At 74.0% G+C, this 55247-nt stretch carries 47 protein-coding genes and 3 pseudogenes (1 of these 50 running past the window's edge); 27 read left to right on the plus strand and 23 right to left on the minus strand.

The genetic code is table 11. The features are described from left to right. The 3 genes in view from ACIP8Z_RS32520 to ACIP8Z_RS32530 are tightly spaced (each overlapping or abutting the next) and all read left to right on the plus strand, a layout consistent with a single transcriptional unit that may run on beyond the window. Positions 1-1605, plus strand: partial view of a putative cobaltochelatase gene (locus ACIP8Z_RS32520; RefSeq protein WP_402089835.1) — the 3' portion only. Its footprint begins 450 nt before the window's first position; only the last 1605 of its 2055 coding nucleotides appear in the window; the start codon falls outside the window, past its left edge; the stop codon is at positions 1603-1605. Then, the gene (cobO, locus tag ACIP8Z_RS32525; RefSeq protein ID WP_189830416.1) at positions 1605-2213 is read left to right on the plus strand and encodes a cob(I)yrinic acid a,c-diamide adenosyltransferase; all 609 of its coding nucleotides are present in this window, start codon (positions 1605-1607) and stop codon (positions 2211-2213) included. The genes ACIP8Z_RS32520 and cobO overlap by 1 nt, the downstream gene beginning before the upstream one ends. Continuing rightward, complete coding sequence (locus tag ACIP8Z_RS32530; RefSeq protein ID WP_402089837.1) at positions 2207-3595, plus strand: cobyrinate a,c-diamide synthase; 1389 nt, start codon at positions 2207-2209, stop codon at positions 3593-3595. Before cobO ends, ACIP8Z_RS32530 begins: the two co-directional genes overlap by 7 nt. A gap of 2 nt (positions 3596-3597) precedes the next feature. On the opposite strand, the gene ACIP8Z_RS32535 is transcribed toward ACIP8Z_RS32530, so the two are convergent. Next, positions 3598-4326, minus strand: coding sequence for a ZIP family metal transporter (locus tag ACIP8Z_RS32535; RefSeq protein ID WP_402089839.1), 729 nt, complete (start codon positions 4324-4326; stop codon positions 3598-3600). Positions 4327-4347: 21 nt separating this feature from the next. Between ACIP8Z_RS32535 and cobC the strand changes: the two genes are divergently transcribed. Beyond that, positions 4348-5904, plus strand: a complete 1557-nt coding sequence (gene cobC, locus ACIP8Z_RS32540; RefSeq protein ID WP_402089841.1) for an Rv2231c family pyridoxal phosphate-dependent protein CobC — start codon at positions 4348-4350, stop codon at positions 5902-5904. Positions 5905-6064: 160 nt separating this feature from the next. Here cobC and ACIP8Z_RS32545 read toward each other — a convergent pair whose 3' ends face one another. Both ACIP8Z_RS32545 and ACIP8Z_RS32550 read right to left on the minus strand, forming a co-directional pair. Continuing rightward, positions 6065-7048 (minus strand): SCO1860 family LAETG-anchored protein, encoded by a 984-nt coding sequence (locus tag ACIP8Z_RS32545; RefSeq protein WP_402089843.1) that lies wholly within the window; start codon positions 7046-7048, stop codon positions 6065-6067. A 311-nt stretch (positions 7049-7359) separates the two neighbouring features. After that, entirely contained in the window at positions 7360-8079 is a 720-nt protein-coding gene (locus tag ACIP8Z_RS32550; protein ID WP_402089845.1) for a siderophore-interacting protein, read from the minus strand. A 69-nt stretch (positions 8080-8148) separates the two neighbouring features. On the opposite strand from ACIP8Z_RS32550, the gene ACIP8Z_RS32555 reads away from it, so the two are divergent. Together ACIP8Z_RS32555 and ACIP8Z_RS32560 are read left to right on the plus strand one after the other, a co-directional pair. Further along, on the plus strand, positions 8149-10338 hold the full coding sequence (locus ACIP8Z_RS32555) for a penicillin acylase family protein (RefSeq protein ID WP_402089847.1): 2190 nt from the start codon (positions 8149-8151) through the stop codon (positions 10336-10338). Beyond that, the gene (locus ACIP8Z_RS32560; RefSeq protein WP_402089849.1) at positions 10335-10904 is read left to right on the plus strand and encodes a GNAT family N-acetyltransferase; all 570 of its coding nucleotides are present in this window, start codon (positions 10335-10337) and stop codon (positions 10902-10904) included. The genes ACIP8Z_RS32555 and ACIP8Z_RS32560 overlap by 4 nt, the downstream gene beginning before the upstream one ends. A 22-nt stretch (positions 10905-10926) precedes the next feature. On the opposite strand, the gene ACIP8Z_RS32565 is transcribed toward ACIP8Z_RS32560, so the two are convergent. After that, positions 10927-12012, minus strand: a complete 1086-nt coding sequence (locus tag ACIP8Z_RS32565) for an amidohydrolase family protein (protein WP_402089851.1) — start codon at positions 12010-12012, stop codon at positions 10927-10929. 106 nt (positions 12013-12118) lie between these two features. On the opposite strand from ACIP8Z_RS32565, the gene ACIP8Z_RS32570 reads away from it, so the two are divergent. After that, positions 12119-13222: a pyridoxal-phosphate-dependent aminotransferase family protein gene (locus tag ACIP8Z_RS32570; RefSeq protein WP_402090052.1), complete on the plus strand. Its 1104-nt coding sequence runs from the start codon at positions 12119-12121 to the stop codon at positions 13220-13222. A gap of 129 nt (positions 13223-13351) precedes the next feature. Here the strand turns inward: ACIP8Z_RS32570 and ACIP8Z_RS32575 are convergent, their stop codons facing one another. Further along, positions 13352-14419 (minus strand): alkene reductase, encoded by a 1068-nt coding sequence (locus ACIP8Z_RS32575; protein WP_402089853.1) that lies wholly within the window; start codon positions 14417-14419, stop codon positions 13352-13354. Between the two features lie 116 nt (positions 14420-14535). Between ACIP8Z_RS32575 and ACIP8Z_RS32580 the strand changes: the two genes are divergently transcribed. Beyond that, positions 14536-15045 carry a MarR family winged helix-turn-helix transcriptional regulator gene (locus tag ACIP8Z_RS32580; RefSeq protein ID WP_402089855.1) on the plus strand — a complete coding sequence of 170 codons (510 nt, stop codon included), beginning with the start codon at positions 14536-14538 and terminating at the stop codon, positions 15043-15045. A 67-nt stretch (positions 15046-15112) separates the two neighbouring features. Here the strand turns inward: ACIP8Z_RS32580 and ACIP8Z_RS32585 are convergent, their stop codons facing one another. The 4 genes from ACIP8Z_RS32585 to ACIP8Z_RS32600 all read right to left on the minus strand — a co-directional run bounded on the left by ACIP8Z_RS32585 (position 15113) and on the right by ACIP8Z_RS32600 (position 18562). Further along, positions 15113-16171, minus strand: a complete 1059-nt coding sequence (locus ACIP8Z_RS32585) for an aminotransferase class V-fold PLP-dependent enzyme (RefSeq protein ID WP_402089857.1) — start codon at positions 16169-16171, stop codon at positions 15113-15115. Between the two features lie 101 nt (positions 16172-16272). After that, positions 16273-16980 (minus strand): DsbA family oxidoreductase, encoded by a 708-nt coding sequence (locus tag ACIP8Z_RS32590; RefSeq protein ID WP_402089858.1) that lies wholly within the window; start codon positions 16978-16980, stop codon positions 16273-16275. Positions 16981-17053: 73 nt separating this feature from the next. Next, on the minus strand, positions 17054-17530 hold the full coding sequence (locus ACIP8Z_RS32595) for a GNAT family N-acetyltransferase (protein WP_402089860.1): 477 nt from the start codon (positions 17528-17530) through the stop codon (positions 17054-17056). 6 nt (positions 17531-17536) lie between these two features. Further along, a complete protein-coding gene (locus ACIP8Z_RS32600) occupies positions 17537-18562 on the minus strand; it encodes a GlxA family transcriptional regulator (protein ID WP_402089862.1) in 1026 nt (341 codons plus the stop codon). Between the two features lie 72 nt (positions 18563-18634). On the opposite strand from ACIP8Z_RS32600, the gene ACIP8Z_RS32605 reads away from it, so the two are divergent. After that, positions 18635-20002, plus strand: a complete 1368-nt coding sequence (locus ACIP8Z_RS32605) for an MFS transporter (protein ID WP_402089864.1) — start codon at positions 18635-18637, stop codon at positions 20000-20002. A gap of 6 nt (positions 20003-20008) precedes the next feature. Here ACIP8Z_RS32605 and ACIP8Z_RS32610 read toward each other — a convergent pair. Then, positions 20009-20303, minus strand: a pseudogene (locus ACIP8Z_RS32610) (helix-turn-helix transcriptional regulator); the annotation flags it as partial. 63 nt (positions 20304-20366) lie between these two features. Between ACIP8Z_RS32610 and ACIP8Z_RS32615 the strand changes: the two are divergent. Then, on the plus strand, positions 20367-20471 hold the full coding sequence (locus tag ACIP8Z_RS32615; RefSeq protein ID WP_402089866.1) for a hypothetical protein: 105 nt from the start codon (positions 20367-20369) through the stop codon (positions 20469-20471). 16 nt (positions 20472-20487) lie between these two features. Here ACIP8Z_RS32615 and ACIP8Z_RS32620 read toward each other — a convergent pair whose 3' ends face one another. After that, positions 20488-21987, minus strand: coding sequence for an aldehyde dehydrogenase (NADP(+)) (locus ACIP8Z_RS32620; protein WP_402089868.1), 1500 nt, complete (start codon positions 21985-21987; stop codon positions 20488-20490). A 150-nt stretch (positions 21988-22137) separates the two neighbouring features. Here ACIP8Z_RS32620 and ACIP8Z_RS32625 point away from each other — a divergent pair, with 150 nt between their 5' ends. Beyond that, positions 22138-22908: an IclR family transcriptional regulator gene (locus tag ACIP8Z_RS32625; RefSeq protein ID WP_055602637.1), complete on the plus strand. Its 771-nt coding sequence runs from the start codon at positions 22138-22140 to the stop codon at positions 22906-22908. A 46-nt stretch (positions 22909-22954) separates the two neighbouring features. Here ACIP8Z_RS32625 and ACIP8Z_RS32630 read toward each other — a convergent pair whose 3' ends face one another. Beyond that, entirely contained in the window at positions 22955-23452 is a 498-nt protein-coding gene (locus ACIP8Z_RS32630) for a cupin domain-containing protein (RefSeq protein WP_389027490.1), read from the minus strand. Between the two features lie 219 nt (positions 23453-23671). Between ACIP8Z_RS32630 and ACIP8Z_RS32635 the strand changes: the two genes are divergently transcribed. The 9 genes and pseudogenes from ACIP8Z_RS32635 to ACIP8Z_RS32675 all read left to right on the plus strand — a co-directional run bounded on the left by ACIP8Z_RS32635 (position 23672) and on the right by ACIP8Z_RS32675 (position 36589). After that, positions 23672-24667, plus strand: coding sequence for a hypothetical protein (locus ACIP8Z_RS32635; protein WP_402089871.1), 996 nt, complete (start codon positions 23672-23674; stop codon positions 24665-24667). Next, positions 24664-25923: a sensor histidine kinase gene (locus ACIP8Z_RS32640; protein ID WP_402089873.1), complete on the plus strand. Its 1260-nt coding sequence runs from the start codon at positions 24664-24666 to the stop codon at positions 25921-25923. The genes ACIP8Z_RS32635 and ACIP8Z_RS32640 overlap by 4 nt, the downstream gene beginning before the upstream one ends. After that, positions 25920-26579 (plus strand): response regulator transcription factor, encoded by a 660-nt coding sequence (locus tag ACIP8Z_RS32645; protein ID WP_319308319.1) that lies wholly within the window; start codon positions 25920-25922, stop codon positions 26577-26579. The genes ACIP8Z_RS32640 and ACIP8Z_RS32645 overlap by 4 nt, the downstream gene beginning before the upstream one ends. Positions 26580-26825: 246 nt before the next feature. Next, positions 26826-28274, plus strand: coding sequence for a peptidoglycan D,D-transpeptidase FtsI family protein (locus tag ACIP8Z_RS32650; RefSeq protein WP_402089875.1), 1449 nt, complete (start codon positions 26826-26828; stop codon positions 28272-28274). Positions 28275-28612: 338 nt separating this feature from the next. Continuing rightward, positions 28613-29014, plus strand: a pseudogene (locus ACIP8Z_RS32655) (hypothetical protein); the annotation flags it as partial. 165 nt (positions 29015-29179) lie between these two features. Beyond that, complete coding sequence (locus ACIP8Z_RS32660) at positions 29180-30370, plus strand: MFS transporter (protein WP_402089877.1); 1191 nt, start codon at positions 29180-29182, stop codon at positions 30368-30370. A 160-nt stretch (positions 30371-30530) separates the two neighbouring features. Beyond that, complete coding sequence (locus ACIP8Z_RS32665; protein ID WP_402089879.1) at positions 30531-32597, plus strand: SpoIIE family protein phosphatase; 2067 nt, start codon at positions 30531-30533, stop codon at positions 32595-32597. After that, positions 32594-35380 carry a SpoIIE family protein phosphatase gene (locus ACIP8Z_RS32670; protein ID WP_402089881.1) on the plus strand — a complete coding sequence of 929 codons (2787 nt, stop codon included), beginning with the start codon at positions 32594-32596 and terminating at the stop codon, positions 35378-35380. Before ACIP8Z_RS32665 ends, ACIP8Z_RS32670 begins: the two co-directional genes overlap by 4 nt. A gap of 99 nt (positions 35381-35479) precedes the next feature. Then, entirely contained in the window at positions 35480-36589 is a 1110-nt protein-coding gene (locus tag ACIP8Z_RS32675) for a GntR family transcriptional regulator (RefSeq protein ID WP_402089883.1), read from the plus strand. Here ACIP8Z_RS32675 and ACIP8Z_RS32680 read toward each other — a convergent pair. Continuing rightward, entirely contained in the window at positions 36586-37719 is a 1134-nt protein-coding gene (locus ACIP8Z_RS32680) for a hypothetical protein (protein WP_402090054.1), read from the minus strand. The two genes, ACIP8Z_RS32675 and ACIP8Z_RS32680, sit on opposite strands and share 4 nt — an antisense overlap. Before the next feature lie 44 nt (positions 37720-37763). Beyond that, complete coding sequence (locus tag ACIP8Z_RS32685; RefSeq protein WP_402089885.1) at positions 37764-38696, minus strand: 5-dehydro-4-deoxyglucarate dehydratase; 933 nt, start codon at positions 38694-38696, stop codon at positions 37764-37766. A gap of 260 nt (positions 38697-38956) precedes the next feature. On the opposite strand from ACIP8Z_RS32685, the gene ACIP8Z_RS32690 reads away from it, so the two are divergent. Then, entirely contained in the window at positions 38957-39766 is an 810-nt protein-coding gene (locus ACIP8Z_RS32690) for an NAD-dependent epimerase/dehydratase family protein (RefSeq protein ID WP_402089887.1), read from the plus strand. A gap of 14 nt (positions 39767-39780) precedes the next feature. Beyond that, positions 39781-40545, plus strand: coding sequence for an SDR family oxidoreductase (locus ACIP8Z_RS32695; RefSeq protein WP_402090056.1), 765 nt, complete (start codon positions 39781-39783; stop codon positions 40543-40545). Positions 40546-40861: 316 nt separating this feature from the next. Here the strand turns inward: ACIP8Z_RS32695 and ACIP8Z_RS32700 are convergent, their stop codons facing one another. Continuing rightward, the gene (locus ACIP8Z_RS32700; protein ID WP_402089889.1) at positions 40862-41797 is read right to left on the minus strand and encodes an AraC family transcriptional regulator; all 936 of its coding nucleotides are present in this window, start codon (positions 41795-41797) and stop codon (positions 40862-40864) included. Between the two features lie 148 nt (positions 41798-41945). On the opposite strand from ACIP8Z_RS32700, the gene ACIP8Z_RS32705 reads away from it, so the two are divergent. Together ACIP8Z_RS32705 and ACIP8Z_RS32710 are read left to right on the plus strand one after the other, a co-directional pair. Further along, positions 41946-42185, plus strand: coding sequence for a hypothetical protein (locus ACIP8Z_RS32705; RefSeq protein WP_319308347.1), 240 nt, complete (start codon positions 41946-41948; stop codon positions 42183-42185). Between the two features lie 36 nt (positions 42186-42221). After that, entirely contained in the window at positions 42222-43466 is a 1245-nt protein-coding gene (locus tag ACIP8Z_RS32710) for a TerD family protein (RefSeq protein WP_402089891.1), read from the plus strand. An 18-nt stretch (positions 43467-43484) separates the two neighbouring features. On the opposite strand, the gene ACIP8Z_RS32715 is transcribed toward ACIP8Z_RS32710, so the two are convergent. The 4 genes and pseudogenes from ACIP8Z_RS32715 to ACIP8Z_RS32730 form a co-directional block, all read right to left on the minus strand. Beyond that, on the minus strand, positions 43485-44504 hold the full coding sequence (locus ACIP8Z_RS32715; RefSeq protein ID WP_402089893.1) for a 1-aminocyclopropane-1-carboxylate deaminase: 1020 nt from the start codon (positions 44502-44504) through the stop codon (positions 43485-43487). A 267-nt stretch (positions 44505-44771) separates the two neighbouring features. Then, a pseudogene (locus ACIP8Z_RS32720) lies at positions 44772-45413 on the minus strand (GntR family transcriptional regulator); the annotation flags it as partial. A 67-nt stretch (positions 45414-45480) separates the two neighbouring features. After that, on the minus strand, positions 45481-46929 hold the full coding sequence (locus ACIP8Z_RS32725; protein WP_402089895.1) for an alkaline phosphatase PhoX: 1449 nt from the start codon (positions 46927-46929) through the stop codon (positions 45481-45483). A gap of 259 nt (positions 46930-47188) precedes the next feature. Next, a complete protein-coding gene (locus tag ACIP8Z_RS32730; protein WP_402089897.1) occupies positions 47189-48643 on the minus strand; it encodes a hypothetical protein in 1455 nt (484 codons plus the stop codon). A 239-nt stretch (positions 48644-48882) separates the two neighbouring features. Here ACIP8Z_RS32730 and ACIP8Z_RS32735 point away from each other — a divergent pair, with 239 nt between their 5' ends. Further along, positions 48883-50742, plus strand: a complete 1860-nt coding sequence (locus ACIP8Z_RS32735) for an endonuclease/exonuclease/phosphatase family protein (RefSeq protein WP_402089899.1) — start codon at positions 48883-48885, stop codon at positions 50740-50742. Positions 50743-50796: 54 nt separating this feature from the next. Here the strand turns inward: ACIP8Z_RS32735 and ACIP8Z_RS32740 are convergent, their stop codons facing one another. Continuing rightward, the gene (locus ACIP8Z_RS32740; RefSeq protein ID WP_402089901.1) at positions 50797-51510 is read right to left on the minus strand and encodes an antibiotic biosynthesis monooxygenase; all 714 of its coding nucleotides are present in this window, start codon (positions 51508-51510) and stop codon (positions 50797-50799) included. Positions 51511-51607: 97 nt separating this feature from the next. Here ACIP8Z_RS32740 and ACIP8Z_RS32745 point away from each other — a divergent pair, with 97 nt between their 5' ends. Continuing rightward, complete coding sequence (locus ACIP8Z_RS32745) at positions 51608-52066, plus strand: GNAT family N-acetyltransferase (RefSeq protein WP_402089903.1); 459 nt, start codon at positions 51608-51610, stop codon at positions 52064-52066. 29 nt (positions 52067-52095) lie between these two features. Here the strand turns inward: ACIP8Z_RS32745 and ACIP8Z_RS32750 are convergent, their stop codons facing one another. Continuing rightward, a complete protein-coding gene (locus ACIP8Z_RS32750) occupies positions 52096-52848 on the minus strand; it encodes an SDR family NAD(P)-dependent oxidoreductase (RefSeq protein WP_402089905.1) in 753 nt (250 codons plus the stop codon). Positions 52849-52980: 132 nt separating this feature from the next. On the opposite strand from ACIP8Z_RS32750, the gene dapA reads away from it, so the two are divergent. Beyond that, entirely contained in the window at positions 52981-53880 is a 900-nt protein-coding gene (dapA, locus tag ACIP8Z_RS32755; protein ID WP_402089907.1) for a 4-hydroxy-tetrahydrodipicolinate synthase, read from the plus strand. Here dapA and ACIP8Z_RS32760 read toward each other — a convergent pair. Beyond that, positions 53859-54077, minus strand: coding sequence for a hypothetical protein (locus ACIP8Z_RS32760; RefSeq protein ID WP_073917193.1), 219 nt, complete (start codon positions 54075-54077; stop codon positions 53859-53861). The two genes, dapA and ACIP8Z_RS32760, sit on opposite strands and share 22 nt — an antisense overlap. Positions 54078-54139: 62 nt before the next feature. Then, positions 54140-55123 (minus strand): 2,3,4,5-tetrahydropyridine-2,6-dicarboxylate N-succinyltransferase, encoded by a 984-nt coding sequence (gene dapD, locus ACIP8Z_RS32765; protein WP_073917191.1) that lies wholly within the window; start codon positions 55121-55123, stop codon positions 54140-54142. Between the last annotated feature and the right edge of the window lie 124 nt (positions 55124-55247).

Below are 55247 nucleotides of genomic sequence, written 5' to 3' on the forward strand. Positions count from 1 at the left end.
CTCGACGCCGCCGCCATGGGGTCCTCCTACGTCGAGCGCGAGGGCGTCTCCGTACGGCACGCCGCCCGCTTCCTGCTCGTCGGGACCATGAACCCCGAGGAGGGCGAGCTCAGGCCGCAGCTCCTCGACCGGTTCGGGCTGACCGTCGAGGTCGCCGCGTCGCGCGACCCGCGGCAGCGCGTCGAGGTCGTCCGGCGGCGGCTCGCCTTCGAGGACGACCCCGCCGCCTTCGCCCACCGCTGGGCCGCGGACGAGGCCGCGCTGCGCGAACGGATCGTCACCGCACGGGCGTTGCTGCCCCAGGTGACGCTCGGCGACGCCGTGCTCCTCCAGATCGCCGCCACCTGCGCCGCCTTCGAGGTCGACGGCATGCGCGCCGACATCGTCATGGCCCGCACCGCGACCGCGCTCGCCGCCTGGGCCGGCCGCACCGAGGTCACCTCCGAGGACGTGCGGCAGGCCGCCCTCCTCGCCCTCCCCCACCGGCGGCGGCGCTCCCCCTTCGATGCCCCCGGCCTCGACGAGGACAAGCTCGACGAGACCCTGGAGGAGTTCAAGGGCCAGGACCAGGAGCCGGACGAGGACCCCGAGCCCGACGGGCCCGGCGACGGGGGGCCCGGGGACGGCGGTCCCGGTGGGGGTGTCCCGCCGCAGGGCGACGGGCCCGCCGCCGAGAACTCCCCCGCTCCCGAGGAGACCGCGCCGCCCACGCCCTCGCCCGAACCCGCCCCGCAGGGCGCCGGTTCCGGTGAGCGCGCCGCCGTCGCCGCATCCGAGCCCTTCCGTACGAAGGTGCTCAGCGTCCCCGGCCTCGGCGAGGGAGCGGCCGGGCGCCGCTCCCGTGCCCGTACCGAACACGGCCGCACCACCGGATCCGTACGCCCCCGGGGCGCGCTGACCAAGCTGCACCTGGCCGCCACCGTGCAGGCCGCCGCCCCGCACCAGAAGGCCCGTGGGCGGACCGGCCCCGGGCTCGTGGTCCGCCGGGACGACCTGCGGCAGGCGACCCGGGAGGGGCGCGAGGGGAACCTGGTGCTCTTCGCCGTGGACGCCTCCGGTTCGATGGCGGCCCGGCAGCGGATGAGCGCCGTCAAGGGTGCCGTCCTCTCCCTGCTGCTCGACGCCTACCAGCGGCGGGACAAGGTCGGCCTCATCACCTTCCGGGGCCGCGACGCCGAGGTAGCGCTGCCGCCGACCTCGTCCGTCGACGCGGCCGCCGCCCGTCTGGAGAAGCTCCCGACCGGTGGCCGTACCCCGCTGTCGGCCGGTCTCCTCAAGGCCCACGACGTGCTGCGCGTCGAGCGGCTGCGGGACCCCTCGCGCCGCCCGCTGCTCGTCGTCGTCACCGACGGGCGGGCGACCGGCGGCGGCGCCGACCCGGTGGCGCTCGCCGCGCGCGCGGCGCGGCTGCACGCCGCCGACGGCACGGCCTCCGTCGTCGTCGACTGCGAGACCGGACCGGTGCGGCTCGGGCTGGCCCGGGAGCTCGCCCGTGAACTCGGCGGCACCGCCGTCACCCTGGACGACCTGCGCGCCGACTCGATCGCCGGCCTCGTCCGGGACGTACAGGGAAACCGGAAGACCACTGCCAGGAGGGCCGCTTAATGCCGCAGGGACAGCCGACCGTCGTTCCCGACGACGGTCTCACCACCCGTCAGCGCCGCAACCGCGCGCTGGTGATGGTGCACACGGGCGTCGGCAAGGGGAAGTCGACCGCCGCGTTCGGCATGGCGCTGCGCGCCTGGAACCAGGGCTGGCCGATCGGGGTGTTCCAGTTCGTGAAGTCGGCGAAGTGGAAGGTCGGCGAGGAGAACGCCCTCAAGGCGCTCGGCGAGACCGGCAAGGGCGGCACCGTCACCTGGAACAAGATGGGTGAGGGCTGGTCCTGGATCCAGCGCGAGGTCGCCGAGGGCGAGCAGTCGCACGAGGAGAAGGCTCGCGAGGGCTGGGAGCAGGTCAAGCGGGACCTCGCCGAGGAGAAGTACAAGTTCTACGTCCTCGACGAGTTCGCGTACCTGCTGCACTGGGGCTGGATCGACACGGCCGAGGTCGTCGAGGTGCTGCGCGACCGTCCCGGGCACCAGCACGTCGTCATCACCGGCCGCAACGCGCCGCAGGAGCTCGTCGACTTCGCGGATCTCGTCACCGACATGTCCAAGGTCAAGCACCCGATGGACGCCGGTCAGAAGGGCCAGCGGGGCATCGAGTGGTAGCACGTCTCGTCATCGCCGCGCCCTCGTCGGGCGCGGGCAAGACCACGGTCGCGACCGGCCTGATGGCCGCGTTCGCCGGCCGTGGTCTGGCGGTCTCGCCGCACAAGGTCGGACCGGACTACATCGACCCCGGCTACCACGCGCTCGCCACGGGGCGGCCGGGCCGCAACCTCGACGCGTACATGTGCGGTACGGGGCTGATCGCGCCGCTCTTCGAGCACGGGGCGCGCGGGTGCGACCTGGCGGTCGTCGAGGGTGTCATGGGCCTGTACGACGGGGCCGCCGACCAGGGCGAACTCGCCTCCACCGCACAGGTGTCGAAGCTGCTCAAGGCGCCGGTGGTGCTGGTCGTCGACGCGTCCTCGCAGTCGCGGTCGGTGGCGGCGCTCGTGCACGGGTTCGCGTCCTGGGACCCGGAGGTGCGGATCGGGGGCGTGATCCTGAACAAGGTCGCGACGGACCGGCACGAGCATCTGCTGCGGGAGGCGCTCGGGGAGTCCGGGGTGCCGGTGCTGGGTGTCCTTCGGCGGGCGCCGGCCGTGGCGACTCCGTCGCGGCATCTGGGTCTCGTGCCGGTGGCGGAGCGGCAGGCGGCGGCGGTCGCCGCCGTGGCGGCGCAGGCGGAGCAGGTGCGCGCCGGGTGCGATCTGGAGGCGCTGCTGGCGCTGGCGCGGTCGGCTCCGCCGTTGAGCGCGGAGCCGTGGGAACCGCACGGGTTGTGGAGTCCGGGGGAGGGTGGGCACCACCCGACCACCGGACCGCAGACGGCGGACAAGTCCGTCCGCAGGCCGCTCATCGCCGTCGCCGGCGGGGCGGCGTTCACCTTCTCGTACGCCGAGCACACCGAGCTCCTGCGGGCCGCCGGCGCCGAGGTCGTGACGTTCGACCCGCTGCGCGACGAGGCCCTCCCCGAGGGGACCTCCGGGCTCGTCATAGGTGGCGGGTTCCCCGAGATGTACGGCGAGCAGCTGTCCGCCAACGAGCCGTTGCGGAAGGCCGTCGCCGCGCTCGCCGCCTCCGGCGCGCCCATCGCCGCCGAGTGCGCCGGGCTGCTGTATCTCGCGCGGTCGCTGGACGGCACCCCCATGTGCGGGGTGCTCGACGCGGACGCGCGGATGTCCGAGCGGCTCACCCTCGGATACCGGGATGCCGTCGCCGTGAGCGACAGCGTGCTCGCGCCCGCCGGCGCGCGGATGCGGGGGCACGAGTTCCACCGGACCGTCATCGAGCCGGGCGCCGGGGCGGCCGCCGCGTGGGGGCTGCGGCAGCCCGAGCGGAGGGTCGAGGGCTTCGTGCAGGGCGGGGTGCACGCGAGCTATGTCCACACCCACTGGGCGGGATCCCCGGAGGCCGCCGCGCGTTTCGTGGAGCACTGCAGGTGAGGTCAGCCGCCGGAGACGCCCACCACGAGCCAGATGAAGCCGACGCCCCCGACCGTGCACAGCAGGGTGGAGCGGGCGGGGTGGTCGTGGTGGGCCTCCGGCAGGATCTCGGCGGCGGCCAGGTAGAGCAGGGCGCCGCCGAAGAACCCCAGATAGCTGCCGAGGAGTTCCACCGGAAGGGTGAACAGCAGGGTGGAGGCGGCACCGATCAGCGGCGCGAGGGCGTCGGCGACGAGCATGCCGATGGCCTTGTGGCGGGCGTTCCCGTAGAGGCTGGTGATCGTGTACGTGTTGAAGCCGTCGGCGAAGTCATGGGTGATGACCGCGAGGGCGACGGTGGCGCCCATGCCGCCGCCGACCTGGAAGGCCGCGCCGAGCGCGATGCCGTCCATGAGGCTGTGACCGACCATCGCGGCCGCCGCCGTCATGCCGACCTGCGGGACCCTCTCGTCGGCCGCGACGCCGTGTGCGGCCTGGCGTACGGCGAGGAGTCGCTCCACGACATGGGCGAGCAGGAAGCCACCGACGAAGAGCAGCAGGGCCTCCGGGACTCCGAAGACCTCGTCGCCCGCCGCCTCCATGGCCTCGGGGAGCAGGTCGAGTCCGACGACGCCGAGCATGAGTCCGCCGGCGAGGCCGAGGACGAGGTGGCGCCGGTCGGTGACGCGTCCCGCGACCCAGCCTCCGAAGAGCGTCATGAGGAACGCGCCGAGCGCGACGACTACAGCCATGGGCCTTTGGTATCGGATCGGGTGGCGTCCGCGCACCTCGGTGTCGGCGCCCGGGCCGGGGTCCCGGTGGACGAGGTGCTCGCCCTGGTCGGGGCGGTGCTGCGGGAGGCGGGGCTGACGCGTGCGGACGTCCGCTCGCTCGCCACGCTCGACACGCGGGCGGCGGAGCCGGGGATGACGGGCGCGGCGGCGGAGCTCGGCGTCCCGGTGCGGGCGTTCACCTCGGAGGAGCTCGCGGCCGTGCCCGTACCGCATCCGTCTGCGGCGCCGCTGGCCGCGACGGGTACGGCGTCGGTGGCGGAGGCGGCCGCGCTGCTCGCGGCGGGCGGGGGCGCGTCCGTCGGGCTGCTCGTACCGAAGCGCAAAACCCGGCGCGTAACGTGCGCTCTCGCCGCTTCTGTCCCGTTTCGCCCGAACGAAGACGCCCCAGGCGCACGGTTGTTGCCCCGAACTCACGGGTACATCGCTGGCGAGCCTGGCTCACCCCCCACCATCCCCACCCCCCACACGACGGCGGCCATGGACATGCATCTGCATACCGACGCCCACGACCTGCGCCACCACGGTGACGCCGAGGTACGGGACGAGAAACTCATCGATCTGGCGGTCAACGTCCGGACGAACACCCCACCGGACTGGCTGCGGGAGCGGATCGCCGACTCCCTGACCGGACTCGCCGCCTACCCCGACGGCCGGGCCGCGCGCGCGGCCGTGGCCGAGCGGCACGACCTGCCCTCGAACCGGGTGCTGCTCACGGCCGGCGCGGCCGAGGCCTTCGTGCTGATCGCGCGGGCGCTTCCGGTGCGGCGGCCCGTCGTGGTGCATCCGCAGTTCACCGAGCCGGAGGCGGCGCTGCGTGACGTCGGCCACGAGGTGGGCCGGGTGCTGCTCCGCGAGGAGGACGGCTTCCGGCTGGATCCGGCGGCGGTCCCCGAGGACGCGGATCTGGTGGTGATCGGGAACCCCACGAACCCCACGTCCGTGCTGCATCCCGCCGCCTCGATCGCCGCGCTCGCGAGACCCTGGCGGACCCTGGTGGTCGACGAGGCGTTCCTGGACGCGGTGCCGGGCGAGCGCGAGGCGCTGGCCGGGCGGACCGACGTGCCGGGGCTCGTGGTGCTGCGCAGCCTCACCAAGACATGGGGACTCGCCGGACTGCGGATCGGGTACGCGCTGGCCGAGCCGGCGACGATCGCCGCCCTGGAGCGGACGCAGCCGCTGTGGCCGGTGTCGACGCCGGCGCTGGTGGCGGCGGAGGCGTGCATGTCGCGGGCGGCGCTCGCGGAGGCCGAGCACGCGGCGCACCGGGTCGGGGTCGAGCGGGCCCATCTGCTCGCCGGGCTCGCGGAGTTCGAGGAGGTGCGGACGGTGCCGGGGTCGGAGGGCCCCTTCGTGCTGCTGCGGATCGACGGGGCGGACGCGATCCGGGAGCGGCTGCGGTCGTTGGGCTTCGCGGCCCGCCGGGGCGACACCTTCCCGGGGCTCGACCGGAACTGGCTGCGGATCGCGGTCCGGGACCGGGCCACGACCAACCGCTTCCTGCAAGCCCTCGACCAGGCCCTGCTGATGGGCGGCTGAGCGGCCGCCGCCGGGCGGCCGACGCGTACCGCACGCGGGTCCGGGGAGGGCGACGTCGTCACCGTCGCCCTCCCCGGACCCGTGCTTTCCCGGAGGCTCCCCCCGGAGCCTCCGGCCACCGCGCCCCCCGGCGCATGCCCCTGCGCGCCCCCTCGGACCGTCAGCCCCGGGAGCGGGCGCGCGAGCGGGTCAGCGCGAGCGCGCCGCCGCCGGCCACGAGGAGCGCGAGCGCCCCGCCCGCGATGTACGGGGTGGTGGAGCTGCCGCCGGTCTCGGCGAGGTTCTGGGTGGGCGTGGTGCCGCCGTTGTTGGTCTTGATGCCGCCGGCGTCGCTCGGCTTGACCGAGGGCTGCTGGGTGGGCTGCTCCGAGGGCCGCTCGCTGGGCTCCTGGGTGGGCTTCTCGGTGGGCTGCTCCGTCGGGGCCGTGCCCTTGGGCGTCTCACAGGTGGCCTCGGCGAGCGTCACGGTGCCGTTGACCTCGGCGACGCCGAGCTTCAGCGGGTCGACCTCCACCTTGAGTTCGAGGGCGGTCGCCGCCGCCGTGCGCGAGGTGGTGGACGTACGGGACAGGTCGAGGGTGACCTGTCCGACTTGGGGCACGCTGACCTGGGTCCGGCCGCCGGTGGAGAGGGTGGTCTTCTTCCCGAAGACGATGACGTGGCCGAGGACGTTGGACTCGGCGACCGGCTTCTTCCCCACCTCGCACAGGGCCTTGGAGGTCACCTTCTGGACCTCGATGAGCGAGAGCAGCGGGATTCCGGGGACGTGGACCTCGGCCTTGACGAGGTTCACGTACCCCTCGGCCTTCTTCTCGTCCATGGTGGCCTTCGAGGTGGCGACGTCGGCGGCGAGGATGTCGATCGGCTTGCCCTCCTCGGCCCCCTGCACCTTCACGGAGAGCGCGGTCTCGTTCTCGGTCTCCGGCGCCTTCACCTCGTTGAGGGAGACCCGCAGCGGCACGTCGACCGTCTTGTCGAGGAGGGAGACGTCGAGGCCGGTCCGCAGGACGACGGCGGTGGCGCGCCCTTCGCCGCCCGTGGCCTGGGCCGCCGGGGCCACGAGGAGCACGGGGCCGACGGCCAGGGCGGCGACGGTCGCGGCGGCGGTACGGCGTACGGGCGTGCGGAAGGTGTTGCTGTTCAAGATGGTGGAACCCCCACAAGAGACATGGCGTCGCCGGCCGCTCACCACGGGGACGGTGGGTCGGCGCGGCCTCGGCGACTTGAGACACCGGAATCTTTACGCACGGAGAGTGAACCGACAGTCGCCTGACGTGAGTTCACTCCAAAGGGGGGTTTCCGTGTTCATATTCGATTTTTTTCGACACAACCGTTCCCGGGTGTCCCGCGTCTTTCGCACGCGGGGACATACAGCGGGTCCCACGGGAAGAGTGTGAACGAGCCGCCGTGCGCCGGGGTAACGGATCGTCAACCCGGCGCATCAGGAGAGGTCGGTCAGCTCGCGCGCCAGTACCCGAGCGCGTGGACACGCTCCTTGGGGAGCGCGAGTTCCTTGCGCGCATAGGTGGCGAGGGTCCGGGTGGTCGTGGTGTCGCAGGCGATCCAGACGTACGGGTCGGAGTCCGCGAGGGCGGGGAGCTCGGCCTTCACACGGGCGACGAGGTCGGCCCCGTCGTTCCGGCGCGGCACCCGGCGCAGTTCGTGGTGCTCGGGGTCGAGCCGGAACGGCAGCTCCTCGTCGGAGGCGTGCTGGGTCTCGAACCAGACGGTGGCGGGGACGCCCGGGAGCGCGTCGAGCAGGGAGTTGACGGCGGGCAGCGACGCCGGGTCGCCGACCACGAGGAGCCGTCCGGGGCGCGGCTCCGGGGCGTCGAAGCCGGTCCCCTGGAGGGTCGCCTCGACGGTGTCGCCCGGGGCGCAGGCGCGGGCCCAGCGGCTGGCGACGCCGTCATGGAGGGCGAACTCCAAGCTGAAGGTGCCGGCCTCCTGGTCGGGGTCGACCAGGGTGTACGCGCGCTGGTGCGGCTTGCCCGCGTTCTCGAACCAGATCCGGACCCACATCGTGGGGTGGATTCCGGCGGCGGCGAGCAGACCGCCGTCCGTGAAGCGCACCCTGCGGTAGTCCTCGGTGACCTGCTCGGCCCCCGTCACGGTGAACGTGAAGTCCTTGCCCCGCATCAGCTTGAGAACGGCACCCTGCCAGCCGTGACCCACCGCAATCCCCTCCCCTGAACTCCTGTAGATTAATTTAGGTCAGCCTAACCTAAGAAAATCGCTGAAGACATGGACGGGATCGGGGTCTCCGTGAGCATCGAGGTCTACCGGGACGCGTGGGGCGTCCCCCATCTGCGCGCCGCGGACCAGGACGAACTCGCCTTCGCGCAGGGCCGGGTCACCGCCCGCGACCGGGCCTGGCAGCTGGAGGTCGAGCGGCACCGCGCCCAGGGCACCACGGCCGCCTTCCTCGGCGCCGCCGAGCTGGGCTGGGACACCTTCGCCCGGCGCTCCCGGCTCGCCGACACCGCCCGCCGCTGCTTCGAGCGGCTCGAACGCGAGGACCCGCGGACGGCGGCGTGGGTCCGCGCTTACGTGGACGGGGTCAACGACGGCCTGGCGGAAGGGGCCGGGCGGGCGCCCGAGTTCGCCGCGACCGGCCTCGCGCCCGGCCGGTGGGAGCCGTGGACCCCGCTCGCCGTCTGGCTGACGACCCACATCCTGTTCGCCGGCTTCCCCACCAAGATGTGGCGCGAGGAGGTCGCCCGCCGGCTCGGCGAGGAGTGGACGGAGCTCTTCGCGACCGACGGACCGGGGACCTCGGGCTCCAACGGCTGGCTGGTCGCGGGCGGGCGGACCGCGAGCGGGTCGGCCCTGGTGGCCGGCGACCCGCACCGCTTCATCGAGGCGCCCGGCGTCTACCAGCAGATCCGGCTCGCCTGCCCCGCGTACGACGTGGTGGGCATCGCCGTGCCCGGCATCCCCGGACTCGCCCACTTCGGCCACACCGGGCCGGTGGCCTGGGCGATCACCAACGCGATGTCGGACTACCAGGACCTCTACCGGGAGCGGCTGCGGCGGCTCCCGGACGGCGGGGTGGAGGCGTACGGCCCCGAGGGCTGGCGCCCGGCCACGACACGCACCGAGACGATCGAGGTCGCGGGCGGGGAGCCGGTCGTGGTCGAGGTGATCGAGACCGACCGCGGCCCGGTGATCATCGGGGTGGACGACGAGCCCGGCGACGCCGCGTCGGAGGGCGCCGCCGGGGACGGGGGCTCCCCGGACCGGGCCTCGCGGGACCGAGCCCCGGTCTGGGAGGGCGTCGCGCTGCGGTACCTGCCGCGTGTCACCGGCCGGCTCGGGTTCGAGGTGCTGCCCGCGCTGCTGCGCGCCCGGACCGTCGCCGACGTGGACACGGCCCTCGACGGCTGGGTCGAGCCGGTCAACGTCGTCCTGGCCGCCGACACCGAGGGCGGTCTGCTGCACCGGGTCGCCGGCCGGGTTCCCGTACGGCACCGGGCCAACTCGCTGCGGATCGTGCCCGCCTGGGACCCGGCGCACGCGTGGGAGGACGCTCCGGCGCCGCTGCCCCGCGCCGAGGTGGACGGGCACGCCGTGATGGCCAACGCCCGGGGCCTCGCCGCCCCCCTGGGCATCGAGTTCGCCCCGCCGCACCGGGCCGACCGGATCGACGCGCTCCTCGGCGCCTCGGCGGACTGGACCCCGGAGAGCGTCACCGCCGTCCACCGGGACACCGACAACCGCTCGGCGGCCCGCCTCCTGGCGGCCGTGGCCCGGGTGGGCGGAACCGGGGACGGCGGCGGACCGGACCTCGCCGGCCTCTCCCCCGCCGCCTCCGCCGTACGCGACCGGCTCCTCGCCTGGGACCGGCGGATGGACGCGGAGAGCACCGACGCCGGTCTCTACGCCGCCGTGCGCGGGGCCGTCGTCCGACGGTTCGCCGCCCACGAGGCTTTCGCGGCGCTGCGTGAACCCGCCCCGTACCCCGAGGTGTTCCGGCCCTGGCTGGCCCTCGGGCCGCGCGTCGCCTACGCCCTGGAGACCCTGCTCGTGGCCGGGCCCGTGCCCGCAGCGGACGTCGACCGGATCGTGGCCGAGGCGCTCGACGAGGTCGGCGCCGGCGAGCCCCCGGCCGCCTGGGGCGTGACGCACCGGCTCGCGCCCTGGCAGGCGCTGCCCGACCCCGACGACGCGCAGTGGCCCGGGCTCGGCGGGGACCACGACTGCGTGCTCTCCACGTCCAGCGTGCCCGGGTGGACCGACCGCAGCGCCCGGGCCTCCGCCGCCCGCTACGTCTGGGACCTCGCCGACCGTGAACGGAGCGGCTGGATCGTTCCGTTCGGCGCGTCCGGCGTGCCCGGCGATCCGCACCACCGCGACCAGCTTCCACTGTGGCTGAGGGGCGAACTCGCCCCCGTCACCACCGACTGGCAGAACCTCACCAAGGAGCAGGGATGACCACCGCCACCGCCGCCTACGTCCGGAGCATCGACGGCTTCGGCACCGTCACGGTCCGGCCCGTCGAGCCCGAGCGCGACGCCGTGCTCCTGCACGCCTGGGTCAACGAGGAACGGTCCCGCTTCTGGGGCATGGTCGGCACCACCGTCGAGCAGGTCCGGGACGTCTACGCGCACCTCGACTCGCTCACCACCCACCACGGCTTCCTGGTGAGCCTGGACGACGTGCCCGTCGCCCTGCTCCAGACGTACGACCCCGAGGCCGACCGCGTCAGCGAGTGCTACGAGGTGGAGCCCGGTGACATCGGCGCCCACTTCCTCATCGCGCCGAACTCGGCCCCGCAGCCGGGCTTCACCGGCAAGCTCCTGTCCGTGCTCATCGCCTTCACGCTGCGGGACCGCACCCGTGTGGTCGTGGAGCCGGACGCCTCCAACGAGAAGGCGATCGCCCGTATGGTGCGGGCCGGCTTCGAGCTCGGCCCGGAGGTCGTGCTGCCCGAGGTGGACCTGCCGGAGGTCTTCATCCCGGAGAAGAAGGCCCGGCTGGCCTTCCTGACCCGCCGCTGATCACCCGACGGCGTGGTGGGGGCTACCCCACCACCCGACCGTTGACGACGACCCGGCGCGGCGCCGCGAGGACGCGGACGTCCGCGCGCGGGTCCTCGCCGTAGACGACGAGGTCGGCCGGGGCGCCCTCCTCCAGGGAGGGGCGCCCCAGCCACGCCCTGGCTCGCCAGGCGGTGGCCGCGAGCGCGTCGATCGGCGGGATGCCGGCCTTCGTCAGCTCCTCGACCTCCTCGGCGACCAGGCCGTGGGCGAGGGAGCCGCCCGCGTCGGTGCCGACGAAGACCGGGACGCCCGCGTCGAAGGCGGCGCGCACGGTGTCGTACCGGCGCTCGTGCAGCCGCCGCATATGGGCCGACCAGCGGGGGAACTTCTCCTCGCCGCCGTCGGCGAGGTGCGGGAAGGTCGCGATGTTGACCAGGGTCGGGACGATCGCGACGCCCCGCTCGGCGAAGAGCGGGATGGTGTCCTCGGTGAGGCCGGTGGCGTGCTCGACGCAGTCGATGCCCGCCTCGACGAGGTCCCGGAGCGAGTCCTCCGCGAAGCAGTGCGCGGTGACGCGGGCGCCGAGCCGGTGGGCCTCGGCGATGGCCGCCTCGACCTCGGCGCGCGGCCAGCAGGCGGTGAGGTCGCCGGCCTCGCGGTCGATCCAGTCGCCGACGAGCTTGACCCAGCCGTCGCCGCGCCGGGCCTCTCGGCCGACGTAGGCGACGAGGTCGGCGGGCTCGATCTCATGGGCGTAGTTGCGGATGTACCGGCGGGTGCGGGCGATGTGCCGCCCGGCTCGGATGATCTTCGGCAGATCGTCCCGCTCGTCGATCCAGCGGGTGTCGGAGGGCGAGCCCGCGTCCCGGATCAGCAGCGTGCCCGCGTCCCGGTCGGTGAGGGCCTGCTTCTCGCTGGTCGCCTCGTCGACGGGGCCGTGCCGGTCGAGGCCGACGTGGCAGTGCGCGTCGACGAGTCCGGGCAGCACCCAGCCCTCGACGGTGACCGCCTCGGCGGCGGGCCGGTCGAAGGTGACCCGCCCGTCGACGCACCACAGTTCGTCCCGTACGTCGTCGGGGCCGACGAGCACCCGTCCCTTCACGTGCAGCACCGCGTGATCACTCATGTCTGCACTGTACGAGGACGGGACCCCGGCCGGGAGGGCCCCTCGGTACCCTGATCCGGAGTTCCGCCCCGCACGAATCCGAGTCGAAGAAGGCACCGCCGTGACCGTGACACATCCGCTCCTGGACCTGGCCCCGCTGACCGCCGCGCATTTCGCGTCGATCGAGCGGCGGGTGGCCGCGCTGCTCTCCACGGAGCAGGACGTGGTGATCACCCAGGGCGAGGCGCTGCTCCCCCTGGAGGGGTGCATCCGCAGCGGTGCGCGGGCCGGATCGACCGCCCTGAACGTGGTCACGGGGCCGTACGGGCAGACCTTCGGCAACTGGCTGCGGGACTGCGGCGCGACCGTGGTCGACCTGGAGGTGCCCTTCCACACGGCGGTGACGGCCGCGCAGGTGGAGCAGGCGCTCGCCGCGCACCCGGAGATCGACTTCGTGTCCCTGGTGCACGCGGAGGCGGCGACCGGCAACACCAACCCGGTCGCGGAGATCGGTGAGGTCGTGCGGGCGCACGGCGCGCTGTTCTACCTGGACGCGGTGGCGTCGATCGGTGCCGAGCCGGTGCTGCCGGACGCCTGGGGCGTGGACATGTGCATCATCGGCGCGCAGAAGGCGATGGGCGGGCCGGCGGGTGTGTCGGCGGTGTCGGTGAGCGCGCGGGCGTGGGAGCGGTTCGCCGCGAACCCGGCCGCGCCGCGCCGCTCGTACCTCTCCCTCCTGGACTGGAAGGAGCGCTGGATCGACGGCGGCCGGAAGACCCTGCTGCACGCTCCGGCGCAGCTGGAGATGCTGGCCCTGGAGGCCTGCGTCGAGCGGATCGAGGCCGAGGGCCTGGACGCCCTGATGGCGCGGCACGCCGCCGCGGCGGCGGCGACCCGGGCGGGCGCGCTGGCCCTGGGCGGTGGCCTTGAGCCGTACGTGCACGAGGCGAAGGACGCGGCGCCGGTCGCGACGACGCTGCGGGTGCCGGCCGGGGTGGACGCCTCGGAGCTGGTGGCGAAGGCGCTGGCCGCCGATCCGTCGCTGCCGCTGATCGCGGGCGGCGGGGCGCTGGCCAAGGAGATGATCCGGGTCAACCACTACGGGGTGGACGCGACTCCGGGCGCCGTGCAGTCCTCGCTGGCCGCCCTGGGCGCGGCGCTCGGCGAGGCGGGCCGCGCGGTGGACCTGGAGGGCGCGCGCCGGGCGGTCACGGAGGCCTGGGCGGTCTGACCGGTCCGGGTACGCCGACCCGCGTACGCCGGCGTACGGGACGCGGACGGGAACGGGACGTGGAAGGGGCGGGGTCCGGTGTCGGACCCCGCCCCTTCCACGCGTCTCCGGGCGCTCAGAGCGCTCCGGTCACAGCGCCGGGTAGTCCGTGTAGCCGCGGTGGTCGCCGCCGAAGAAGGTCGCCGGGTCCGGGGCGTTGAACGGACCGCCGGCCCGCAGCCGGGCGGGCAGGTCGGGGTTGGCGAGGAACAGCGCGCCGTACGCGACGAGGTCGGCGGTGCCGTCCTCGATCAGGGTCAGCGCGTCGGCGCCGGTCGGCCCCTCGGTGGAGGGGTTGAGGATGAACATGCCGGAGAAGGCCTTGCGCAGGGCGAGGGTCAGCTCGCGGATCTCCGGCGCGGGCTCCGTGACGTGCAGGTACGCGATGCCGACGGGGTCGATCGCGGCGACGAGGGCGGGGTAGAGCTCCTCGGTGTCGGTCTCGGCGATGTCGTTGTAGGTGTTGGCCGGGGAGATCCGCAGGCCGGTGCGCTCGGGGCCGATCTCGGCGGCGACGGCCTTGACGACCTCGACGGCGAGGCGGATGCGGTTCTCGACCGGGCCGCCCCACTCGTCGGTGCGGTGGTTGGAGCCGGAGGCGAGGAACTGCTGGATGAGATAGCCGTTGGCGCCGTGGATCTCGACGCCGTCGAAGCCGGCGTCGACGGCGTTGCGGGCGGCCTCGGCGAAGCCGGCGACCGTCTCCCGGATCTCGTCGGCGGTGAGCTCACGCGGGGCGACGAAGTCGATGAGGCCGGTGCCGGCGAAGAGCTGGCCCTTGGGGGCCACGGCGGACGGGCCGACGGGGTGGAGGCCGTCGCCGAGGACCACGGGGTGGCTGATCCGGCCGGCGTGCATCAGCTGGACGAAGATCTTCCCGCCGCGCTCGTGGACGGCGTCGGTGACCTCGCGCCAGGCGGCGACCTGCTCGGCGCTGTGCAGGCCGGGGGTGTTGGGGTAGCCCTGGCCGACGGCGCTGGGCTGGGTGCCCTCGGTGATGATGAGCCCGGCCGAGGCGCGCTGGGCGTAGTACTCGGCGACGAGCGCGGTGGGGGTGCGGCTGTCCCCCTCGGCACGGCTGCGGGTCATCGGGGCCATCGCGATGCGGTTGGCGAGACGGGTTCCCGCGAGGTCCACGGGGTCGAAGGCGGTGGTCATGGCTGTCCCCTTCACACATTTATGTGGTCGGCCAAGTATCTGGTCCGGATGCCACTGTAACCCATTGCTTGGCCAGCCAAGGTAATCTGTGGGGAGACCCTCACGAGGAGCCCGCGATGTCAGGAACCGACCCCGTCTGTACCGAGACGGCGCCCTCCGCCGCCCACGGCGGCCCCGTCAGCGTCGCCCTGGCCCGGGTGGCCCGGATGCACCGGATCGCCGCCGGGCGGCGGCTGCGGGACCTCGGCCTCTACCCGGGCCAGGAGATGATGATGATGCGGCTCTGGGACTGCGGACCGGTCCGTCAGTCCGAGCTGATCCAGTCCCTGGGGCTCGACGCCTCGACGGTGACCAAGATGCTCCAGCGCATGGAACACTGCGGCCTCGTCCTGCGCCGCCCCGACCCCGCCGACCGGCGGGCGGTCCTGGTCGAGGCGACGGACGAGGGACGGTCGCTGCGCGCCGGCGTCGAGGGCGTCTGGTCCGACCTGGAGCAGGCCTCCCTGAGCGGGCTCGGCCCCGACGACCGGGCCGAGCTGGCGCGGCTCCTCGGCCTCGTGGCGGACAACCTGCGCGAGGAGGCGGGCGAGGCGGGCGAGTGCCCGGCCCCGCCGCGCGGCTGCTGAACGGGACGCCCCCGGAGGTACGGCGCCCTCGCGCGGACGCGCCGCCCCCGCGGGCGCGGTACGGGTGTCAGCCCGCCAGGACCTCCAGGGCGCGGTCCACGTCCGCCGCCGTGTTGTACAGGTGGAAGGACGCGCGCAGATTGCCCGCGCGGACGGAGAGCAGGACGTCGGCCTCGCGCAGGGCGTCCGCGCGGTCCCCGAGTCCGGGGACGGCGACGACCGCCGACTCGTCCATGACCGGCGCGTGCCCGAGGGCGACGAGGCCGGCGCGGAAGCGGGCCGCGAGCCCCTTGACGTGGGCCTCGATCCGCTCGACGCCGATCTCCTCCAGGAGCGCGAGCGAGCGGGCCGCCCCGTGGTACGAGAGGAACGCCGGGGGCTCGTCGAAGCGGCGTGCGGCGCGGGCCAGTTCGCGGACCGGGCCGTAGCTGTTCGCCCACAGCTCCTCGCCGGTGACCCAGTTGGCGTGGATCGCGAGGAGCGAGTCCTGCGCCTCCTCGGTGACGGTGAGGAAGGACGACCCGCGCGGGCAGAGCAGGAACTTGTAGCCGCCGGCGACCGTGTAGTCCCACTCCCCCGCGCGCAGCGGCAGCCAGCCGGCCGACTGGGTGGCGTCCAGGAGGGTCCGGGCGCCGTGCGCGGCCGCCGCGGCCCGGATCGCCGCGAAGTCCGCGGTCCGGCCGTCCGCCGACTGCACGGCCGAGAAGGCGACGAGCGCGGTGTCGGGGCCGACGGACTCGGCGAGCCCGTCCAGGGGCACGAACCGGGTCCTGAGGTCGCCGCGGATCGTGAAGGGGGTGATGACGGAGGAGAAGTCGCCCTCGGGGAAGAGGATCTCGGACCCGGCGGGCATCGACTGGGCGATCTTGCCGCAGTGCACGGCGACCGAGCTGCCGACGGCGACGCGCTCGGGCGCGACGCCCACGAGCCGGGCGTACGCGGCGCGGGCCTCGTTCACGACCTCGAAGTCCCCGGCGCCGCCCGGGCGGCCGGCGGCGGTCTCCTCCGCGAGGAGCACGACGGCCTCGATCGCGCGGCGCGGCAGCAGCCCGCAGGCGGAGGTGTTGAGGTAGGTGTTCTTCGGCGCGAACTCGGCGCCCCCGAGGGGCTTTTCCAGGGAATCCATGCCCTCACCCTGGATTCCCCACGATCACCCGTCAATTGGGTTCGATCGTGGGGGATCCCCAAGCCGCGCTTATCGCCGCAGGTGGGAGGGAGTGCGGGTGATCACGCGCCCGGGACCTCGCAGCTGCCGTCGGTGTCGCAGACCGCAGCGTCGCCGCCGACGGTCTGGAGGACCCGGCCCTGCCAGGCCTGCTCCAGGGCCTGGGTGAAGACCTCGGCGGGCTGGCCGCCGGAGATGCCGTAGCGGCGGTCGAGCACGAAGAACGGCACGCCGTTCGCGCCGAGTTCGGCGGCCTCGCGCTCGTCCTCGCGTACGGCTTCGGCGTAAGCCGAGTCGTCGGCGAGGACGGTCCGCACCTCGGCCTCGTCGAGACCGGCCTCGACGCCCAGGGTCACCAGGGTCTCGGCGTCGAAGACGGAGCGCTCCTCGGCGAAGTTGGCGCGGTAGGCCAGGTCCAGGAGCTCGTTCTGCAGGCCGCGGTCCTTGGCGAGGTGGAGCAGCCGGTGGATGTCGAAGGTGTTTCCGTGGTCGCGGCCCTCGGTGCGGTAGCCGAGGCCCTCGGAGTGCGCGTTGGACGCGACGTGCGCCTCCATGGCCCGGGCCTCGTCGAGGGTGCGGCCGTACTTCGTGGCGAGCATCTCCAGGACGGGGCCGGTGTCGCCCTTGGCGCGGTTCGGGTCGAGCTCGAAGGAGCGGTGCACGACCTCGATGTCGTCGCGGTGGGCGAAGGCCTCGAGTCCCTTCTCGAAGCGGGCCTTGCCGATGTAGCACCAGGGGCAGGCGATGTCGCTCCAGATCTCGACGCGCATGTGACTTCTCTCCGGGGTTGGGCGGCGGGGTGTTCGGGGTGTTCCGTCGCGACAACGACCCCGCCGGCGGATTTCATTCCGTTTCCGGTCCCAGTGTGAGCCGGAGCACGAGGTGGTCGCCGTCGCGCGGGGTCTCCGGGTCGGGGGTCCAGCCGTGGGCGGCGTAGAAGGCCTGGGCGCGTTCGTTCTTCTCGAAGACCTCCAGGCGCGCCTCGGTCACCCCGGCGGCCCGCCAGCCGTCGACGCAGGCCGCGTGCAGCTCGGTGCCGACTCCGCCGCGCCAGCGGGCGGGGAGGACGTGGAGCTGGGTGAGGTGCATGTGGCCGTCGCGCTCCCCGTACGCGGCGATGCCGGCGAGCTCCCCGTCCCGTACGGCACAGAGGACGGCGCCGCGCTCGACGGCGGCGGCCCAGCCGGCCCGGGAGCGGGCGATCTCCTCGGGGCCGAGGAAGTCGGCGTCGGGGAGGTGACCGCGGTAGTAGGTGGCGCGCGCCTCGGTGTGGAGGGCGACGACGGCGTCGAGATCGGCGGGGGTGGCGAGTCGGATCATGGTTCTTCAGGACGCACGGGAGGGCGGGGCGGTTGCGGCGGGGGCGGGGCGGTCCGTGACCGTCAGCCGGCTGAACGAGGAGCGGTAGGCGCTCGGGGTGAGGCCCGTGCGGCCCAGGAGGTGCCGGCGCAGCGAGTCCCCGGTGCCGAGGCCGCTCGCGCGGGCCACCGCGTCCATGGCGAGCGAGGTGGTCTCCAGGAGCTCCTTGGCCCGCTCCACGCGCTGGTGCAGCAGCCACTGGAGCGGGCTGACGCCGGTCTCGGCGTGGAAGCGGCGGGAGAGGGTGCGGACGGAGACGCCGGCGTGCCGGGCGAGGTCGGTGAGGCCGAGCGGTGCGTCGAGGTGTTCCATCGCCCACGCGCGCGTGGCGGCGAACGAGACCCCGCGCTCGGGCGGCAGCGGGGTCTGGGTGAACTGGGTCTGGCCGCCGGGCCGTACGGGGGCGACGAGGGCGAGCCGGGCGACCGTGTTGGCGACGGCGGAGCCGTAGTCGGTGCGGATGACGTGCAGGCAGAGGTCGATGCCCGCCGCGTATCCGGAGGAGGTCAGCACGGGCCCGTCCTGGACGAACAGCACGTCGTCCTGGAGGTCGACGGCCGGGTGTCGGGCGGCGAGCAGCGAGCTGTACGCCCAGTACGTCGTCGCGGCCCGGCCGTCGAGCAGTCCGGCCTCGGCGAGCGCGAAGGCGCCGGTGCAGATGGAGGCGATGCGACTCCCGGCCGTGGCGGCGCCCCGCAGCGCGGCGAGGATGCGCGGGTCGGGGTCGGTGTACGAGCCGCTGCCCGCGAGGACCACGGTGTCGGCCCCGGCGACGGCGTCGAGGCCGTGGGGGACGACGAGGTCGAGGCCGCCGGTGGTGGTGACGGGCCCGGGGTCGGGGGCGCAGATGACCGTCTCGTACCCGGGTGCGCCGTCGATCTCGACCTTGCCGAACAGCATCTCGGGGATGGCCAGGTTGAACATCGAGACGGGCGGGGCGGCGATCACGGCGACGCGGCGGGCGCGCGGCGAGGGTGCGGACGCGGCTGTCATGTGGCCAGAACCTCCGGGCATATGGCATTCGGGCCACTACTGTACGGCTCCGCCGATCATGAAGCTGGGTCCATGTCATCGACAGACCTCGCCGAAGCTCCCGTCGCCTCCCCCTCCCCCGCCCGGACGTCCCCCGGCCCGGCCCTGGCCGCCGCGATGCTCGGGTTCGCGCTGATCACCCTGGACACCTCCGTCGTGAACGTCGCCCTGCCCGCGATCGGCGCCGATCTGCGGGCCGGGATGACGGGGCTCCAGTGGGTGGTCGACGCGTACACCCTGGCCTTCGCGGCGCTGCTGCTCTCCAGCGGGGCGCTCGCCGACCGGGTCGGGGCGAGCCGGGCGTACGGGACCGGGGTCGTCGTCTTCGTCCTCGCCTCGGCGGCCTGCGGTCTGGCCCCGGGCCTTCCGGCGCTCCTGGCGGCGCGGGCGGTGCAGGGGGTGGCGGCGGCCGTGATGCTGCCGGCCTCGCTCGCGCTCGTACGGGAGGCGTACGGCGATCCGGGGCGGCGGGCGCGGGCGGTGTCGCTGTGGGCGGCGGGCGGCACGGTCGCGGTGGCGCTCGGCCCGGTCGCGGGCGGGGCGCTGACGACGGCGTGGAGCTGGCGGGGCATCTTCTTCGTGAACCTGCCGCTGGGGCTGCTCGCTCTGGTGCTGCTGAGCCGGGTGGCGCGTTCGGAGCGCAGGCCCGCCCCGCTGGACCTGCCGGGACAGCTGACGGCGATGGCGGCGCTCGGGGCGCTGACCTTCGCGGCCATCGAGGGCGGGACGGAGGCGTGGTGGGCGCTGGGGCTCGCGGGAATCTCGTTCGCCGCCTTCCTGCTGGTCGAGACGCGGCGGCGGCACCCGGTGGTGCCGCTGGGTCTGTTCCGGAACACGACGGTGGCGGTCGCGGTGGCGGCGGGCTCGGCGAACAGCGTGGCCTTCTACGGGATGCTCTTCGTCTTCAGCCTCTTCTTCCAGCAGGTGCTGGGCCTCTCGGCGCTGGCCGCCGGGCTGATGTTCCTGCCGATGACGGGGCTGCTCGCCGGGGTGAACATCCTGTCGGCGAGGGTGGCGGCGCGATACGGGGCCCGGCTGCCGATCGTCCTCGGCCAGGCGGTCGCGGTGGCGGGTCTGCTCGGCCTGCTCACGGTCGACGCGCACACCTCCCGGGTGGCCCAGGCGCTCCTCCTGGTCCCCCTCGCCCTGGGGGCGGGCTTCTCGCTGCCGCCGCTGATCGCCTCGATGATGGAGGCGGTCCCGGCGGACCGCGCGGGCACGGCGGCGGGCCTGCTGAACGCGGTCCGGCAGACGGCCGGCGCCCTCGCGATCGCGGTCTTCGGCTCCCTGGCGGCGTCGTCCATGGAGTCGGCCCTCCGCACGAGCCTTCTGATCAGCGCGTCCTTCCTCGCCCTGACGACGCTGCTCTCCCTCCGCATGCCGGGCCGCCGGGGCCGCTGAGCGGGCTCAGGCCCCCTTGCGGTACTGCCCCGGGGCCAGCCCGTACTCCCGCTTGAAGGCCTTGGCGAAGGCGAATTCCGAGGAGTAGCCGGAGCGTCGGGCGATCGAGCGGAGGGGGAGGTCGGCGGTGCGCAGGAGGCGGCCCGCCGTGGTCACGCGCCACCAGGTGAGGTACGCGAGGGGGGGCGCGGCCGACCAGGGTGGTGAAGCGGCGGGCGAAGGCGGCGCGGGAGAGGCCGGTCAGGGCACCGAGTTCCTCGACCGTCCACGCGCGCGCGGGGTCGTCGTGGAGGGCGCGGAGGAAGGGCGTCGGCGGGTGGCCGGGTTCATCGGCGCGGGGCTGCGCGACGGCTCCCTGGCGCCGGTGATCGCCGAGACCTTCGACGGTCTGGAGCGGATCACCGACGCCCATCGGCTGATGGAGTCCGACGCGCACCTCGGGAAGATCGTGGTGCGCGTCGGGGGGTGACGGCCGGTGGCCGGGCTCAGTGGCGGGGCAGGCCCAGCGGGTTGTCGTCGCGGAGCTCCGGCGGGAGCAGGTGCTCGGGGGTCGACTGGTAGGCGACCGGGCGCAGCCAGCGCTCGATCGCGGTCGCGCCGACCGAGGTGGCCGTGGAGGTGGTGGCCGGGTAGGGGCCGCCGTGGTGCTGGGCGGCGGCGACGGCGACGCCGGTGGGCCAGCCGTTGACGAGGACCCGGCCCGCGAGCGGGGTGAGTTCGGCGAGGAGCGGGGCCGCGTCCTCGTCCTGGCCCCGCTCGGCGATGTGCAGGGTGGCGGTGAGGTTGCCGGGCACCCGCGCGAGGGCCTCGGTGATCTCCGTACGGGAGTCGTAGCGGGCGACGACGGTGACCGGGCCGAAGACCTCCTCCGTGAGGTCCCGGTGGTCGCCGTCGACCAGGGTCCGGACCGTGACCGTGACGAAGCCGGCCCTGACCGAGTGCGGGCCGCCGGGCTCGGGGTGGACGGGTGCGGTGACGCCGTCGCTCATCGTCATCTCGTAGGTGCGGGTGAGGAAACTGCCCCGCATCCGGTGGTCGAGCATGACGGCCGGACCGGTGGCGCGCAGGGCCTCCGTCAGCGCCCCCACGAACCGGTCGCCCGCCTCGCCCGAGGGGGCCAGGACGAAGCCGGGCTTGGTGCAGAACTGGCCCGCGCCCAGGGTCATGGAGCCGGCGAGCCCGGCGCCGATCTCCTCGGCCCGTTCCTCGACGGCGGCGGGGGTGAGCACCACCGGGTTGAGGGAGCCGAGTTCGCCGTGGAAGGGGATGGGGACGGGCCGGGCGGCGGCGGCGTCGAAGAGGGCCCGTCCGCCGCGCACCGAGCCGGTGAAGCCGGCGGCGGCGACGAGCGGGTGGCGGACGAGGTCGACGCCCGCGTCGAAGCCGTGGACGAGGACGACGACGTCCTCGGGGAGGCCCGCCTTGGCGGCGGCTCTGCGCAGCAGCGAGGCGCAGAGTTCGGAGGTGGCCGGGTGGTCGGGGTGGGCCTTGATCACCACGGGGCAGCCGGCCGCGAGGGCGCTCGCGGTGTCGCCGCCGGGGACGGAGAAGGCGAGCGGGAAGTTGCTGGCGGCGTAGACGGCGACGACGCCGAGCGGGATCTTCCAGCGGCGCAGGTCTGGCCGGGGCGGGATGGCTCCGGGGTCGGGCAGGTCGATCCGGATGTCGAGGAAGGAGCCCTCGTCGACGACCTCGGCGAACGCCCTCAACTGGGCCGCCGTGCGGGCGAGTTCACCGTTGAGGCGGACGGGACCGAGGGCGGTCTCGGCGTCCGCGGTCTCGACGATCTGCTCGCCGGCCTCCTGGAGGAGGTCGGCGGCGGTCCGCAGGAAGGCGGCCCGTACGGTCCGGTCGGCGAGGGCCTCGCGGACCGCGTGCGCGGCCCGTACGGACCGGTCGACGTCCTCCGTCGTGGCCTCCACCGCGACCCGCTCGCGCGGCTTCCCCGTCCGGGGGTCCACACTCCACACTGGTTCTGCCGCCACTGCCACGCCCCTGTTCGCTATTCTGAACACAGTTCCCGTAGATGAACGCATCCGTACGGGACTCTAGGGACGGCCCGGCCGTCTTCACAAGGGGCCCTGGCCGGCCGGCCGGCCAGGGGACGACGGCACGACGGAAGAGGGGCGAGGGTCATGACGACTGCCGACGCGGGCGGAGCGCAGGTGAAGTCCGCGGTGCGGACCGTGGAGCTGCTCGAATACTTCGCCGGACGCCCGGGGATGCACTCACTCGCCGCCGTCCAGGAGGCCGTCGGCTACCCCAAGTCCAGCCTGTACATGCTGCTGCGCACCCTGGTCGAGTTGGGCTGGGTGGAGACGGACGCGACCGGCACGCGGTACGGCATCGGCGTACGGGCGCTGCTCGTCGGCACCTCGTACATCGACGGCGACGAGGTGGTGGCCGCCTCCCGGCCGACCCTGGACCGGCTCTCCGACGACACCACCGAGACGATCCACCTGGCACGGCTCGACGGCACCAACGTGGTGTATCTGGCGACCCGTCAGTCCCAGCACTACCTGCGGCCGTTCACCCGGGTCGGGCGCCGGCTGCCCGCCCACTCGACCTCGCTCGGCAAGGCGCTGCTCGCCACCCACACCGACGACCAGGTGCGCAAGCTGCTCCCGGAGACCCTCCCGGCGCTGACCGAGCACACCATCACCGACCGCGAGCAGCTCATCGAGGAGCTGCGCGTCATCCGCGAGCAGGGCATCTCGGTGGACCGCGAGGAGAACACGCTGGGGCTGCGCTGCTTCGGCGTCGCCATCCCGTACCGGACCCCGGCACGGGACGCGATCAGCTGCTCGGTGCCGGTGGCACGGCTCACCCCGGCACACGAGCAGATGATCAAGGACGCGCTCTTCGACGCGCGGGACCGGCTGACGCTGGCGACCCGCCGCCTCTGAGGCCTCCCGGAAGGGGCGGCCGTCCCGGACGCCCCTCGCCGGCGGGTCATCCGCGCTCGGCGAGCGCCTTCTGCCAGACCGGGCTGTCCACGTAGTGGTTGTCGTACTGCTCCGAGGACGCCTTGATCTCCTCGAAGCTCGCCTCGCCCCGCATGACGCGGCCGAGCAGGCGCAGGTAGTCGAAGCGGGCCATGCCGGGCGTGAAGACGAAGAGAACGTCGGCCTCGGCGCCGGGCGCGGCCGCGAAGGCGTGCGCGGTGTGCGGCGGGACGAGCAGGAAGTCGCCCTTCTCCAGGACGGACAGCTCCTCGCCGACGAGGACCTGGAGCGAGCCGTCGATGACGTAGAACATCTCCGACGCCTTGGTGTGGAAGTGCGCCGGGGCGCCGACCGCCCCCTTCGCGAAGGTGGAGCGGTAGCTGGTGAGCTGTCCGCCGGTGGTGTCGGAGTCGGCGAGCAGGGTCATGACACTGCTGGGGTCCGCGGTGGTCTCGGCGGTGGCGGCACGGGTCAGGAGCGGGGCGAAGGGCGCGTTCTCGTTCATGATCACTAATCTAGGGGGCCATTGACCCATGTGAAGGGTGCAATTGATCTATAAAACCATGGGTCAATTCCGGGTCTCGCGCCCCACGCCCAGCCCCCACGCACAGCCCGCACGCCCACGCCCGCGCCTCTCGGCCGACCTCCGCCTCCCCCGTGCGGCGGAGGCGGATCACCGTTCCGCAGGAGGTGCCGCCGGGGGCCGGCGCGCGAGCGTGGAGCCATGACACAGACCGCGCACCTCCTCGCCCCGGCGCCCGGCGCCGGCCCCCGCCCCAGCGGCGCCCGCCGGGCGCTGCGCGTGCTCGCGATCCTCGCCTGCGTCCCGTACGTCTCGCTCAAGATCGCCTGGGTGGCGGGCAGCGAGATCGGCATCCCGGCGGGGAGCGTGCTCCTGGAGAGACCCCGGACGATGGCGATCGCCAACTCGGTCACGGTGCTCGCCGACATCCTCGTCGTCGTCCTCGCCCTGCTCCTCACCCAGTCCTGGGGACGCCGGGTGCCCGCCTGGCTCCTCGCGCTCCCCATGTGGGCGGCGACCGGGCTGCTCACCCCGATCATGACCGGATACCCCACCCAGCTCGCGGTCGCGCTCCTCGGCGGCGACGAGCGGGCCGCCGCGCCCGCCGAACCCTTCCTGGACTCCTGGGTCTTCGCCGTCGTCTACGGAGGCTTCATCCTCCAGGGCCTCTCCCTGGGCACCCTCTTCGCGCTGTACGCGCGCGACCGCTGGGGCCACCTCTGGCGCGGCCGACTCGGCGGGCTGTCCGCCCGCGTCTCCGGGCCCGGGGTACGGGCCGCCGCCCTGGCCGCCGCCGCCCTCGCGCTCTTCCCCCTCACGCTCCACGCGAGGTGGCTGTTCGGCTCGACCGAGGGCCTGTCGCCCCGGCAGATCGCCGAGCGCGACGCCGACTTCACGGTCCTGGAGTTCCAGCAGATCGCCTTCCTCGTCGTCGCCGTGGCCTTCACCCTGTTCCTCGTCCTGCGCCGGCCCGCCCCGCTGAAGGCACGTACCGTCCTCGCGCTCGCGTGGACCGGCTCGGGCGCGGTGGGCTGCTGGGGCGCGTACATGTCGCTGGTCGCGCTGATGCCGGAGACGGATCCCGCCAAGCAGGTCACGGCCCTGACGCAGCTGTCCTACGCTGGCGAAATGATCACCGGACTCCTCCTCGCCGCCTGTCTCGCCGTGGTCCTGCGGCGGCGGAGCGCCGAGGCGTGAGACGGTGCGCGGTCGCCCTCCTCGGGCAGCGGGCCCGGCGGCGCTGGCTCCATCTGATCGTCGGCGGCGCGCTGTTCATGCCGTTCTGGATGGTCGGCTCCGTGGTCGTGGGGGCGTTGCTCGATGAGGGCGGCCTGTTCGGCGGAAGCCTCGCGGTGCAGTTCGGGGCGTACGGGGTGGGGCTGCCGCTGGTGGCGGTCGCCGCGCTGTTCCCGCTGGCCCGGCCGATGTCGGTGGCGGCCGCGCGGGCGCTGTGCGGAGTGCCGGCGGACCGGTTCGCGGACGGCCCGGCCCGGGGCCGGGAGGCGAAGGCCCGGACGGCCGGCTGGTGGACGCTGCACCTGGGCGCCGGGGCGCTGGTCAGCGGCGCGACGCTCGCGCTGCCGCCGTTCGCGGTGTCGGTGATGGCGCTGCCGTTCTCGCCGGCGCTGCGGGAGTCGGAGCTGGGCCGGCTCTGGGGTCTCGACCGGCCCTGGTGGAGCTGGGCGGCGCTCCCGGCGGGGTTCCTGATGCTGCTCGCGCTCGCCGCCGTGGCCGCCGCGACCGGGGCCCTGCTCGCCCGCCAGGCGCCCCGGCTGCTCGGGCCGAGCCCTGCGGACCGGCTCGCGGCGGCCGAGCGGCGCGCGGCGGAGGCGGAGTCCCGCAACCGGCTGGCCCGGGAGCTGCACGACTCGGTCGGTCACGCGCTGAGCGCGGTCACCCTCCAGGCGGGCGCCGCCCGGCGGGTCCTGGACGCCGGTGACGGGGCGGACCTGGCGTTCGTCCGGGAGGCGCTGACCGCGATCGAGGAGACCACCCGGCGCACGGTCGGCGAGCTGGACTGGGTCCTCGGGCTGCTGCGGCGCGACGAGGATGCCGGGGAGGGCGGGGAAGGCGGACCCGGGCCCGGTCCGGGGCTCGACGCCCTGGAGGACCTGGTGCGGGGCGCGGGGCCGAAGGTGGCCCTTGCCGTGTCCGGCGACCTCGCCCCCGTACCGGAGGCGCTGTCCCGGGAGGCGTACCGGATCGTTCAGGAAGGGCTGACGAACGCGGCCCGGCACGCGGGCGGGGAGCCCGTGACCGCACGGCTCGACGCCCGCACCGAGGAGTTGGAGATCACCATGGAGAACCCCCTGCCCGCACGGCCACCGGTCGTCCGCCCGAACGGCGGTCGCGGTCTGCGCGGCATCGGCGAACGGGCCCGGCTGCTCGGCGGCACCGCCGAGGCCGGTCCCGCGGACGGCGTCTGGCGCCTCGTGGTCAGGATCCCCCGATGAGCGCCCCCGTCAGGATCGTGCTCGCCGACGACGAGCGGATGGTGCGGACGGCGCTGCGGGTCATCCTGGACGCGGAGCCCGGCCTGGAGGTCGTGGGCGAGGCGGCCACCGGCGCCGAGGCGGTGTCGGTGGTGCGGGCCCAGCGGCCGGACGTCGTCCTCATGGACGTACGGATGCCGGAGATCGACGGGATCCGGGCCACCGAGCAGATCCTCGCGGGGATGGCGGAGCCGCCCCGGATCGTGGTGGTGACCACCTTCGAGAACGACGCGTACGTGTACGACGCGCTGCGCGTCGGCGCGGCCGGCTTCCTCCTCAAGCGGGCGGCGGCGGAGGAGCTGGTGAGTGCGGTCCGGCTGGTCGCCCGGAGCGACTCGCTGCTCTACCCGGCGGCGGTCCGCGGCCTGGCCGCCGAGCACGCCCGCAACCGCCCGCCGGTGGCACCGCCCTGGGTGGCGCGGCTCACCGAGCGGGAGGCGGAGGTGCTGCGCCTGGTGGCGACGGGCCTCACGAACGCGGAGATCGCGGGCCGGATGGGCGTCGGCGCGGCCACGGTCAAGACGCACGTGGCGTCGGTCCTGGCGAAGTCGGGCGCCCGCGACCGCACGCAGGCGGTGATCCTGGCGTACGAGTCGGGGTTCGTCCGGACGGGGTGAGGCGGGCGCCGGGGGCCCGGCTCGTACGGCGGGGGTGACGGCGGGCGCCGGGTGCCGGCTCGTACGGCGGGGTGACGGCGGGCGCCGGGTGCCGGCTCGTACGGCGGGGTGACGGCGGGCGCCGGGTGCCGGCTCGTACGGCGGGGTGACGGCGGCCACACGCGGGCCCGCCCCGTATGAAGGTTCGCTGAGAAACCGGCCACATCCGGAACGTCCCCCACCGAGCCGTTCGTCCCCACCAGTGCGATGAACAAGACGATCAGGCGCACCTCGGTCTTCGTGCTGCTCCTGGTGCTCGCCCTGCTGGGCCGGGCCACCTGGGTGCAGGCGTACGAGGGGAAGGCGCTCGCGGACGACAAGAAGAACCGGCGGAAGACGATCGCGCAGTACGCGCAGCCGCTCGGGAACATCGTCGTGGCCGGTTCACCGGTCACCGGCTCGAAGAAGACGGAGGGAACGGACCTCGAGTACCGCCGTACCTACACGAACGGCGAGCTGTACGCGGCGGTGACCGGTTACAGCTCGCAGGCGTACGGTGCCACCCAGCTGGAGGGCATCTACTCCGACGTCCTCGACGGCACCGACGACCGGCTGAAGAACCCGCTCGACGCCGTCACCCGCAAGCAGCAGCAGCCGGGCACGGTCGTCACCACGATCGACCCGGACGTGCAGAAGGCCGCCTACCGGGCGCTCGGGGACACGAAGGGCGCGGCCGTCGCCGTCGACCCGGCCACCGGCCGCATCCTCGCGATGGTCTCGACCCCGTCCTACGACCCGTCGAAGATCTCCGGGACCTCGGACGGCGACGTCTGGAAGGCGCTCACCACCGACGAGGACAAGCCGCTGGTCAACCGGGCCCTGCGCCAGCCGCTGCCGCCGGGGTCCACCTTCAAGCTGGTCGTCGCCGCGGCGGCCCTGGAGGACGGTCTGTACGGCTCGGTGGACACGGCGACGAAGAGCCCCGACCCGTACACCCTGCCGAACACGCGGACCGTGCTGAAGAACGAGAACGCGTCCGCACCCTGCGAGAACGCCACGATCCGCACCGCGCTCCGCTACTCCTGCAACAACGTCTTCGCCAAGATGGCGGCCGACCTGGGGCAGGACAAGGTGAAGGCGATGGCGGAGAAGTTCGGCTTCAACGACGCCGAGCTCGACGTCCCGGTCCGCGCCTACGCGAGCGTCTACCCGTCCGGCATGGACCAGGCGCAGACGGCGCTGACCGGCATCGGCCAGTTCGACGTGACCGCCACCCCGCTGCAGATGGCGATGGTGTCGGCGGCGATCGCCAACGACGGTCTGCTGGCCGCGCCGCACATGGTGTCGGAGGTCGTCGACTCCGACGGCGACCCGCTGACGACCTTCAAGGACGGCGACAGCGAGCGGATCGTCTCCTCGTCGACGGCCGAGCAGCTGCGCAGCGCGATGCGGACCGTGGTCGAGGAGGGCACCGGCACCAACGCGGCCGTCAGCGGGGCCGAGGTCGGCGGCAAGACGGGTACCGCGCAGCACGGTGAGAACAACAGCAAGACGCCGTACGCCTGGTTCACCTCGTACGCGAAGGATCCCTCGACCGGGAAGCAGGTCGCCGTCGCGGTGCTGATCGAGGACTCGGGCGCGGCTCGCTCCGAGGTCAGCGGCAACGGTCTGGCGGCGCCGGTGGCGCAGAAGATGATGGCGGCGGCGCTGAAGTGAGGCGGCCGGGAGCCGCGAGACAAGTCGGCCGGGAGCCGCGAGACAAGTCGGCCGGGAGCCGCGAGACAAGTCGGCCGGGAGCCGCGAGACGAGCCGGCCCGGGAGCCGCTGAGCGAACCGGCCGGAAGCCGCGCGACGAACCGGCCGGGGAGCCGCGAGACCAGCCGCCCGGGAGCCGTGAAGCGGCATCGGCAGGAGCCGTGAAGTGACGTGAGCCGGGCCCCGATTGGCCGTCGGGGCCCGTCACGCGATATGCAGGGTCACGCTCGCGACCGAGCACGCATTCGAAGCTCGTTCACCGACCCGCTGATCCTGCACCCACCTCGCGGAGGACCGCCGTGCGCCTGCCCCGTTCCCTGTCCGGCTGGACGATCGCGGTCTTCGGCGTGCTCGCCGCCGCCCTGGGCGTGGTGGGCCTGGTCGTGCCGGACGCACTGCTCACGGTGATGGGCTTCGAGCCGGTGCCCGACGGCGGGCGCGCGGACGGTGACCACACGCTCGTATTCCTCACCGCCTCCTCGATGGCCGCGCTCAACATGGGCGTCTACTACGTGCTGGCCGCACTCGCCGACTGGAAGCCGTTCTTCCGCTGGACGGTCCCGTTCCGGCTGCTCACCTGCGCGGTCTTCACCCTCGCGGTCGTCGGCGGCCGCGCCCCGGCCGGATTCCTGGGCGTGGGCCTGTGGGAGGGCCTGGGCGCGGTGGTCACGGGGCTCGCGCTGCGGCGCGAGAAGGCGCGGTGCGAGAAGGCGCGGTGCGAGAAGGCGCGGTGCGAGAAGCCGCGGTGCGAGAAGCCGCGGTACGAGAGGGCGCCCACGGAGCAGGACGCGGCCTCCCCGGCCTCCCAGGTCTCTTAGGGAAGATGCCCGATCCCCCGGGGCCACCTCAGAGACCAGCCTGTGGCCATGCGCTGGTATCTGACAGGTGTCGTCGTGTCCGGATTCGGTACGACGGCGATGTGGCTGGTCTCCGGGATCTGGGTCAAATCGCTGACGGGCTCCGACAGTCTCGCGGCCCTGGCCGCCTTCGCCCTCTGGGCGCCCGTTCTCCTCGGGCCGCTGCTCGGCACGCTCGCGGACCGGGTGCGGCGGCGCCCGCTCCTGGTCGTCCTCGACCTGGCGATGGCCGCGCTCCTCCCGGTCCTCCTGTGGGTGGACTCGGCGGACCGGGTGTGGCTGCTCTTCGCCGTCCTCGTGGTGTACGGGGCGCAGGGCGCCGTCCACGAGGCGGCGGAGCAGGCCCTGGTCGCGACCGTCATGGACGAGAAGCGGCTCGGCACCTTCAACGGGCTGCGAATGACCGCGAACGAGTCGACGAAGCTGATCGCCCCGCTCGCGGCGGCCGGCCTCTTCGCCGCGTACGGCGGCGGGACCGTCGCGCTGCTCGACGCGGCGAGCTTCGCGCTCGCGGCGGGCCTCTTCGCGCTGATGCCCGTACGGGAGGAGCGCCCGGCGCGGCCGGAGTCCCGGCACTGGTGGCGGGAGACCACCGAGGGCGCCCGGCTGCTCCGCGCCTCGCCGGTCCTGCGGCCGCTGGTCGCGACGGGCGCGTTCACGATGCTGCTCGCCGGGGTGAACGGGGCCGCGGTCTACGCGGTCGTCGACCGGGGGCTCGGGCACGCCCCCGCGTACGCCGGTGTGCTCTACGCGGTGCAGGGCGTGGGATCGGTCCTCGCGGGCCTGGTCACCGGCCCGCTGCTGCGCCGGATCCCCGAGCGGACGCTCGCCGCCGCCGGTCTCGCCCTGTTCGCGGTGGCGGTGGGCGTACGGGCGCTGCCGTACGAGGCGACGGCCCTGGCGGCGAGCGCGGCGATCGGCCTGGGGATGCCGTGGGTCCTCGTGGCGGTGGTGACGGCCGTGCAGCGGGAGGCGCCCGCGGAGGCGGTGGGCCGGGTGGCGGCGACCGCGCACACGCTGGTCATGGCGCCCAACGCGCTGGCCCTCGCCCTCGGCGCGGGCCTGGTCGCCCTGGTCGACGTCCGCGTCCTGCTGCCGCTGCTCGCGCTCGCGGGGACGGGATGGGCGGCGGTGGTCGCGGTACGGGGGCGGCGCGGCGGGGAGACGCCTGCCCGGGACGCGTCCGTCCCGGTCGGCTGACGGACCCCGCCCCTCCTCCTTCTCCTCCCGCTCCTTCCTCCCCCCCGTCCCCGGGGGTGCCCTGCCGGTCGGGCCGGGCACCCCCGGGGCGCTCGCGGTGCGGGCCGACCGGTGGGCGGCGAGCATGGAAGAAAGCGCGGCGCGGCGGGAGGAGGGCAGTGTGACGGCCGGTTCCTTCCCGGGAACGACGGGGCGGGTCGGTGTGCCCCTGGACGGCAAGGGCCTCCTCGACGTGCTGGGGGTCGCCGCCGTCGTCATCGACGCCCACGGCCGGATCGTCCTCTGGAGCCCACAGGCCGAGGACCTCTTCGGCTTCCGCGCCGACGAGGCCCTGGGCCAGTACATGGCCCGGCTGGTCGTCGGCACGGACCACCGCGACGAGGCGATGCGCCTCTTCGGCGAGGTGCTGCGCGAGGGCGCGACCTGGGCGGGCGTCTTCCCCGTGCGGCACAAGGACGGCAGCGTACGGAACGTGGAGTTCCGCAACATGCGGCTCACCGACGACCTGGGGGGTCTGTACGCGCTCGGGATCGCCGCCGACCGCTCCGCCGTCGAACGGGTCGAGGCCGAGCTCGCGCTCTCCGACCGGCTCGTCTCCCAGTCCCCGATCGGCCTCGCCGTCCTGGACACCGACCTGCGCTACGTCCTGGTCAACCCGGCTCTGGAACGCATCAACGGGATCCCGGCCGCGATGCACATCGGACGGCGGATCGGGGAGATGGTGCCCGAGATCGACGCCCCGGCACTGGAGGCCGCGCTGCGCGCCGTCCTGACGACCGGCACCCCGCTGCTCGACCATCCCACCGTCGGACGGACCGCGGCCGACCCGGACCACGACCACGCCTGGTCGCTGTCCTTCTACCGCCTGGAGGGGCCGGAGGACCGGATCCTGGGGGTCGCCGCCTCCGTGATCGACGTGACCGAGCGGATGCGGGCGGACGCGGACGCCGACCGCTCCCGGCGGCGGCTCGCCCTCATCGCGGACGCCTCGGCCCGGGTCGGCACCACCCTGGAGGTGGAGAAGACGGCCGACGAGCTGGCCTCGGTCGTGGTGCCGGAACTCGCCGACATCGCCGCCGTCGACGTCCTCGACTCCGTCCTCGCCCTGCGCAGACCCGGCGCGCCGGAGGAGGGCCCCGAACTGTTCCGGGCCCTCGCGGTGAAGGCCGCGGGCCGGACGGAGGCACTGCCCGCCGCGGACCCGCCCGGGGCGATCACCATGTACGGGGCGGACCGGCTCGTCACTCGGTGTGTGCACACCGGGCTGCCCGTCCTGGTGGAACGCGTCGGCCCGGGTGACCTGTCCCGGATCGCGCGGAGTCCCGAGGCGGCGGAGCTGCTCGCCCGGGCGGGGGTCCACTCGTATCTGGCGGTGCCGCTGATCGCGCGCGGCGAGGTGCTCGGCGCGCTCGACCTCAAGCGGGACCGCAACCGGCTGCCCTTCGACGGGGACGACGTGCTGCTCGCGACGGAGCTCGCGGCCCGCGCGGCGGTGAGCATCGACAACGCGCGCTGGTACCAGAGCGTGCGGAACTCGGCGGTGACGCTCCAGCGCAGTCTGCTGCCCGGCGTGCCGCCGGAGCGGGCCGGTCTGGAGGTCGCCGCCCGCTACCAGCCCGCGCAGGCGTCGAGCGAGGTCGGGGGCGACTGGTACGACGTGATCCCGCTGCCCGACGACAAGACGGCGCTGGTGGTCGGGGACGTGATGGGCAGCGGGATCGACGCGGCGGCGACGATGGGCCGGCTGCGGACCGCCACCTGCGCGTTCGCCGACCTCGATCTCCCGCCCGCCCAGGTCCTGCGGCATCTGGACCGGATCACCGCGGGCCTGGAGCACTACATCGCGACCTGCCTCTTCGCCGTGTACGACCCGGCCCTCGGCCGGTGCCGGATCTCGAACGCCGGGCATCTGCCACCGGTACGGGTCCCGGCGGACGGCCCGGCCGAGCTGGTCACCGTACCGCCGGGGGTGCCGCTCGGGGTGGGCGGCGGCACGTTCCGTACGACCCGGGTGGCCTTCCGCCCGGGGGACCGGCTCGTGCTCTACACGGACGGTCTGATCGAGACCCGCCACGAGGCGATCGACGAACGGCTCGCCCTGCTCGTGGGCCTGCTCGACGACATGCGCGGCCCCCTGGAGGAGACCTGTGACGAACTCCTCCGGGCTCTGCGCCGGCCCGGCGCACCGGACGACGTGGCGCTGCTCATCGCCCGGAGCACGGGATGACGGCCCGGGGCGGGGCACGCGGGGAGGGCGACGGGGCACGGGGGAAGCGCCCCGGTGACCGCGGGACGGGGCTGCGGAGCGTGGCCGGGCAGGTGTTCGCCCTGGAGGCGCTGATCGCGCTCCTGGTGATCGCGGCGGCCGTGTTCGTGACGTTCTACCAGGCGCGCAGCGACACCCAGCGGGACGCCGAGGTCCGCTCCCTCGCGGTCGCGGAGGCCTTCGCGAAGGCGCCCGGCATCGACGCGGCGCTCGCCTCGCCCGACCCGACGGCCGAGCTCCAGCAACGGGCGGAACAGACGCGGCTGGCGACGGGGGTGGACTTCATCGCCGTCCTGAGCCCGGCCGGCGTGCGCTACACCGACTCGGACCCGGGGCTGATCGGCCGCAGGGCGACCGGCGACCTCAGCCGGGCGGTGGTGGACGGGGAGTCCTACACGGAGCTGTTCCGGGGCGCGCCCAACGACGCCGTGCGGGCCGTGGTCCCCGTCGTGAACGACCAGGGCCGGATCGTCGGCATGGTCACCAGCGGCGTCGAGGTGGAGAGCATCACGGACGCGGTGCAGGACCGACTGCCGCTGCTCATCGGCGCCGCGGCCGGCGCGCTCGTGCTCGCCGTGGGCGGGGCCGCCCTGGTGAGCCGGCGGCTGCGGAGGCAGACGCACGGTCTCGGCCCGGCCGAGATGACCCGGATGAAGGAGCACCACGAGGCGGTCCTGCACGCGGTGCGCGAGGGCGTCCTGATCGTGGGCCCGGACCGCCGGCTGCTGCTCGCCAACGACGAGGCGCGCCGGCTGCTCGGCCTCACGCCGGACATGGAGCGGCGGCACGTCTCGGAGCTCGGGCTCGACGCGCGTACGGTCGAACTCCTGGAGTCGGGCCGGTCGGCGACGGACGAGGTGCACCGGGCGGGTGACCGGCTGCTCGCGGTGAGCGTACGGCCCACGCTCCCGGCCGGGCGGGAGTCCGGCTGCGTGATGACGATGCGGGACACCACCGAGCTGGCCGCGCTGACCGGCCGTGCGGCGGTGGCCCGCGGCCGGCTCCAGCTGCTCTACGAGGCGGGGGTGCGGATCGGGACGACCCTGGAGGTCGTCCGGACGGCGGAGGAGCTGGCGGAGGTCGCGGTGCCGCGGTTCGCGGACTTCGCGACGGTGGAGCTGCTCGAACCGGTGCTGCGCGGCGAGGAGCCGCCGTCGTCCGCGCCGGCGACCACGGAGATGCGGCGGACGGCGCTGAGCGGGCTGCGGCCCGACCAGCCGCTCCAGCCGGTCGGGGACACCATTCGGTTCGACGTCCCCAGCACCCCGATGGCCACGGCGCTGAGCGCGGGGCACGCGATGGCACAGGCGGAGCTGGCCTCGGCGGAGGGCTGGCGGGAGCAGGACCCGGAAGGGGCGGCGCAGGCCCTCGCCTACGGCATGCACTCGCTGCTCACGGTGCCGCTGCTGGCCCGTGGGGTGGTCCTGGGGATGGCGAACTTCTGGCGCGCGGACACGCCCGAGCCGTTCGGCGAGGAGGACCTGTCGTTCGCGGAGGAGCTGGCGGCGCGGGCCGCGGTCGCCATCGACAACGCCCGCCGGTTCACCCGGGAGCACGCGATGGCGGTGACCCTCCAGCGGAGCCTGCTGCCCCGGGTGCTGCCGGACCAGAGCGCGGTGGACGTGGCGTACCGCTATCTCCCGGCGAAGGCGGGGGTGGGCGGCGACTGGTTCGACGTGATCCCGCTGCCGGGCGCGCGGGTGGCGCTCGTCGTCGGGGACGTCGTCGGGCACGGGCTGCACGCGGCGGCCACCATGGGGCGGCTGCGGACGGCGGTGCACAACTTCTCGACCCTCGACGTGCCGCCGGACGAGCTGCTCGGGCACCTCGACGAGCTGACGGCCCGGATCGACGACCGGGAGTCGGAGGAGCCGGACGGCGAGGCGCGGCGGCGGGAGGAGGGCATCACGGGCGCGACCTGCCTGTACGCGATCTACGACCCGGCGTCGGGGGCGTGCACGGTGGCGAGCGCGGGTCATCCCGGTCCGGCCCTGGTGGGTCCGGACGGGCGGGTGGAGTTCCCCGAGCTGTCGCCGGGGCTGCCGCTGGGTCTCGGTCTGGGGGATGTGCCGTTCGAGGCGACGGAGCTGCTGCTCCCGGAGGGCACCAAGCTGGTGCTCTTCACCGACGGGCTCCTGGAGGACCGGGGCCGGGACCTCGACACGGGTCTGGGGCTGCTGCGGTCCACGCTCGCCCGCCCGGACCGCACCCCGGAACAGACCTGCGCGGACGTCCTCGCGACCCTGCTCTCGCCGACGCCCCGCGACGACATCGCGCTCCTGGTGGCCCGCACCCGGCTGCTCGACCGCGAGCGGATCGCCGAGTGGGAGGTGGCGCGCGACCCGTCGGCCGTCTCGCCGGTGCGGAACGCGGCCGCGGCGAAGCTGTCGGAGTGGGGGCTCGACGGGCTCGCGTTCACGGCGGAACTCGTCCTCAGCGAGCTGATCACGAACGCGGTGCGGTACGGGGCGGACCCGGTCCGGGTACGGCTGCTCCACGACCGGACGCTGATCTGCGAGGTGTCGGACGGCAGCAGCACGTCGCCCCATCTGCGGCACGCGGCGGCGACGGACGAGGGCGGGCGCGGGCTGTATCTGGTGGCGCAGTACGCGGAGCGCTGGGGCACCCGCTACGGCCGGCGCGGCAAGACGATCTGGGCGGAGCTGCGGGTGGGCTCGGACGCCGCGGAACCGGTCGTGACGGCGGTGCCGGATCTGGACGCGCTGGAGGATCTGGCCTGGTGAGGGGCGGAGCCGGGGACGGGACCCGGGGCCGGAGGGAGCCCGTGGCATACCAGATCGCGGCATGCTTTCCGTACCGCCGACCGCTCCGAGGAGACTCCCGTGAACCCGCCGCCGGCCCGCACCGCGACCCTGTTCCACGACGTGCGGCCCTTCGGCGGGCCGGCCGGCGACCTGATCTCCGTGGCCGGCGTACTCGTGCCGGAGGTCACGGAGGGCGCCGTCGTCGAGCGGGTCGACGGCGGCGGGCGGCTCGCGCTGCGGCTGATGGCGCGCGCGGCGGCCCAGGGCACGCGCGCGATGCGCGCCCACGCGGACGTGGCCCCGGCCTACGGCCTCTCCCGCGCCGCGACGTGGTGGTCCGGGCGGGCCGGGTCGTGGCGAGGGACGGCCGCCTGGTCCGACGACCACGTGCGGGGCCACGGCCGAATTCCCCCGCGGACGGGTCTGCGAAGATCGAAGGAGCACGTCCACCCCACGGGAGCCGCCCCCATGACCGTCCACCGCCCCGCCGCCCGCGGCACCGCCGTCGGGGACACCCACCAGTCCCTGCGCGAGCGGGTCTATGTGGAGCTGCGCGAGCGGATCATCGAGGCGGAGTACCCGGCGGGCACGCGGCTCGTGGAGCGGGAGGTCGCCGACGGGCTGCGGGTCTCCCGGGTGCCGGTGCGCGAGGCGATGCAGCGCCTGGAGTCGGAGGGCTTCCTCTCGGTGCAGCCGCGCCGGGGTTCGGTGGTCGCGGACTTCGGCCCGGAGGACGCCGAGCACCTCTTCGACGTGCGGGAGAACCTGGAGGGCCTCGCCGCGCGGCTCGCCGCCCGGCATGCGAGCGCCACCCAACTGCGCGACCTGGAGCGGCTGTTGTCGCGAGCCAGGAAGGCGGCGGAGTCCGGACGGCTCAGCGAGGCCGTCTCCCTCAACGCCGACTTCCACCGGCAGATCGTCGAACTCTCCGGCAACCCGCTCCTGGTGGACCTGATGGCTCCGCTCGACTCCCGGCTGCGCCGGCTCTTCCGGCTCACCTCGGCGCAGTCGGACGGCGAGCCGATGTGCGGGGCCCACGAGCGGCTCTACGAGGCCGTCCGCGACCGCGACGAGGACGGCGCGGAGGCGCTGGCCCGCGCCCATGTCGCGGACACCCGCGCCTCCGCCGCCCGTCTGCTGGCGGCATCTCCGGGGGAGCCGGAGAGGCGTCCTGGCGAGGCCCTCTAGACCAGCTTCCGCAGCGCCGTCCGGACGGCGGCCAGGTCCTCGTCCGAGGCCAGCCCGGCGTGGTAGAGCCGCAGTTCGGTGGCGCCCGCCTCGCGGGCCCGCTCAGCCTCGTCGGCCAGCAGGTCGGGCGCGCCGCCCATGCCGGTGACGACGGACAGGTTCGCCGCGAGGACGGTGTCCACGCGCGCGTGGGCCGCGAATTCCGCGACCCGGTGCGGCCGGGCGACCACCCCGTCCGCGAGGCCCAGGACGTGCGCCGGGTCGGTGCCGGCGTCGGCGCCGCAGCGGTACGGGTCGGGATCGGCGTGCAGCAGGATCCGGAAGCCGGGCGGGGCCGCGGCCCGTACGGCGGCCACGGCGGCCTCCTGGAAGCCGCGGGCGGCCCCGGCGCGCCAGGCCCCGGCCGGGGCCTCCAGGGCGCCGAGCCCGCCCGCCGGACCCGATCCGGTCCATACCGGCTCCAGCGCGCCCCGCACGGCGGCGGCCAGTTCGTCGGGATCGGCGCCCTCGCCCCCGTACCCCTCCCGGCAGGAGGGGCAGAAGCAGAGCGACATCAGGTACTGCTCGCGCTCGCCGAGGGCGACGCCGCCGGTCTTGTCGTGGGCGTGGAGGTGGGCGAGGCCGTACCAGCCGCAGGACTCCAGCTCGGTGCCGGCGGCGCCCGGCCGTACGGCGGCCTCGGCGGCCAGGTCCACCAGCAGGGCGCGGACCTCGGGGCGGGCGACGCAGGGCGCCCAGGGGTAGCGGTCGCCGTAGGCGTTGACGACGGAGGTCTCCGGATGTTCGGCGCCGAGCCGCGAGTTGTGCGCCAGCACGACCCAGCTGTGCACCTCGATGCCGGTGGGCGCGAGGGCCTCGGCGGCCCGCCCGAAGGCGTCGCCGGGGGCCCACTCCCCCGCCGGGTACGGGCGGAGCGGGCGGCCGGCCCAGCGGTCCGGGTCCGGCGGGTAGAGCACGGCGGCGTGCTCGGCGGTGACGATCCGGTGGGCGGGGTGACGGGGGGTCAGGGCCCGGGTGGAGTGGTAGGCGGCGGCGAGGGTGACCTGTGCGAGGCCGAGCCCGGCGAGCAGTCCGGGTGCGGCGGGATCGCCGTCGACGTCCCAGGGGTAGACGAAGGCGCCGGCGCGCATGCCACCGCTCCCGCGACCAGCCCCGGCGACCGCGGCGTCCCCGCTCACGCGCCGAGCTCCTTCAGGGCGGCCCGGCCCTGCTCGACGAGCAGCATGAGGGCGTCGACGTGCTCGGGCGCGGGCTCGCTCAGCGGCGGTCGTACGTGTCCCACGTCCAGGCCTTCCCGCCGTACCGCGGCCTTGACGAGCGAGACGGCGTATCCCCGGCCCTGGGCGCGGAGTTCGACGAGCGGCCGGTAGAAGTCGTCGACGAGCCGGTTCACGGTGGTGTCGTCGCCGGTGGTGAGCGCGCGGTGGAAGGCGAGGGCGATGTCGGGGGCGAAGCAGAAGACGGCGGAGGAGTAGAGGGTGACGCCGATGCCCCGGTAGGCGGGGCCGGTGAGCTCGGCGGTCGGCAGGCCGTTGAAGTAGAGCAGGTCGAGGCCCTCGGCGCGGACGGCGCTGACGATCCGCTGCATCAGGTCGAGGTCGCCGAGGCCGTCCTTGAGGCCGATGATCCCGTCCGTGCGGGCGAGGGCGACGGCGGTGGCCGGGGTGAGGATCGCGTTGTCGCGCTGGTAGACGATGACGTCGAGCGAGGTCGCGGCGGCGAGTTCGGTGTAGTGGCGGAGCAGTCCGGCCTGGTCGGCGACGACGAGGTACGGCGGCATGGCGAGGAGTCCGTCGGCGCCGGCCTCCTCGGCGAGCCGGGCGTACCGGACGGCGAGGGCGGTGCCGTAGCCGGCGCCCGCGACGACGGGGACGCGGCCGGCGGTCTCCTCGACGGCGGCGGCGACGCAGTCCCGGAACTCCTCGGGGGTGAGAGCGTGGAACTCGCCGGTGCCGCAGCAGGCGAACACGGCGGCGGCGCCCGCGTCGAGGCCCGCGCGCACATGGGCGCGGAAGGTGTCGAGGTCGACGGAGCCGTCCGGCGCGAAGGCGGTGACGGGAAAGAACAGCAGGCCGTCGAGCCGGCCGGCGAGCGGGGCAGTGGTCACGGTCGCTCCCAGGGAAGTCCGTCGTGCAGGGCCATCTCGTGCACAGTTATGACTGTCATCCATATTCTTGAACGCTGACGCCTCGCACGCTAGAACAGCGCGGAAGGGCCGGTCAAGGAGAGAACGCGCCCTGTCGCACACTCTTGACGCTCCGTCGGGCCGCTCCCTAGCGTGTCCACGGTTGTGAATGCCACTCAGATGAATGCCACAGCACGCGGAGAGACACCACCGTGTGCCGCCCGACGGAGGAGATCCGCTCCATGGCCGTACCCCGCACCGTCCTGCTCACCGGCGCCGCCGGAGGCGTCGGCACGCTGATGCGGGAGCTGCTGCCCCCGTACGGCTACGAGCTCCGCCTCCTGGACGTCGCCCCCGTGCCGGGGGCGACGGACGCGATCGTCGCCGACCTCGCGGACCGCGCGGCGCTGCGCGAGGCGGTCCGGGGCGTCGACGCGATCGTGCACCTGGCGGGCATCTCCCTGGAGTCGACCTTCGACAAGATCATGGCCGCCAACATCGCCGGGACGTACAACCTCTACGAGGCCGCCCGCGAGGAGGGCGTCCCGCGCGTGGTGTTCGCCTCCAGCAACCACGCCGTCGGCTTCACCCGGCAGCCGCGCGAGGGCGACCCGCTGGTGCCGGTCGACACCCCGCACCGCCCCGACACCTTCTACGGCCTGTCCAAGTGCTTCGGCGAGGACCTGGCGCAGCTCTACTGGGACCTGCACGGCGTCGAGACCGTCTCGGTCCGCATCGGCTCCTGCTTCCCCGAGCCCACCTCCGTCCGGATGCTGTCGATGTGGCTCAGCCCGGCCGACGGCGCGCGCCTCCTGCACGCCGCGCTCACCGCCGAGGACGTGGCCCACACGGTCGTCTACGGCTCGTCCGCCAACACGCGCGCGTGGTGGGACCTCTCCTCCGCCCGGGCACTCGGCTTCGTCCCGCGGGACGATTCGGAGGTCTACGCGGAGAAGCTCATCGCCGACAAGGGCTTCCCGCCGGAGGACAGCGCCGACGCCCTCTACCTCGGCGGCCACTTCTGCGTGACCCCGCCCCAGTGGCCGCACTGAACGACGACAGGAGCATCCCCGTGGACCACCGTCCGCTCGCCCTCGTGACCGGCGTCGGCCGTACGGTCGGCATCGGCGCGGGCATCGCCGACCGCCTCGCGGAGTCCGGCTGGGACATCGCGTTCACCTACTGGACGCCGTACGACCGGCGCATGGAGTGGGGCGAGGAGCGGGGCGCGGCCGCGGCCGTCACCGGGCGGCTCGCCGCGCGGGGTGCCGCCTGCACGGCCGTCGAGGCCGACCTCGCCGACCCCGAGGCGCCCGCGCGCGTCTTCGACACGGCCGAGGAGCGGCTCGGGCGCCCGGTCACGGCCCTCGTCATGTGCCACTGCGAGTCGGTCGACTCCGGGCTCCTCGACACCACCGTCGAGAGTTTCGACCGCCATTTCGCGGTCAACGCGCGCGCGTCCTGGCTGCTGATCCGGGAGTACGGCCGACGGTTCACCGGCACCCCGGGGACCGGCCGTGTCGTGGCCCTGACGAGCGACCACACCGTGGGGAACCTGCCGTACGGGGCGAGCAAGGGCGCTCTCGACCGCATCACCCTGGCCGCCGCGCGCGAGCTCGCACACCTCGGGGTCACCGCCAACGTCGTCAATCCGGGTCCGGTGGACACCGGATGGATGACGGAGCCGCTCCGGGAGGAGCTGGCACGGCAGACGCCGCTCGGCCGCCTCGGCACCCCCCGGGACACCGCGCACCTGGTCGACTTCCTCTGCTCGCCCGAGGGGCAGTGGATCAACGGGCAGCTGCTGATGAGCAACGGAGGGCTCGCGTGAGACTCCCGCTGTGAGCGGCGGGGCGGCGAGAGCGGCGGATGCGCGCGGGAGGAGTACGCAGGACCCGGCCGGACTGATACGGGGGAGCCGGCCGGGGCCCGGGTCACGGCGCGCACGCTGGCGGCCGGACCTGCCCACCGTAGGCCGGGACGAAGATCATCGCGAGCCGCGGAACGCGACCCATGTCCGGAATGCGCGGTGGGTTGATGCGTGGAACCCGCCGGTCAGCGAATTACGCGCCCCCTTGCGCGCCCCGGCGCACGCCGGACCTCCGGAGACCGGCGCACGGCCCGCCGCACGGGTGCGCACCACCCCGTCAGCAGCACCCGCGCAAGGTCTCCGACGGCGACTCGCCGAACTTCTCCCGGTAGCGCGCCGCGAAGCGGCCCTGGTGGGCGAAGCCCCAGCGCCAGGCCACCTCGCTCACGCCCACCTCGTCCGGCGCGGCCTCCCGCAGCTCCTCGCGGACCCGGTCGAGGCGGACCTCCCGTACGTACGCCATCGGCGACATCCCCACGTACTCGCGGAACGACTCCTGCAGGCGGCGCACGCTCACCCGGGCCAGGGTGGCCAGCTCCGTGGTCGTGAACGGATGCTCGGGCCGCTCCCGCACCGCGTCCATCACCCGCTTGACCGGGGCCGGCCGCCGCGGCTCCCCCGGGTGCGCGAGCGCCTCGCGCCAGGGGTGCTCGGCGGCCAGGAGCAGCCCGTTGAGCAGCGCCTCCTGCAAGGGGCGCGCCACCAGCTCGTGCCGGGCGAGGCCCTCTCCGGCGAGCGCCTCCGCGGCGACCTGGCGGGCGAAGCGCACCCAGCTCAGACCGGGACCGCGGGTGATGTCCAGGCCGGGCGCGAAGACGAGCGGGCCCCGCGGCGGGCGGCCGATCAGCGCCTCCAGGCGGTCGCGCAGCTCGGCCGCCCCGACCTTCACCGACAGGGTCCTGCAGTCCCCGGTCCAGCGGTCGAGGAAGGTGTCGCCCGCCGGGTCGAGCAGCAGCGCCTCGGCCTCCGTCGCGACGATCGGTGCCCCGCCCTGGCGCATCTCCATCCGCCCGCTGAGCGGCGCGTTCAGGTGGTACGCGCCCAGCTCCCCGAAGCTCATCCGCACATCGGCGCCGCAGCTCAGGTCGCCGATGACCAGCGGGCCGAGCACGACCGTGTCGAAGCGCGCCGCGAAGGGGCGCCGCTCGCGGTCGACGAGGTCCATCCGGTTCGCGTAGTAGCGGGCGTCCAGCTCCACGCGCGCCTCGTCCACGTCCTGTGTCCGAAAACAGTTTCTGTCGACCGTGCCCACAGCGCACCCCGCCCCCGCCGGTACCACCGGCCCCTCCGCCCCCACTGCACCCATGGGTCGAAAGAATATTCATATGACGGATCTGACCGGGAACGGCAGGATGCCCGGCATGCCACGCCCTCATGGATTCACGTACGAACAGCGCCGGGACGGCTCGGTGGTCCTCACCCACCTGGGCCGCGCCGCGGGTGTGCTGCGCGGTGCCCGCGCGGAGAAGTTCCTCGCCGAGGTCGAGGCGGGCGACGCCCAGCTCGTCATGGCCCGGTGGACGGGCGCGTACCGCTTCGGCAACGAGCGGCAGGCCAGGAACCACCCCCGTAATCAGGGTGGCCGAACCGGCCGAGGGTAAGGGAACGGCAAAGGTACCCGGTTCGTTACCCCAGGCATGACCGCTATGACCCCCGGCTCGAACATCCCCCTCACCGTCGCGCGCGTGGCGGTGGACGTCGCCGCCCCGGTGCGGCTCGACGTCTCGGGCCTGCTGCTCGGCGCCAACGGCAAGGTGCGCTCGGACGACGACTTCATCTTCTACAACCAGCCGTCCGGCCCCGGTGTCACCTACCGCTCCGGCGGCGGCGCCACCCCCGACGCGATCCTGGTGGACACCGGCGCCGTCCCGGCCGGCATCGAGAGGATCGTCGTCACCGCGAGCCCCGACGCCGCGGGCCAGACCTTCCAGGGCATCGAGCCCACCGCCACCCTTCGCAACGCGGACGACGGCACCGTCCTCGCCACCTTCACCCCGCCCCGGCTGGCCACCGAGACGGCCCTCGTCGTCGTCGAGATCTACCTGCGCAACGGCGCGTGGAAGGCCCGCGCCGTCGGCCAGGGCTACGCGAACGGCCTCGCGGGCATCGCGACCGACTTCGGCGTCTCGGTGGACGACGAGCCCGCCGCCGCCCCGGCCGCGGCCGCGCCCGCCCCCGTCGCCCCGCCCGCCCCCGTCGCGCCTCCGGTGGCGCCCCCGGTCCCGCCGGCGCCGCCCGTCGCCCCGGTGGACCCCCGGATCGCGGCCGCCACGCCGCCCGCTCCCGCGGCCCCCGCCGCCTCGGGCAAGATCAACCTCGACAAGGGCCGGGTCAGCCTCCAGAAGAACCAGACGGTGTCCCTGGTCAAGGGCGGCCGTCCGCTGCTCTCCCAGGTCAAGATGGGCCTCGGCTGGGAGCCCGCGTACCGGGGCAAGGACATCGACCTGGACGCCTCCGTCATCGCGTACGGCCCGCAGCGCAACCACCTGGACAGCTGCTACTTCGGCAAGCTGTCCATCCTCAACGGCTCGGTGAAGCACTCCGGCGACAACCTCACCGGTGAGGGCGCGGGCGACGACGAGGTGATCGTCGTCGACCTCGGTCGGCTGCCCGCCGACGCCACCGGTCTGGTCTTCACGGTGAACTCGTTCTCCGGCCAGAAGTTCACCGAGGTCGCCAAGGCCTACTGCCGGCTGATCGACGCGGCGACGGGCGAGGAGCTGGTCCGCTTCGACCTGACCACCGCCGAGCCGCAGACCGGCGTGATGATGGCCAAGCTGATCAAGCAGTTCACCGGCGAGTGGGAGATGACGGCGATGGGCGAGTTCGTGAAGTCGCGGACCGTCCGGGGCATGGTGAAGCCGGCCGCCCAGGCACTCTGAGCGGCCGGGTCCCCCGGTTCAGAACAGGGCGCTGTACGCGTTGAGGGCGGGCTGGCCGCCGAGGTGGGCGTAGAGCACGGTCGAGTCCCGGCCGATCTCTCCCCGGTCCACCAGATCGATCAGTCCCGCCATCGACTTCCCCTCGTACACGGGGTCGGTGACCATGCCCTCGGTGCGGGCGGCGAGCCTCATCGCGTCGAGGGTCGCCTCGTCCGGGATGCCGTACACCCCGGCGTGGTAGCGCTCGTCCAGCTCGACGTCGGCCGCCGTCACCGGGCGCTCGACGCCGATGAGGGCGGCGGTGTCCCGGGCGATCCGGGTGATCTGCTCGTGCGTCGGACCGGGCTTCGCGGAGGCGTCGACGCCGATGATCCGGCGGGCCGGCCCGCCCTCCTCCTCGGCGAGCGCGGCGAAGCCCGCGACCATCCCGGCCTGGGTGGAGCCGGTCACCGAGCAGACGACCACCGTGTCGAAGAAGACGCCGAGTTCGCGCTCCTGCTCCGCCACCTCGTACGCCCAGTTCGCGAAGCCGAGCCCGCCGAGCCGGTGGTCGGAGGCGCCCGCCGGGATCGCGTACGGCCTGCCGCCGCTCTCCTCGACCTCCCGCAGGGCCAGCTCCCAGCTCTCCTTGAAGCCGATCCCGAAGCCCGCCCTCACGAGGCGTACGTCGGCGCCCGCGAGGCGGCTGATCAGGATGTTGCCGACCTTGTCGTAGACGGAGTCGGGCCAGTCGACCCAGCTCTCCTGGACGAGGACGCAGCGGAGCCCGGCGCGGGCGGCGACGGCGGCGACCTGGCGGGTGTGGTTGGACTGGACGCCGCCGATGGAGACGAGGGTGTCGCAGCCCTGGGCGAGGGCGTCGGCGACCAGGTACTCCAGCTTGCGGGTCTTGTTCCCGCCGTACGCCACACCGGAGTTGCAGTCCTCGCGCTTGGCCCAGAGGGTGGCGCCGCCGAGGTGGCGGGTGAGCCGTTCGAGCGGGTGGACCGGCGAGGGCCCGAAGAGGAGCGGGTAGCGGTCGAAGTCGGTGATCGGCAAAGCGGCTCCCGGTGAGTGACGGCTGCTGGTCGACGTTCCTGGACGCGGGGACGGGCGTGGCCGGACGCGAGGACGGGCTCGCGGGACGGGCGCGGGGACGGGCGGACGCGCGGACGGGCGGACGCGGGGACGGGCGCGCTACGGAGCCTCGGACCCGGGCGCCGAGGGGGCCACGGGAGACCCGGGCGGTGTCAGGGCCGTGGGGGACCCGGGCGCCATGGGGGCCTCGGGTGCCGGAATGCCCGTCACCTCCGCCACCTCGATGGCGTCGTCCGCGAGCTGCTCCAGGGCCGCCCAGATCTCCGTGGTGACCCGTACCGCCTCCGCCGCGTCCCCCGCCGCGCACGCGTCGATGAGCCGCGCGTGCAGCTCGGCCGAGCCGCAGCTCCCGGCGTCGCCGAAGAGGCGCCGCTCGACACGGCGGATCAGGGGGGTGTACCGCGCGATCGTGGCGGCGGCGGCGTGGTTGCCGCTGGCGACGACGAGGACCTGGTGCAACTCGTCGTCGGCGTGGAGGGCGGCCTCGACGTCGGAGGCGCGGACGGCCGCTGCGAAGCGCTCGTTGGCCTCGCGCATGGCCCGGATGCCCTCGGGTCCGAGCAGGGGCACGCCGGTCCTGGCGGCGAGTTCGTGCATCACCCGGACCACCGATGCGGCGTCCCGGACGACCCGGCTGACCGGCCGGGTGACCCGGGTGTAGCTCTGCGGCTTGGACTCGACGAGCCCCTCGTCGCCGAGCCGGGCCAGGGCCTCGCGCACGGGTGCGCGCGAGAGCCCCAGCCGGTCGGCGAGGTCGGCGTCCTTGAGCGGAGCGCCGGGGGCGAGGTCGCCGCGCACGATGGCCTCGCGCAGCGCCTCGTAGGCCCGGTCACGCAGCAGGGTCCGGCCCACGGGCCGTAGTGCGTCCATGGATTGACATGTTAAATGTCAGCCCATGGAGCTGACCAGAGATCAGAAGTGAAGGCCGGGTGCGGGTTCAGCGGCGCGGCTGGCGGCGCCACGGGCCGGTGATCGCCACCATGATGCCCGGGTCCTGGATGTTGGCGAACAGCGTGTCACCGTCGGGCGAGAAGGTCACGCCGGTGAACTCGCTGCCGTTGAGGTCATTGCGGGCGATCGGGTAGGTGCGGCCCGAGTCGGTGGCGCCGAAGAGGTGCTGGACGCCCTCGCCGTCCTCGGCGATGACGAGCCCGCCGTACGGGGAGACGGTGATGTTGTCGGGGCCGTCGTAGGCGCCGTCCACGTCCGGGGTGGCGTTCACGCCGAGCAGCACCTTGAGGGTGAGGGTGCGCCGCTTGGGGTCGTAGAACCAGACCTGGCCGTCGTGCGCGGCGCCGGGGCTCTCCTCGCGCGCGTAGGAGGAGACGACGTACGCGCCGCCGTCGGCCCACCACATGCCCTCCAGCTTGCGGGCGCGGGTGATCTGGCCCTCCGTGAACTGCTTGCGGACGGAGATGGTACGGCCGTCACGGTCGGGGACGTCGACCCAGTCCACGCCGTAGACGGTGCCGATCCGGGTCGCCCGGGAGAGGTCGTCCACGAAGCGGCCCGCGGAGTCGATGCACTTGGCGGCCTGGAGCACACCGGCGTCGTCGGCGAGGGTACGGAGCTTGCCGCGGCCGTGCTCGAAGCCCTTCGGCGGCACCCAGCGGAAGAGGAGACCGTTGGGGTTGGAGGCGTCCTCGGTGAGGTAGGCGTGGCCGCGCTTGGGGTCGATGACGACGGCCTCGTGGTCGTACCGGCCGAAGGCCTTGACCGGCTTCGGGGCGCGGTTGGCGCGGCGGTCGCGCGGGTCGACCTCGAAGATGTACCCGTGGTCCTTGGTCATGCCGTTGACGCCGGCGCGGTCCGAGTTCTCCTCGCCCGTCAGCCAGGTGCCCCAGGCGGTGCTGCCGCCCGCGCAGTTGGTGGAGGTGCCGGCGATGCCGACCCACTCGGCGACGGTGCCGTCGCGGTGCACCTCGACGACCGTGCAGCCGCCGGCCGCGGCCGGGTCGTAGACGAGCCCCTCGGTGAGCGGGACCGGGTGGGCCCACTTGTCGCGGGTGCCCTTGAGCTCGTGGTTGTTGACCAGGTACGTGGTGCCGCGCGGTCCGGCGAAGGCGGCGGTGCCGTCGTGGTTGGAGGGCGTGAACTCGCCGGACTCCAGCCGGGTCACACCGCTGTGGGTGATGACGCGGTACGAGAACCCGGCGGGCAGGGCCAGCATCCCCTCGGGGTCGGCGACGAGCTCTCCGTACCCGAGCCGGTGGCCGTGACCGTGCCCATGACCGTGGTCGTGGTCGTGACCGGCTCCGTACGTCTCCAGGTCGTCGGAGGCGAGGGCCTCGGGCGCGGTGGCGAGAGCACCGACGACCCCGGTGAGGGCGAGGCCCGCACCGGCGACGGCGGACTGCTTCGTGAACTCTCTGCGGTTGAGGGGCATGTGTGGCGTTCTCCCTGTGCTGGCCCGGATGTCGCGGGCCACCCTCCCGCGCCGCCGCGAACACCGCCTGAACTCCACGGGAACAGCGCCGGACGCACGGCCGGGCGACCCCGGCCGCGCCCACCCGGCGCGCTCCGGCCACACCCGCGCGGCGCACCCGATCACACCTGCCCGGCACGCCCGACCGCACCCGTCCAGCGCACCCGACCACGCCCGACCGCCGGTCCCCCACGGTCGGCTCCCCGGCCGCTCCGCGCCGCTACGAACCCGACCGCGACCGGGCCTTGAAGGCCGCCTTGCGGGCCTCCTTCGCCGTGCTCTTGTCACGGTGCAGCCGTCCCATCGCCTCCAGGACCTCCGCGGTCGCCGGGTGCTCCACCCGCCAGGCCGCCTCGAAGAAGCCGCTGTGGCGCCCCGTGAGCCCCTCGATCAGCTCCTGGAGCTCCTCCAGGTCGCCGTCCGCGTCGAGCTGGGCCGCGATCGTGTCGATCGCCAGCCAGAAGATCATCGACTCCGGCGGCGCGGGCACGGCCGTCGCGCCCCGCTCGGCGAGCCAGACCCGCGCGAGGCCGCCGAGTTCCGCGTCGTCCAGGACCTCCCGTACCGCGGGCTCCGCCTCCGCGCCCACCAGGGACAGCGTCTGCTGGCAGTGGAGGCGGCGCAGCGGCGAGCCGGCGTCCGAGCCGCGCGCGGCGTGCAGCAGCTCGCGGGCGGCGGCGAGCGCGTCGCGGCCGGCCAGCCAGGCGGCGGTCTCCTCGCGGGCGGCGGCCTCCGGGTAGCCGGAGATCCCGTCGAGCAGCGCGTCGGCGCCCTTGCCGGCGAGGTCGCCGACGGCGGGGGCGTCCACGCCGGCGTCCAGCATCCGGGCCCGGACGCCGTAGAGACCGAGCTCGGTGAGCCGGACCATGCCGTACCGGGTGACGTCCTCGTCGTCGATGGGCGGCACGGGCTCCTCGCCCTCCTCGGCCATCAGCGCCTCGTCGACGGGCTGGTACTCGACGAGCCCGATCGGTTCGAGCAGCCGGAACTGCTCGTCGAGCCGCATCATCGCGTCCGAGACCTGCTCCAGGACGTCGTCGGTCGGTTCGCCCATGTCGTCGGGGACGACCATCGACGCGGCGAGCGCGGGCAGCGGCACCGGGCCCTCGCCGGGGCCACCCTCGCTGACGGTGAGCAGGTAGAGGTTGCCGAGGACGCCCTCCAGGAACTCGGCCTCGATCTCGGGATCCCAGTCGAGCGACTCGATGTCGATCTCGCCGTCCTCGCCGACGATCGCGTCGAGGTCGTCGAGGACCGGGGCGACGGCGTCGGCGAAGACCGCGTCGAAGCCGTCCAGCCAGAGCGCGAGGACGTCCTGGGGCGATCCGGCCGTGACGACCGCGAGGTTGTCACCGGCCGAGGCCCGCCCGGGGACGTCACCCGCCTCGTCCTCCTCGCCGTCCTCGACGCTCACCAGGCCGGTGTCCACGGCGAGGCGCCAGGCGTCGCCCGCCGACAGCTCGCCGTCCTCGTCGTCGGCGAGGCCCAGTACCTCGACCGCCTCGGGCAGTTGCTCGTCGACGAGCTCGCCGCCCGCGTCGACCCGGGTGTCGGGTCCGGCCCAGCGGGCGAGCCGTACCGCGTTCGCGAGGAGGGGGGCCGCCAGCGCGTCCCGCGCCAGCTCCGCGTCCGCACGCAGCCGAACGGGGGGAAGGGTGGGGTGGTCCGCTGACATCTGGGGGGTCTCCTCGACGCGTCCGTGGGTGAAGGGTGGCGGGTGAAGGGGTGACAGGGGCTCGGAGACGGGCTCGGAGCGCGGCTCTCAGCGTAGACGCATCCGGGGGGACGTCCGTCGGTTCACGTTTCCGTCAGCCTTCGTACACCCGTCGACTCTTGACAAGTTGGGCGCTGTGCAAAGAGATTGACGCGCGTAGATTCATCTGCCGTTCCTCCAAGCACCCTCGGAGTCCCCTGATGCCTTCCTCCATACCGAGATCTGCCGGCCGTACCGCCGCGCGCTCCGCCGCCGTCTCCGCCGTCGTCGCCGCGGCCCTCGCCGCGGGTCTGCTGGCCGGTTCGACGAACGCCGCCGCCGAGGACGCGGCCGGTGTCCGCATCCACGACATCCAGGGCACCACGCGCGTCTCGCCGCTCGTCGGCAAGCAGGTCACCGGCGTGACGGGCATCGTCACCGGCGTCCGCGCCTACGGCTCGCGCGGCTTCTGGATCCAGGACCCCGAGGGTGATGCCGACCCCGCCACCAGCGAGGGCCTCTTCGTCTTCACGAGCTCCGTCCCGACGGTCGCCGTCGGCGACGCGGTCAGCCTGAGCGGCACGGTCACCGAGTACGTCCCCGGCGGGCTGAACTCCGGCAACCAGTCGCTGACCCAGATCTCGAAGCCGGTCGTCACCGTGGTCTCGCAGGGCAACGCCGTCCCGGCCCCGGTGACCATCTCGTCCTGGTCCGTGCCGGACGAGTACGCCCCCGAGGGCGACCCGGCCGCCGCCGGCTCGATCAACGGCCTGGCCCTGAAGCCCCGCGCGTACGCCCTGGACTACTACGAGTCCCTGGAGGGCACCAACGTCCGGATCGGCTCCTCGCGCGTGGTCGGCGCCACCGACCCGTACTCCGAGCTGTGGGTCACGGTGAAGCCCTGGGAGAACCGCAACCGGCGCGGCGGCACGGTCTACGGCTCGTACGAGTCGCAGAACACCGGCCGACTCCAGATCCAGTCGCTGACCCCGATCGCCCAGCAGCCCTTCCCCAAGGCGAACGTCGGCGACCGGCTGACCGGTACCACCGAGGGCCCGCTCGACTTCAACCAGTTCGGCGGCTACACGATCACGGCCCGCACCCTCGGCACGGTCGTCGACCGCGGCCTGGAGCGCGAGTCCACGGACAAGCAGCACCAGAACGAGCTGGCCGTGGCCACGTACAACGTGGAGAACCTCGACCCGAGCGACCCGCAGGAGAAGTTCGACGCGCTCGCGAAGGCGGTCGTCACCCACCTCGCCTCGCCGGACATCCTCGCCCTGGAGGAGATCCAGGACAACAACGGCGCGAAGAACGACGGCACGGTCGCCGCCGACCAGACGGTGAAGAAGTTCACGGACGCGATCGTGGCGGCCGGCGGCCCGGCGTACGAGTGGCGCTCGGTCGACCCGGAGAACAACAAGGACGGCGGTGAGCCCGGCGGCAATATCCGTCAGGTCTTCCTCTTCAACCCCGCCCGGGTCTCCTTCACGGACCGCCCGGCCACCGAGGCGACCTCCGCCACCGGCGTGACGGGCCGCAAGGGCCACGCCGCCCTGACGGTCTCCCCCGGCCGGATCGACCCGGCGAACACCGCCTGGGAGAGCAGCCGCAAGCCTCTCGCGGGCGAGTTCGTCTTCCGCGGCCGTACGGTCTTCGTGATCGCCAACCACTTCGGTTCGAAGGGCGGCGACGAGTCCATCGTCTCGCACCACCAGCCGCCGGTCCGCTCCTCCGAGGCGAAGCGACTGCTCCAGGCGCAGTCCGTCAACGGCTTCGTGAAGCAGCTCCTCGCGGTCGAGAAGCAGGCCGACGTCCTCGTCGTCGGTGACATCAACGACTTCGAGTTCTCCGGGACGACGAAGGCGCTGACCGAGGACGGCGCGCTGTACCCGGCCGTGAAGTCGCTGCCGCGCAGCGAGCGCTACTCGTACGTCTTCCAGGGCAACAGCCAGGTGCTCGACCAGATCCTGACGAGCCCCGGCGTGCGCCACTTCGAGTACGACAGCGTCCACATCAACGCGGAGTTCGCCGACCAGGACAGCGACCACGACCCCCAGGTCCTGCGCTTCCGCCCGTAGTCACCCGGGGACGGCCCGGCGCGGCGACGAGCCGCTCCGGGCCGTCCGGCCGTGTCACGCGCCCGCGCTCAGGCTGAGCGCGGGCGTGTACCGGTTCACCCGGGCGCCCACGAGCCCCGGGTGGTGGTGCACCCGCCTCCAGGCCTCGCTCAGCCGGGCGTCGTCCGCCAGCCACTCCACATGGGCCTGCTCGCTCTCCCACTCGGCGTAGTTCAGGACCCGGGCGCCGTCGGTGGACAGATGGAAGTGGACGCCGGACCCGCCGGAGCCCGGCCGCAGCGCCGCGTCCTCGTCCATGGCGGTGAACACGGTGTCCACCCAGTCCTCCCGGATCCCCGTCCCGGGCCCGCCGAAGTCGGCCTCGACGACCACGACGACCCCGGGCAGCTCCCCCGTACCCGGCCTGTCGCGGACGGCGGAGCGGTGGATCGGCGCGTAGCGGCGGAGCTCCACCCGTTCGATGCCGGGCACGGCGGCGTCGATCTCGGCGTTCCGGTCGTCGCGGTAGGTGCGGACGAAGTCCTCGTAGGCCTGCTCGGCGGTCCACTGCGAGTAGTGCAGCAGGGTGTCCCCGTCGGTCCCGGCGCCGACGCTGTACGAGAGCAGTCCGAGGTCGGGCCATTCCCTGCTCTCCCAGGCCTTGCGGATGGCGTCGACGGCCGCGCGCTGGCGCTCGGGGGTGCCGACCCGCCAGGTGCTGACGAGGACGGCGCCGACTCCGGGGCGGTGGAGGTCGGGGCGGGCGTCGGGGTGGGCGACGGCGTTCATGGGGTCTCCTGTTCCTCGGGGGTTCCTCGGATGGCTCCACCGTCGTCCCTCAACCTTGGTTGAGGTCAACCCCCGTTCCCGTGCGAGACTTCGCGCCATGATCCTTCGTGACCTGATCCTGCGGCCCGCGACCCGCGCCGAACTTCCCGCCGTCCTCGCGCTCCTGGCCGACGAGGACACGGTCGTGGACCCCGCCTCGGTCTCCGTGACCGAGGCGTACGAGCGGGCCTTCGCGGACATCGAGGCCGATCCGCGCAACGAGATGCTGGTCCTGACGGACGGTGAGCTGGTCCTGGGCTGCCTCCAGATCACGTACGTCCCGGGGCTCGGCAAGGGCGGCGCCGAGCGGGCCCTGGTCGAGGCCGTCCGGATCCGGGCCGACCGGCGCGGTGGCGGCCTCGGCCGGGAGCTGATGGAGCGGGCCGCGGCACGCGCGCGGGAACGCGGCTGCGCGCTGGTCCAGCTGACCAGCGGCAAGCGGCGGACGGGCGCCCACCGCTTCTACGCCTCCCTGGGGTACGCGCGCAGCCACGAGGGCTTCAAGCTCGCGCTCTGACGCCACGCACCCGGCCCGCCCGGCAGGCCCTAGCCGAGCAGGTGGCCGCCGCCGTCCACGAGGAGCACCTCGCCGGTGATGTACGCGGAGTGAGCCAGGTCGTGGACGGCCCCGGCGATGTCCTCGGCCCGGCCGACCCGGCGCAGCGGGACGACCTCGGCCACATGGGCCTTGGCCGCGTCGGCGCCGTCGACCCCGTCGAACCAGGGGGTGTCGATGAGGCCGGGCGCGACCGCGTTGACCCGGACGTCGGGACCGAGGGCCTTGGCGAGGAGCTTCGTCATGTGGTTGACGGCCGCCTTGGAGACGGCGTACGGGATGGAGCTGCCACCCGGCCGGACGCCGGCCTGGGAGGAGACGTTGACGATGGCACCGCGGGTCCTCCGCAGGTGCGGGACGGCGGCGGTGATGGTCTGCCAGACGCCGATGACGTTGACGTCGTAGAGGTGGCGCCAGACCTCGGGCGAGGCGGCTTCGAGGTCGTCGTGCGGGATGAACCGGGTGGTGCCCGCGCAGTTGACGAGGAGGTCGAGGCGACCGAGGGTCTCCACGGCCCGCTCGACGAGGCCCTGGGCCTGGGTCTCGTCGGAGACGTCCGCCTGGAGGTAGACGGCGCCGGGCAGTTCGGCGGCGAGGCGCTCGCCCGCCTCGACGGAGCGGGCGGAGTTGACCACGACCCGGTATCCGGCCTCGGCGAGGCGGCGGGCGACGGCGGCGCCGATGCCCGAGGACGAGCCGGTGACGAGGGCGACGCGCCCGCCGTCGGTGCTGTGTGAGCTCATGCTGTGCTGTCTCCATGTCCCCCTGCCGCGCCCGTCGATCATGCCAGAGCTCGCACGCTTAAGTGACGGTGACCTTTCGGCCGAAGCAGATCTAAGTGGACCTTCACCGTGCGAACCTCCCAGACTGCGATGATGAGCACTTCCCTTTCCCGCCCTGCAGGTCCCTTCGGCCGCGCGCTCTGCGCGATGATCACCCCGTTCGCCCCGGACGGCGCGCTCGACCTCGACGAGGCGGGCAAGCTGGCCGCCCGGCTCGTCGGCGAGGGCTGCGACGGTCTGGTCCTGAACGGCACCACCGGTGAGTCGCCGACCACCACCGACGCCGAGAAGGCGGCGCTCGTGCGCGCCGTCCGGGAGGCCGTGGGCCCCGGGCCCTCGGTCCTCACGGGCGTCGGCACCGCCGACACCCGCCACACCGCCGAATTGGCCCGGCAGGCCGAGGCGGCGGGCGCGGACGGCCTGCTCGTGGTCACCCCGTACTACAGCCGCCCTCCGCAGCCGGCCGTCGAGGCCCACTTCCTGAAGGTCGCGGACGCGACCGGTCTCCCGGTGATGGTCTACGACATCCCCGGCCGCACCGGCACCCGCGTCGAGACCGCGACGCTGCGGCGGCTGGCCGAGCACCCGCGGATCGTGGCGGTCAAGGACTGCGCGTACGACCTGCTGGGTTCGGCCCGGGTGATCGCGGAGACCCCGCTGGCGTACTACTCGGGCTGCGAGGAGATGAACCTGCCGCTGTACGCGGTCGGCGGCGCCGGCTATGTCAGCACGGTGGCGAACGTGGCGCCCCGTCAGCTGCGGGCGGTCCTGGACGCCTTCGACGCGGGCGACACGGCGGAGGCGGCCCGGCTCAACGCCCGGCTGCTGCCGCTCGCCGAACGGATGATGGCCGCGGGCCTGCCCGGCACGGTGACCGTCAAGGCGCTGCTCGGCGGCCCGGTGCGCGAACCGCTGCAGCCCGCCGACCGGGAGTCGGTCGACGGGCTGCGTGGTCTGTACGAGGCGCTGCTTCAGGCGGAGTCGGTGGTGTAGGTCCTGCCGAGGACGGCGGCGTGCTCCAGGACGTCCTCCAGCGGGTCGTCGATCTGACCCGTGTGGAGCGAGAGGCTGGGCCCGTTGGTGACGGTGGGCCCGTTGTGGGTGTGCGTCTCGTCCGCCGCGGCCGTCCCGGCCGGCAGCAGGACCGCCACCGTCGTGAGCACTCCTGCGACCATGGGCTTCGCCCTCATGTCGACTCCTCGCCTCGTCTGCGTGCAGTGACTCTGCGTTCTGTTAACGCAGAGTCACCGGATCAGTTGTGGCTGTGGAGGATGTCGTTCAGCCCGCCCCAGACCGCGTTGTTCGGGCGGGCCTCGACGGCGCCGGTGACCGAGTTGCGGCGGAACAGGATGTTCGAGGCGCCGGAGAGGTCGCGGGCCTTCACGATCTCGCCGTCGGGCATCGTGACCCGGGTGCCGGCGGTGACGTACAGACCGGCCTCGACGACGCACTCGTCACCGAGCGCGATGCCGACGCCCGCCTCGGCGCCGATCAGGCAGCGCTCGCCGATCGAGATGACGACGTTGCCGCCGCCCGACAGGGTGCCCATGGTGGAGGCGCCGCCGCCGATGTCGGAGCCGTTGCCGACGACGACGCCGGCGGAGATCCGGCCCTCGACCATCGAGGTGCCGAGGGTGCCGGCGTTGAAGTTGACGAAGCCCTCGTGCATGACGGTGGTGCCGGCCGCGAGGTGGGCGCCGAGGCGGACCCGGTCGGCGTCGGCGATCCGGACCCCGGCGGGCGCGACGTAGTCCGTCATCCGCGGGAACTTGTCGATGCTGGTGACGGCGAGGTGCAGGCCCTCGGCGCGCGCGTTGAGGCGGACCTTCTCGATGTCGTCGACGGCGACCGGACCGAGCGAGGTCCAGGCGACGTTGGCGAGGAGGCCGAAGACGCCGTCCAGGCTCTGGCCGTGCGGCTTGACCAGGCGGTGGCTGAGCAGGTGCAGACGCAGGTAGGCGTCGTGGGCGTCGAGCGGCTTCTCGTCGAGCGAGGAGATGACGGTACGGACGGCGACCACCTCGACGCCGCGGCGGGCGTCCACGCCGAGGGCCTTGGCGGCGCCTTCGCCGAGGGCGTTCACGGCCTCGTCGGGGGTGAGCCGCTCGGTGCCGGCGGGGCCGGCGGCCTCGGTCAGCTCGGGGGCGGGGAACCAGGTGTCGAGAACGGTGCCGTCGCCGGCGATGGTGGCGAGGCCGGCGGCGACGGCGCCGGTGGTGCGAGGAGCAGTGGTCATGACGGAAAACCTAACCGGCGGGGCCCCGCGCGGGCCAACCGGTCTCAGGTGTCGGTCGAGCGACTGGGCGGTTCCGACGAGCGCGGGAGGGGCCGTCTCGGTCCTTCCTTCAGGTCGGGTACGG

The organism is Streptomyces sp. NPDC088553 (genome assembly GCF_044752965.1).
In the GTDB taxonomy this organism is placed as follows: Bacteria; Actinomycetota; Actinomycetes; order Streptomycetales; family Streptomycetaceae; genus Streptomyces.

Coding starts and splice junctions, on each gene's coding strand:
- cobO (WP_189830416.1), top strand. CDS start 1,605: ATGCCGCAGGGACAGCCGACCGTCGTTCCCGACGACGGTCTCACCACC.
- ACIP8Z_RS32535 (WP_402089839.1), bottom strand. CDS start 4,326: ATGGCTGTAGTCGTCGCGCTCGGCGCGTTCCTCATGACGCTCTTCGGA.
- ACIP8Z_RS32555 (WP_402089847.1), top strand. CDS start 8,149: ATGGACGGGATCGGGGTCTCCGTGAGCATCGAGGTCTACCGGGACGCG.
- ACIP8Z_RS32560 (WP_402089849.1), top strand. CDS start 10,335: ATGACCACCGCCACCGCCGCCTACGTCCGGAGCATCGACGGCTTCGGC.
- ACIP8Z_RS32565 (WP_402089851.1), bottom strand. CDS start 12,012: ATGAGTGATCACGCGGTGCTGCACGTGAAGGGACGGGTGCTCGTCGGC.
- ACIP8Z_RS32575 (WP_402089853.1), bottom strand. CDS start 14,419: ATGACCACCGCCTTCGACCCCGTGGACCTCGCGGGAACCCGTCTCGCC.
- ACIP8Z_RS32580 (WP_402089855.1), top strand. CDS start 14,536: ATGTCAGGAACCGACCCCGTCTGTACCGAGACGGCGCCCTCCGCCGCC.
- ACIP8Z_RS32585 (WP_402089857.1), bottom strand. CDS start 16,171: ATGGATTCCCTGGAAAAGCCCCTCGGGGGCGCCGAGTTCGCGCCGAAG.
- ACIP8Z_RS32590 (WP_402089858.1), bottom strand. CDS start 16,980: ATGCGCGTCGAGATCTGGAGCGACATCGCCTGCCCCTGGTGCTACATC.
- ACIP8Z_RS32595 (WP_402089860.1), bottom strand. CDS start 17,530: ATGATCCGACTCGCCACCCCCGCCGATCTCGACGCCGTCGTCGCCCTC.
- ACIP8Z_RS32600 (WP_402089862.1), bottom strand. CDS start 18,562: ATGACAGCCGCGTCCGCACCCTCGCCGCGCGCCCGCCGCGTCGCCGTG.
- ACIP8Z_RS32605 (WP_402089864.1), top strand. CDS start 18,635: ATGTCATCGACAGACCTCGCCGAAGCTCCCGTCGCCTCCCCCTCCCCC.
- ACIP8Z_RS32625 (WP_055602637.1), top strand. CDS start 22,138: ATGACGACTGCCGACGCGGGCGGAGCGCAGGTGAAGTCCGCGGTGCGG.
- ACIP8Z_RS32630 (WP_389027490.1), bottom strand. CDS start 23,452: ATGAACGAGAACGCGCCCTTCGCCCCGCTCCTGACCCGTGCCGCCACC.
- ACIP8Z_RS32635 (WP_402089871.1), top strand. CDS start 23,672: ATGACACAGACCGCGCACCTCCTCGCCCCGGCGCCCGGCGCCGGCCCC.
- ACIP8Z_RS32645 (WP_319308319.1), top strand. CDS start 25,920: ATGAGCGCCCCCGTCAGGATCGTGCTCGCCGACGACGAGCGGATGGTG.
- ACIP8Z_RS32650 (WP_402089875.1), top strand. CDS start 26,826: ATGAACAAGACGATCAGGCGCACCTCGGTCTTCGTGCTGCTCCTGGTG.
- ACIP8Z_RS32660 (WP_402089877.1), top strand. CDS start 29,180: ATGCGCTGGTATCTGACAGGTGTCGTCGTGTCCGGATTCGGTACGACG.
- ACIP8Z_RS32670 (WP_402089881.1), top strand. CDS start 32,594: ATGACGGCCCGGGGCGGGGCACGCGGGGAGGGCGACGGGGCACGGGGG.
- ACIP8Z_RS32680 (WP_402090054.1), bottom strand. CDS start 37,719: ATGCGCGCCGGCGCCTTCGTCTACCCCTGGGACGTCGACGGCGATCCC.
- ACIP8Z_RS32690 (WP_402089887.1), top strand. CDS start 38,957: ATGGCCGTACCCCGCACCGTCCTGCTCACCGGCGCCGCCGGAGGCGTC.
- ACIP8Z_RS32705 (WP_319308347.1), top strand. CDS start 41,946: ATGCCACGCCCTCATGGATTCACGTACGAACAGCGCCGGGACGGCTCG.
- ACIP8Z_RS32710 (WP_402089891.1), top strand. CDS start 42,222: ATGACCGCTATGACCCCCGGCTCGAACATCCCCCTCACCGTCGCGCGC.
- ACIP8Z_RS32725 (WP_402089895.1), bottom strand. CDS start 46,929: ATGCCCCTCAACCGCAGAGAGTTCACGAAGCAGTCCGCCGTCGCCGGT.
- ACIP8Z_RS32730 (WP_402089897.1), bottom strand. CDS start 48,643: ATGTCAGCGGACCACCCCACCCTTCCCCCCGTTCGGCTGCGTGCGGAC.
- ACIP8Z_RS32735 (WP_402089899.1), top strand. CDS start 48,883: ATGCCTTCCTCCATACCGAGATCTGCCGGCCGTACCGCCGCGCGCTCC.
- ACIP8Z_RS32740 (WP_402089901.1), bottom strand. CDS start 51,510: ATGAACGCCGTCGCCCACCCCGACGCCCGCCCCGACCTCCACCGCCCC.
- ACIP8Z_RS32745 (WP_402089903.1), top strand. CDS start 51,608: ATGATCCTTCGTGACCTGATCCTGCGGCCCGCGACCCGCGCCGAACTT.
- ACIP8Z_RS32750 (WP_402089905.1), bottom strand. CDS start 52,848: ATGAGCTCACACAGCACCGACGGCGGGCGCGTCGCCCTCGTCACCGGC.
- dapA (WP_402089907.1), top strand. CDS start 52,981: ATGAGCACTTCCCTTTCCCGCCCTGCAGGTCCCTTCGGCCGCGCGCTC.
- ACIP8Z_RS32760 (WP_073917193.1), bottom strand. CDS start 54,077: ATGAGGGCGAAGCCCATGGTCGCAGGAGTGCTCACGACGGTGGCGGTC.
- dapD (WP_073917191.1), bottom strand. CDS start 55,123: ATGACCACTGCTCCTCGCACCACCGGCGCCGTCGCCGCCGGCCTCGCC.